General features: G+C 47.6%; 70 protein-coding genes and 12 pseudogenes (1 of these 82 only partly in view). 54 read left to right on the top strand and 28 right to left on the bottom strand.

The window, feature by feature from the left end; genetic code table 11:
* Positions 1-97 precede the first annotated feature (97 nt).
* The 3 genes from JCM11216_RS05165 to JCM11216_RS05170 form a co-directional block, all read right to left on the bottom strand.
* Positions 98-694 carry a hypothetical protein gene (locus JCM11216_RS05165; protein WP_054853529.1) on the bottom strand — a complete coding sequence of 199 codons (597 nt, stop codon included), beginning with the start codon at positions 692-694 and terminating at the stop codon, positions 98-100.
* A 44-nt stretch (positions 695-738) separates the two neighbouring features.
* Positions 739-897 (bottom strand): hypothetical protein, encoded by a 159-nt coding sequence (locus tag JCM11216_RS16555; protein ID WP_243675249.1) that lies wholly within the window; start codon positions 895-897, stop codon positions 739-741.
* Between the two features lie 65 nt (positions 898-962).
* Positions 963-1,949, bottom strand: a complete 987-nt coding sequence (locus tag JCM11216_RS05170; RefSeq protein ID WP_054853530.1) for an ATPase domain-containing protein — start codon at positions 1,947-1,949, stop codon at positions 963-965.
* A 226-nt stretch (positions 1,950-2,175) separates the two neighbouring features.
* Between JCM11216_RS05170 and JCM11216_RS05175 the strand changes: the two genes are divergently transcribed.
* On the top strand, positions 2,176-2,661 hold the full coding sequence (locus JCM11216_RS05175; protein WP_243675250.1) for a hypothetical protein: 486 nt from the start codon (positions 2,176-2,178) through the stop codon (positions 2,659-2,661).
* A 10-nt stretch (positions 2,662-2,671) separates the two neighbouring features.
* Here the strand turns inward: JCM11216_RS05175 and JCM11216_RS05180 are convergent, their stop codons facing one another.
* Together JCM11216_RS05180 and JCM11216_RS05185 are read right to left on the bottom strand one after the other, a co-directional pair.
* Positions 2,672-3,337, bottom strand: coding sequence for a hypothetical protein (locus tag JCM11216_RS05180; RefSeq protein ID WP_243675251.1), 666 nt, complete (start codon positions 3,335-3,337; stop codon positions 2,672-2,674).
* 102 nt (positions 3,338-3,439) lie between these two features.
* Complete coding sequence (locus JCM11216_RS05185; protein ID WP_054853531.1) at positions 3,440-3,988, bottom strand: hypothetical protein; 549 nt, start codon at positions 3,986-3,988, stop codon at positions 3,440-3,442.
* Positions 3,989-4,462: 474 nt separating this feature from the next.
* Here JCM11216_RS05185 and JCM11216_RS05190 point away from each other — a divergent pair, with 474 nt between their 5' ends.
* The 3 genes from JCM11216_RS05190 to JCM11216_RS16560 are packed head-to-tail and all read left to right on the top strand — an operon-like array spanning position 4,463 to position 5,478.
* Positions 4,463-4,702: a ribbon-helix-helix protein, CopG family gene (locus JCM11216_RS05190; RefSeq protein ID WP_243675252.1), complete on the top strand. Its 240-nt coding sequence runs from the start codon at positions 4,463-4,465 to the stop codon at positions 4,700-4,702.
* Positions 4,703-4,756: 54 nt separating this feature from the next.
* Positions 4,757-5,344 carry a hypothetical protein gene (locus JCM11216_RS05195; protein WP_054853532.1) on the top strand — a complete coding sequence of 196 codons (588 nt, stop codon included), beginning with the start codon at positions 4,757-4,759 and terminating at the stop codon, positions 5,342-5,344.
* Positions 5,341-5,478, top strand: coding sequence for a hypothetical protein (locus JCM11216_RS16560; protein ID WP_243675253.1), 138 nt, complete (start codon positions 5,341-5,343; stop codon positions 5,476-5,478). The genes JCM11216_RS05195 and JCM11216_RS16560 overlap by 4 nt, the downstream gene beginning before the upstream one ends.
* 48 nt (positions 5,479-5,526) lie before the next feature.
* Here JCM11216_RS16560 and JCM11216_RS16565 read toward each other — a convergent pair whose 3' ends face one another.
* From JCM11216_RS16565 to JCM11216_RS05205, 4 genes and pseudogenes are all read right to left on the bottom strand, one after another.
* Entirely contained in the window at positions 5,527-5,685 is a 159-nt protein-coding gene (locus JCM11216_RS16565; RefSeq protein ID WP_243675254.1) for a hypothetical protein, read from the bottom strand.
* 13 nt (positions 5,686-5,698) lie between these two features.
* Entirely contained in the window at positions 5,699-6,244 is a 546-nt protein-coding gene (locus tag JCM11216_RS05200) for an exodeoxyribonuclease III (protein ID WP_243675255.1), read from the bottom strand.
* Positions 6,207-6,446, bottom strand: coding sequence for a hypothetical protein (locus tag JCM11216_RS16570; protein ID WP_243675256.1), 240 nt, complete (start codon positions 6,444-6,446; stop codon positions 6,207-6,209). The genes JCM11216_RS05200 and JCM11216_RS16570 overlap by 38 nt, the downstream gene beginning before the upstream one ends.
* Before the next feature lie 35 nt (positions 6,447-6,481).
* Positions 6,482-8,180: pseudogene (locus JCM11216_RS05205) on the bottom strand (long-chain-fatty-acid--CoA ligase).
* Between the two features lie 101 nt (positions 8,181-8,281).
* Here JCM11216_RS05205 and JCM11216_RS16575 point away from each other — a divergent pair.
* The 12 genes from JCM11216_RS16575 (at position 8,282) to JCM11216_RS05240 (ending at position 14,889) form a co-directional block, all read left to right on the top strand.
* Complete coding sequence (locus tag JCM11216_RS16575; RefSeq protein ID WP_243675257.1) at positions 8,282-8,452, top strand: hypothetical protein; 171 nt, start codon at positions 8,282-8,284, stop codon at positions 8,450-8,452.
* A gap of 20 nt (positions 8,453-8,472) precedes the next feature.
* A complete protein-coding gene (locus tag JCM11216_RS05210) occupies positions 8,473-9,093 on the top strand; it encodes an MBL fold metallo-hydrolase (protein WP_243675258.1) in 621 nt (206 codons plus the stop codon).
* Between the two features lie 39 nt (positions 9,094-9,132).
* Complete coding sequence (locus JCM11216_RS05215; RefSeq protein WP_054853533.1) at positions 9,133-9,795, top strand: hypothetical protein; 663 nt, start codon at positions 9,133-9,135, stop codon at positions 9,793-9,795.
* A gap of 46 nt (positions 9,796-9,841) precedes the next feature.
* Complete coding sequence (locus JCM11216_RS05220) at positions 9,842-11,008, top strand: DUF4129 domain-containing protein (protein ID WP_054853534.1); 1,167 nt, start codon at positions 9,842-9,844, stop codon at positions 11,006-11,008.
* Positions 10,992-11,345: a hypothetical protein gene (locus JCM11216_RS16580; protein ID WP_243675259.1), complete on the top strand. Its 354-nt coding sequence runs from the start codon at positions 10,992-10,994 to the stop codon at positions 11,343-11,345. Before JCM11216_RS05220 ends, JCM11216_RS16580 begins: the two co-directional genes overlap by 17 nt.
* Before the next feature lie 16 nt (positions 11,346-11,361).
* Positions 11,362-11,655 (top strand): hypothetical protein, encoded by a 294-nt coding sequence (locus JCM11216_RS16585; RefSeq protein WP_243675260.1) that lies wholly within the window; start codon positions 11,362-11,364, stop codon positions 11,653-11,655.
* Entirely contained in the window at positions 11,601-12,101 is a 501-nt protein-coding gene (locus tag JCM11216_RS16590; protein WP_243675261.1) for a hypothetical protein, read from the top strand. The genes JCM11216_RS16585 and JCM11216_RS16590 overlap by 55 nt, the downstream gene beginning before the upstream one ends.
* Positions 12,094-12,903, top strand: coding sequence for an AAA family ATPase (locus tag JCM11216_RS05230; protein ID WP_243675262.1), 810 nt, complete (start codon positions 12,094-12,096; stop codon positions 12,901-12,903). Before JCM11216_RS16590 ends, JCM11216_RS05230 begins: the two co-directional genes overlap by 8 nt.
* 42 nt (positions 12,904-12,945) lie before the next feature.
* Positions 12,946-13,056, top strand: a complete 111-nt coding sequence (locus JCM11216_RS16595) for a hypothetical protein (RefSeq protein ID WP_243675421.1) — start codon at positions 12,946-12,948, stop codon at positions 13,054-13,056.
* A gap of 9 nt (positions 13,057-13,065) precedes the next feature.
* Positions 13,066-13,566, top strand: coding sequence for a BatD family protein (locus tag JCM11216_RS16600; protein ID WP_243675263.1), 501 nt, complete (start codon positions 13,066-13,068; stop codon positions 13,564-13,566).
* 109 nt (positions 13,567-13,675) lie between these two features.
* The gene (locus JCM11216_RS16605) at positions 13,676-14,362 is read left to right on the top strand and encodes a DUF58 domain-containing protein (protein WP_243675264.1); all 687 of its coding nucleotides are present in this window, start codon (positions 13,676-13,678) and stop codon (positions 14,360-14,362) included.
* Between the two features lie 134 nt (positions 14,363-14,496).
* Positions 14,497-14,889, top strand: a complete 393-nt coding sequence (locus tag JCM11216_RS05240; RefSeq protein WP_243675265.1) for a hypothetical protein — start codon at positions 14,497-14,499, stop codon at positions 14,887-14,889.
* A 38-nt stretch (positions 14,890-14,927) separates the two neighbouring features.
* On the opposite strand, the gene JCM11216_RS05245 is transcribed toward JCM11216_RS05240, so the two are convergent.
* The 6 genes and pseudogenes from JCM11216_RS05245 to JCM11216_RS05275 form a co-directional block, all read right to left on the bottom strand.
* On the bottom strand, positions 14,928-15,242 hold the full coding sequence (locus JCM11216_RS05245; RefSeq protein ID WP_054853535.1) for a hypothetical protein: 315 nt from the start codon (positions 15,240-15,242) through the stop codon (positions 14,928-14,930).
* Between the two features lie 472 nt (positions 15,243-15,714).
* Positions 15,715-16,188: a hypothetical protein gene (locus JCM11216_RS05255; RefSeq protein WP_243675266.1), complete on the bottom strand. Its 474-nt coding sequence runs from the start codon at positions 16,186-16,188 to the stop codon at positions 15,715-15,717.
* Positions 16,169-17,116: a pyruvate synthase subunit PorB gene (porB, locus tag JCM11216_RS05260; RefSeq protein ID WP_054853536.1), complete on the bottom strand. Its 948-nt coding sequence runs from the start codon at positions 17,114-17,116 to the stop codon at positions 16,169-16,171. The genes JCM11216_RS05255 and porB overlap by 20 nt, the downstream gene beginning before the upstream one ends.
* A pseudogene (locus JCM11216_RS05265) lies at positions 17,113-18,347 on the bottom strand (ferredoxin oxidoreductase). The gene porB and the pseudogene JCM11216_RS05265 overlap by 4 nt, the downstream one beginning before the upstream one ends.
* Entirely contained in the window at positions 18,347-18,667 is a 321-nt protein-coding gene (locus JCM11216_RS05270; RefSeq protein WP_054853537.1) for a 4Fe-4S binding protein, read from the bottom strand. Before JCM11216_RS05270 ends, JCM11216_RS05265 begins: the two are co-directional and overlap by 1 nt.
* A complete protein-coding gene (locus JCM11216_RS05275; RefSeq protein ID WP_054853538.1) occupies positions 18,664-19,230 on the bottom strand; it encodes a 2-oxoacid:acceptor oxidoreductase family protein in 567 nt (188 codons plus the stop codon). Before JCM11216_RS05275 ends, JCM11216_RS05270 begins: the two co-directional genes overlap by 4 nt.
* A 333-nt stretch (positions 19,231-19,563) precedes the next feature.
* Here JCM11216_RS05275 and JCM11216_RS05280 point away from each other — a divergent pair, with 333 nt between their 5' ends.
* From JCM11216_RS05280 to JCM11216_RS05295, 4 genes and pseudogenes are all read left to right on the top strand, one after another.
* The gene (locus tag JCM11216_RS05280; protein ID WP_054853539.1) at positions 19,564-19,953 is read left to right on the top strand and encodes a hypothetical protein; all 390 of its coding nucleotides are present in this window, start codon (positions 19,564-19,566) and stop codon (positions 19,951-19,953) included.
* A complete protein-coding gene (locus tag JCM11216_RS05285; RefSeq protein WP_243675267.1) occupies positions 19,943-20,857 on the top strand; it encodes an arginase family protein in 915 nt (304 codons plus the stop codon). Before JCM11216_RS05280 ends, JCM11216_RS05285 begins: the two co-directional genes overlap by 11 nt.
* 270 nt (positions 20,858-21,127) lie before the next feature.
* Positions 21,128-22,907 (top strand): annotated as a pseudogene (gene glyS / locus JCM11216_RS05290) (glycine--tRNA ligase).
* 41 nt (positions 22,908-22,948) lie between these two features.
* Positions 22,949-23,385, top strand: a pseudogene (locus JCM11216_RS05295) (50S ribosomal protein L14).
* A 35-nt stretch (positions 23,386-23,420) separates the two neighbouring features.
* Here JCM11216_RS05295 and JCM11216_RS05300 read toward each other — a convergent pair.
* From JCM11216_RS05300 to JCM11216_RS05320, 8 genes are all read right to left on the bottom strand, one after another.
* Positions 23,421-23,753 (bottom strand): hypothetical protein, encoded by a 333-nt coding sequence (locus JCM11216_RS05300; RefSeq protein ID WP_054853541.1) that lies wholly within the window; start codon positions 23,751-23,753, stop codon positions 23,421-23,423.
* The gene (locus tag JCM11216_RS05305) at positions 23,746-23,967 is read right to left on the bottom strand and encodes a hypothetical protein (protein ID WP_054853542.1); all 222 of its coding nucleotides are present in this window, start codon (positions 23,965-23,967) and stop codon (positions 23,746-23,748) included. Before JCM11216_RS05305 ends, JCM11216_RS05300 begins: the two co-directional genes overlap by 8 nt.
* On the bottom strand, positions 23,949-24,095 hold the full coding sequence (locus tag JCM11216_RS16610; protein WP_243675268.1) for a hypothetical protein: 147 nt from the start codon (positions 24,093-24,095) through the stop codon (positions 23,949-23,951). Before JCM11216_RS16610 ends, JCM11216_RS05305 begins: the two co-directional genes overlap by 19 nt.
* Positions 24,096-24,175: 80 nt before the next feature.
* Positions 24,176-24,355, bottom strand: a complete 180-nt coding sequence (locus JCM11216_RS16615; RefSeq protein WP_243675269.1) for a hypothetical protein — start codon at positions 24,353-24,355, stop codon at positions 24,176-24,178.
* The gene (locus tag JCM11216_RS05310) at positions 24,331-25,494 is read right to left on the bottom strand and encodes an ABC transporter permease subunit (RefSeq protein ID WP_243675270.1); all 1,164 of its coding nucleotides are present in this window, start codon (positions 25,492-25,494) and stop codon (positions 24,331-24,333) included. The genes JCM11216_RS16615 and JCM11216_RS05310 overlap by 25 nt, the downstream gene beginning before the upstream one ends.
* Entirely contained in the window at positions 25,380-25,841 is a 462-nt protein-coding gene (locus JCM11216_RS16620; protein ID WP_243675271.1) for a hypothetical protein, read from the bottom strand. The genes JCM11216_RS05310 and JCM11216_RS16620 overlap by 115 nt, the downstream gene beginning before the upstream one ends.
* A gap of 18 nt (positions 25,842-25,859) precedes the next feature.
* On the bottom strand, positions 25,860-26,609 hold the full coding sequence (locus JCM11216_RS05315) for an ABC transporter ATP-binding protein (RefSeq protein WP_243675272.1): 750 nt from the start codon (positions 26,607-26,609) through the stop codon (positions 25,860-25,862).
* A gap of 119 nt (positions 26,610-26,728) precedes the next feature.
* Positions 26,729-27,421 (bottom strand): hypothetical protein, encoded by a 693-nt coding sequence (locus tag JCM11216_RS05320; RefSeq protein ID WP_054853543.1) that lies wholly within the window; start codon positions 27,419-27,421, stop codon positions 26,729-26,731.
* A gap of 102 nt (positions 27,422-27,523) precedes the next feature.
* On the opposite strand from JCM11216_RS05320, the gene JCM11216_RS05325 reads away from it, so the two are divergent.
* Genes JCM11216_RS05325 through JCM11216_RS16630 form a run of 3 tightly spaced genes read left to right on the top strand, consistent with a single transcriptional unit; the run spans position 27,524 to position 29,464 of the window.
* On the top strand, positions 27,524-28,636 hold the full coding sequence (locus JCM11216_RS05325) for a substrate-binding domain-containing protein (protein ID WP_054853628.1): 1,113 nt from the start codon (positions 27,524-27,526) through the stop codon (positions 28,634-28,636).
* 5 nt (positions 28,637-28,641) lie between these two features.
* Positions 28,642-29,094, top strand: coding sequence for a hypothetical protein (locus tag JCM11216_RS16625; protein ID WP_243675273.1), 453 nt, complete (start codon positions 28,642-28,644; stop codon positions 29,092-29,094).
* A 4-nt stretch (positions 29,095-29,098) separates the two neighbouring features.
* Positions 29,099-29,464, top strand: coding sequence for an ABC transporter permease subunit (locus JCM11216_RS16630; RefSeq protein WP_243675274.1), 366 nt, complete (start codon positions 29,099-29,101; stop codon positions 29,462-29,464).
* Position 29,465: 1 nt separating this feature from the next.
* On the opposite strand, the pseudogene JCM11216_RS05335 reads toward JCM11216_RS16630, so the two are convergent.
* A pseudogene (locus JCM11216_RS05335) lies at positions 29,466-31,463 on the bottom strand (3-hydroxyacyl-CoA dehydrogenase/enoyl-CoA hydratase family protein).
* Between the two features lie 54 nt (positions 31,464-31,517).
* Positions 31,518-32,465, bottom strand: a pseudogene (gene prpB / locus JCM11216_RS05340) (methylisocitrate lyase).
* A 92-nt stretch (positions 32,466-32,557) separates the two neighbouring features.
* On the opposite strand from prpB, the gene JCM11216_RS05345 reads away from it, so the two are divergent.
* From JCM11216_RS05345 to JCM11216_RS05480, 31 genes and pseudogenes are all read left to right on the top strand, one after another.
* Entirely contained in the window at positions 32,558-33,094 is a 537-nt protein-coding gene (locus JCM11216_RS05345; RefSeq protein WP_243675275.1) for a nucleotidyltransferase family protein, read from the top strand.
* Positions 33,087-33,356, top strand: coding sequence for a hypothetical protein (locus JCM11216_RS16635; protein ID WP_243675276.1), 270 nt, complete (start codon positions 33,087-33,089; stop codon positions 33,354-33,356). Before JCM11216_RS05345 ends, JCM11216_RS16635 begins: the two co-directional genes overlap by 8 nt.
* Before the next feature lie 271 nt (positions 33,357-33,627).
* A pseudogene (locus tag JCM11216_RS05350) lies at positions 33,628-34,169 on the top strand (SDR family oxidoreductase).
* A gap of 38 nt (positions 34,170-34,207) precedes the next feature.
* Positions 34,208-34,624, top strand: a complete 417-nt coding sequence (locus JCM11216_RS16640) for a hypothetical protein (protein WP_243675277.1) — start codon at positions 34,208-34,210, stop codon at positions 34,622-34,624.
* Positions 34,557-35,393, top strand: a complete 837-nt coding sequence (locus tag JCM11216_RS05355; protein ID WP_243675278.1) for an MFS transporter — start codon at positions 34,557-34,559, stop codon at positions 35,391-35,393. The genes JCM11216_RS16640 and JCM11216_RS05355 overlap by 68 nt, the downstream gene beginning before the upstream one ends.
* Before the next feature lie 65 nt (positions 35,394-35,458).
* A complete protein-coding gene (locus JCM11216_RS05360) occupies positions 35,459-35,809 on the top strand; it encodes a hypothetical protein (protein WP_243675279.1) in 351 nt (116 codons plus the stop codon).
* A complete protein-coding gene (locus tag JCM11216_RS05365; RefSeq protein WP_054853545.1) occupies positions 35,809-36,453 on the top strand; it encodes a cobalamin biosynthesis protein in 645 nt (214 codons plus the stop codon). Before JCM11216_RS05360 ends, JCM11216_RS05365 begins: the two co-directional genes overlap by 1 nt.
* Positions 36,454-36,486: 33 nt before the next feature.
* Positions 36,487-37,161: a precorrin-6y C5,15-methyltransferase (decarboxylating) subunit CbiE gene (gene cbiE / locus JCM11216_RS05370; RefSeq protein ID WP_054853546.1), complete on the top strand. Its 675-nt coding sequence runs from the start codon at positions 36,487-36,489 to the stop codon at positions 37,159-37,161.
* A gap of 44 nt (positions 37,162-37,205) precedes the next feature.
* The gene (locus tag JCM11216_RS05375) at positions 37,206-37,433 is read left to right on the top strand and encodes a CbiX/SirB N-terminal domain-containing protein (RefSeq protein WP_054853547.1); all 228 of its coding nucleotides are present in this window, start codon (positions 37,206-37,208) and stop codon (positions 37,431-37,433) included.
* A 204-nt stretch (positions 37,434-37,637) separates the two neighbouring features.
* Positions 37,638-38,260, top strand: a pseudogene (locus JCM11216_RS05380) (precorrin-8X methylmutase).
* A complete protein-coding gene (locus JCM11216_RS05390) occupies positions 38,250-38,993 on the top strand; it encodes a precorrin-3B C(17)-methyltransferase (protein ID WP_054853550.1) in 744 nt (247 codons plus the stop codon). Before JCM11216_RS05380 ends, JCM11216_RS05390 begins: the two are co-directional and overlap by 11 nt.
* Positions 38,980-40,049: pseudogene (cbiD, locus tag JCM11216_RS05395) on the top strand (cobalt-precorrin-5B (C(1))-methyltransferase CbiD). Before JCM11216_RS05390 ends, cbiD begins: the two are co-directional and overlap by 14 nt.
* Entirely contained in the window at positions 40,009-40,290 is a 282-nt protein-coding gene (locus JCM11216_RS16645) for a hypothetical protein (protein WP_243675280.1), read from the top strand. Before cbiD ends, JCM11216_RS16645 begins: the two are co-directional and overlap by 41 nt.
* A 43-nt stretch (positions 40,291-40,333) precedes the next feature.
* On the top strand, positions 40,334-40,702 hold the full coding sequence (locus JCM11216_RS16650; RefSeq protein ID WP_243675281.1) for a hypothetical protein: 369 nt from the start codon (positions 40,334-40,336) through the stop codon (positions 40,700-40,702).
* 2 nt (positions 40,703-40,704) lie between these two features.
* Positions 40,705-41,415, top strand: a complete 711-nt coding sequence (locus tag JCM11216_RS05405) for a cobalt-factor II C(20)-methyltransferase (protein ID WP_243675282.1) — start codon at positions 40,705-40,707, stop codon at positions 41,413-41,415.
* Between the two features lie 18 nt (positions 41,416-41,433).
* Positions 41,434-42,240, top strand: a complete 807-nt coding sequence (cobM, locus tag JCM11216_RS05410) for a precorrin-4 C(11)-methyltransferase (RefSeq protein WP_054853552.1) — start codon at positions 41,434-41,436, stop codon at positions 42,238-42,240.
* Positions 42,241-42,363: 123 nt separating this feature from the next.
* A complete protein-coding gene (locus JCM11216_RS05415) occupies positions 42,364-42,561 on the top strand; it encodes a hypothetical protein (RefSeq protein ID WP_054853553.1) in 198 nt (65 codons plus the stop codon).
* 230 nt (positions 42,562-42,791) lie between these two features.
* Positions 42,792-43,013 carry a hypothetical protein gene (locus JCM11216_RS05420; RefSeq protein WP_054853554.1) on the top strand — a complete coding sequence of 74 codons (222 nt, stop codon included), beginning with the start codon at positions 42,792-42,794 and terminating at the stop codon, positions 43,011-43,013.
* Positions 43,010-43,168: a hypothetical protein gene (locus tag JCM11216_RS16655; protein WP_243675283.1), complete on the top strand. Its 159-nt coding sequence runs from the start codon at positions 43,010-43,012 to the stop codon at positions 43,166-43,168. Before JCM11216_RS05420 ends, JCM11216_RS16655 begins: the two co-directional genes overlap by 4 nt.
* Complete coding sequence (locus tag JCM11216_RS05425; RefSeq protein ID WP_054853555.1) at positions 43,165-43,914, top strand: ABC transporter substrate-binding protein; 750 nt, start codon at positions 43,165-43,167, stop codon at positions 43,912-43,914. Before JCM11216_RS16655 ends, JCM11216_RS05425 begins: the two co-directional genes overlap by 4 nt.
* 91 nt (positions 43,915-44,005) lie before the next feature.
* Positions 44,006-44,861, top strand: a pseudogene (locus tag JCM11216_RS16660) (iron ABC transporter permease); the annotation flags it as partial.
* Between the two features lie 195 nt (positions 44,862-45,056).
* The gene (locus JCM11216_RS16665) at positions 45,057-45,719 is read left to right on the top strand and encodes an ABC transporter ATP-binding protein (RefSeq protein ID WP_243675422.1); all 663 of its coding nucleotides are present in this window, start codon (positions 45,057-45,059) and stop codon (positions 45,717-45,719) included.
* Complete coding sequence (locus JCM11216_RS16670; RefSeq protein WP_243675284.1) at positions 45,716-46,492, top strand: ATP-binding protein; 777 nt, start codon at positions 45,716-45,718, stop codon at positions 46,490-46,492. Before JCM11216_RS16665 ends, JCM11216_RS16670 begins: the two co-directional genes overlap by 4 nt.
* The gene (locus tag JCM11216_RS16675) at positions 46,435-46,815 is read left to right on the top strand and encodes a hypothetical protein (protein WP_243675285.1); all 381 of its coding nucleotides are present in this window, start codon (positions 46,435-46,437) and stop codon (positions 46,813-46,815) included. The genes JCM11216_RS16670 and JCM11216_RS16675 overlap by 58 nt, the downstream gene beginning before the upstream one ends.
* Positions 46,809-47,126 (top strand): hypothetical protein, encoded by a 318-nt coding sequence (locus JCM11216_RS16680; protein WP_243675286.1) that lies wholly within the window; start codon positions 46,809-46,811, stop codon positions 47,124-47,126. Before JCM11216_RS16675 ends, JCM11216_RS16680 begins: the two co-directional genes overlap by 7 nt.
* Positions 47,029-47,691, top strand: coding sequence for a VWA domain-containing protein (locus JCM11216_RS16685; protein ID WP_243675288.1), 663 nt, complete (start codon positions 47,029-47,031; stop codon positions 47,689-47,691). Before JCM11216_RS16680 ends, JCM11216_RS16685 begins: the two co-directional genes overlap by 98 nt.
* A 1-nt stretch (position 47,692) precedes the next feature.
* Positions 47,693-47,914, top strand: a complete 222-nt coding sequence (locus tag JCM11216_RS05445) for a hypothetical protein (RefSeq protein WP_054853558.1) — start codon at positions 47,693-47,695, stop codon at positions 47,912-47,914.
* A 293-nt stretch (positions 47,915-48,207) separates the two neighbouring features.
* A pseudogene (locus tag JCM11216_RS16690) lies at positions 48,208-51,415 on the top strand (cobaltochelatase subunit CobN).
* Positions 51,400-52,335, top strand: coding sequence for a hypothetical protein (locus JCM11216_RS05470; RefSeq protein WP_054853563.1), 936 nt, complete (start codon positions 51,400-51,402; stop codon positions 52,333-52,335). Before JCM11216_RS16690 ends, JCM11216_RS05470 begins: the two are co-directional and overlap by 16 nt.
* Positions 52,336-52,388: 53 nt before the next feature.
* Positions 52,389-52,676, top strand: a complete 288-nt coding sequence (locus tag JCM11216_RS05475) for a hypothetical protein (protein ID WP_054853564.1) — start codon at positions 52,389-52,391, stop codon at positions 52,674-52,676.
* A gap of 14 nt (positions 52,677-52,690) precedes the next feature.
* Positions 52,691-53,151, top strand: a pseudogene (locus tag JCM11216_RS05480) (adenosylcobinamide amidohydrolase).
* 30 nt (positions 53,152-53,181) lie between these two features.
* Here JCM11216_RS05480 and JCM11216_RS16695 read toward each other — a convergent pair.
* The 3 genes in view from JCM11216_RS16695 to JCM11216_RS16705 are tightly spaced (at most 36 nt apart) and all read right to left on the bottom strand, a layout consistent with a single transcriptional unit that may run on beyond the window.
* A complete protein-coding gene (locus JCM11216_RS16695) occupies positions 53,182-53,637 on the bottom strand; it encodes an ABC transporter permease (RefSeq protein WP_243675290.1) in 456 nt (151 codons plus the stop codon).
* A complete protein-coding gene (locus JCM11216_RS16700) occupies positions 53,573-53,929 on the bottom strand; it encodes a hypothetical protein (protein WP_243675292.1) in 357 nt (118 codons plus the stop codon). The genes JCM11216_RS16695 and JCM11216_RS16700 overlap by 65 nt, the downstream gene beginning before the upstream one ends.
* A 36-nt stretch (positions 53,930-53,965) precedes the next feature.
* Positions 53,966-54,297, bottom strand: partial view of a hypothetical protein gene (locus JCM11216_RS16705; protein ID WP_243675293.1) — the 3' portion only. The gene runs 76 nt beyond the window's last position; 332 of the gene's 408 nt are visible here — the last part of the coding sequence; its start codon lies beyond the right edge, outside the window; it ends in the stop codon at positions 53,966-53,968.

A 54,297-nucleotide genomic window follows, 5' to 3' on the forward strand; every position in this document is an offset into this window, starting at 1 on the left:
GGGCTTGGCATTGATCCACGATGAAACGGGATACTCCTGTTTCATCGTGACTATTCCATCACCGTTCTAGGGACTCCATGATTAATAAGTAAAATGATTATGGCCCTGGGGCACTCATTAACTCCATGAACCTGCTCAGTAACTCCTCCCTCCCCCCCTCACTCCTTAGGAATTTCCTTACGGAGTCCTCACCATCACTCATGAGGAGTAGCTTCACTATGGCTAACTCAATGAGGGTCTTTGTGTAGTAATTCTTCCTAGCCGCCTTAGCCATAAGCCTAACATCCTCATAAGCCCTCACAACCTCATCAACACTTATGACCTCATCCACACCATTCAAACCCCCCCATTCCCTCAGCACCTGCCCTATGTAGTGCCTTATCAACCATTCGCGACCAAAGACCTCGCCCAACGCCTCGGTGATCGTCCTCCTCTCCTCAAGGTACTCATTACTGTTTACGTCCAGGACCCTATCCAAAACCCTAACCAAGTCTGTGGGCCTCCCACCCCCCCAGGCCTTTAGTGCCTTAGCCACGAAATCCCTCACCTGACCCTCATGAACCCTAACGCCATGGTTAATGAATACCCTCATGACATCACTAACCAACCCATCAACCTCCCTAGCAAATCCCCCCCTACCCCCCCTATCCCTAACGCCAATGACCATGTCAGCTCTAAATCCCCCCCTAACCAACCCAACTATTTGAGACTTGGGTGAAACTTTCGACCTTGTATTAATTAGTGTATTACTGGCCCCCCCCGCCCTGGCTGGGAGTAGTTCCGTACCCTCGATTGGTGCGTACTCACCGAGACGAAGCCGGTGGTTAGGTCGACGAGGTACCCCTCATCATTTACTGCAAGCCTCGGTTTCCCAAAAGCCTCACTGGCTTGATTCATCAATTCTTTCTACACAATACGATTAATAAGGCACCAACGTGGATTAAATAAATTATTGAGGTTAATCAATGCAGTCCATCATCCATTATTGAGTACCTTATTTCGAAGCCAGGGGGGGCCAGCCCTGGAACATCCAGTGCCTTCATTAATCCCTCGCCCTTGCCCTTACTAGCCCTCGTCATTAGCCACCTTGCGTTCACTGTGTGGGCTAGTACATTGCCTCCAACCGGTAGTTTGACTTCTATATAGCCGGTCGGGCTAGTCATGACCTGGTTAGTGTAGATGACCAGTACGCCAAGCCTGATTGTTAACCTCCTAAGCCAGTCGAGTACGTAGTGTAGGCGTTGCTGCCTCTCGGCCAACTTCTCCCTACCCCCCCTGAACTGGGCTCTGTACAGTGCAGTTATTGAGTCGACAATCACCACCTTGGCGTTGCCGCTTATTACCAAGTCAGTGAGCCTAAGCTTTATGAAGTCCTCCAGGTCGTCAACGGTGACTGGGTTGTAGATGAGTAGGTAGTCATTGATTGCTTGGTTGTAGTCAACGTTGAACCTACTGGCCATGTTCCTGATTAATTGACTACCTAGGTACTGGTCAATCGTCTTCTCAGTGTCTATGTAAACCACCTTAAACCCGAATTGGCTAATCGAGGCGATTGCTGTCTGTAGAGCCATTATCGTCTTCCCAGTGCCGAATTCGCCAGCGAATTCGTGGGATGCGCCAAAGTGTAGACCACCAACTGCTTGGTCCAAGCCCTCGACGCCAGTCCTCAGTATTGGCATCTTGCTAATTGCCTCAATCCTCTCCCTAGCAGTGACCGCAGACGGTGACTCGGCAAGCAACTCCCTAGCTGTGTTGATTAATCGCCTAGGTAAATCGGTGTCCGGCGAGCCAAGCAGTTCCTGAAGCTCCTCGGCGTTGAACAACAGAACGTGCCTAAGGCTCCTAACACCGGCGTTGATTAACCTATCAACAGTCTGCCTACTAAAGCCGAGCTCAACAAGCCTCGAGAGCTCGGACTCACCAATCGAGTCAGCCCTTTTCCTAGTCACGCTATTTATTGAGCCAGCCCCCCCCTTAAAAGGGGGGGCTGTGGGAGGAGCCTAGTCAAGGCTGTAGTAGCCGAGGCAAAGAACAACCAACGCACCAGGTGGTGTGGAGGCGCTCTACACCACTTGCTTAATCACTCACACTTAGTGAACAACTCGGGTTGGTTATGCAACCAGTACTAACTATATTCCATTTACTCCATTAGATCAACAGAAGAACAAAAATTATATGTGTTATGGAGTATTTTATACATATTACTGGTTTGCTCCTGATCAAAATGATCAAAATGCTTTGGATATTTATTTTATGGTTAATGGAAACATTTACAACAATCAATTACCACAGGAATATATGAATGATTTAAATGCATATGCATTAGAACCTTTACCACCATCAACATATTTAGCAACAAGTTATGAAAACGCATACCAAACAGCATTCGAAGCTGAAGAAAATGTGGCATTAAATAACTATTATCAAACAGGTGGTATCTTATTTAATTCTTTACGTAAAGGATTTATTAATGGTACTTTTGGATATACAGAACAATACGAGAATCTTCCTTATATCTCCTATTTAACGGAAGATGCAGATAATTATCAAAGTCAACCTTATTTATTTGTTTCTACAGGATCTGGAGGCGGTAATGGTTATATGTATCTAAATTGGATGATTGCTACATTTGGGATACCTTATGAGTTAGTTATACCGTAGAAAAATAAATTTAGCTATATGTTGTAGTATGTGCCTGCAATATAAAAGATAAGTAATATCCATAGCTATGCTGAGTTGTGGAAAACATATATCCCCATGGTATTAGCGTTCCATTATTCATTATTATGATTGATATTCCTCCAAAAGCAGGATTTTGCGTATAATGATATATATTTGCTATTTCTTGTAGTATTGTTCCTGTTGGTTGTGTGTTCCATAGGTTTGATGTTCCTGATACTGTTGCCGCTTCTTTATATCCTACATCCAGTGCGTATGCTAGTTTGTTTAAATCATTTGGATCGCTCACTACTATTGTCCAGTATCCTGGGTTGACTTTATCCAGTAGTATTGTGTTTCCCTGCACGGGTATTTGGACTGTCCCCCCCGTTGAATTACCAATAACAACCTCATAACTCAATGGTATGAATTGTTGACCATTGACTGTTGTTCCCATATTTTGTTGATTAAATGAATTAATCACATTAACCGCTTGGGCTAAAGTACTGCTTGTAACATTGAATGTTCCCAAGTCATGCAGATTACCCTGGGAATCGTAGTAGAACAGCTCAAAGAATCCATTGCCGGTGGGTGTTAGGAATGCGTAGGGTGCGTTGATTGTTATGTACGTAGTTGATGGCCTTGGAGTGAGTGGGTGGGTTAGGAATAGGGTGGCCACCACGCAGCAATGATCACAACGGCAACCGCAATGCCAATGAGGACTGCCCTACCCATTGCTTATTGCCTCTGTGTGGGTGAATTAAGCATTGCGCATCGCGAGTCAAACAACCCTAACGCCAAGCCTAATCAGGGCGTTGTTCACGTACTGCCCAGCAAGGCAAGGCCTCGGTAGTTTCCAGAACTGCTTTCCTCTGCCCATTTCCCTAACCTCGATTATCCCGATCAACGTGGGTGTTGTTGATACTGACGCTTGAATGTTCAGTACCGTGTCGGCCCTAATTAAGCCTTGACTAACGAGCCTGCGGTACATCCTGACTATGTTTGGAGCCTCGCTTAATCGCTCAATGATTAAGGCGTAGCCGGAGTCGACCAAGGCGATTAGGGACTCGGCGTTCTCGGGAGGCCAGATGAAATTATTATCCCAGCAGAATTGACGCCTAACCTTCCCCTTAACCAACACGTCGCCTGGGTTGATTTGCAACTCCCTCACACCGAATTCCCTAGGCATTGCCGAAGCCACGATTACCAAGCCCCCCCTCAGGACTAGGGCAACTGAGCCAGGTCCAACAGCGACTGGCTTGCTGGGCGATGCAAAGCCGTAGACAAACAAGTCCCTCTTCCTAACAAGCCCAACCCTAAGAACAATCATCAAAAACCAACAACCAAGGCCTAAAAAGGCTGGGCTTAAGGAGACAATAAACTCGTGGAACAACAGATAGCAATCCCTATGGATAAATGAGCAAAATCCAATTCATACCAGGAATTAGCAGAACAAAATTCCTCGAGTAACGAGGAATAATTTCCAGTGAGTGCTTGGTGTTAATAGAATAAAGGACAGTTCATGCTTGGGATTGCTAACTATTGTTTAATGGCTCTCTTGTTTTTCAGTCCTTCGTTGTTGCATTGTTCGTGGTTCTTGTCCGTGTTTTTCGAGGCATCAATGCATTAATTGCTTGCCGACTCTTTAATTCGTTGCCTTGTTATTATGGCTTCGGCTTCTCGTAATGCATTGTTTGTGGCTTTCGACTGCGGCTTCCGCAGTCCTCGTAATGCATTGGGTCATTAACCGTAATGCATTGGTTCATTGCTTCACGCCTTTTAAGTTGATTTCCCTATTCGTTGGATGAGGTTTAGGTGCGTGAGCGTTAGGGAGGATGTTTATGAGGCTTTGAGGAGGCTATCCGAGGTCAGCAACGCAACAATGAGCGACCTAATACGGCAATTACTCACAGCATACCTAGCCATAAACGAGATTAGGGAATTACTCAAGCAGTGTCTCGATAAGTCAACGCCAATGCAAGCCTTGGCACAGCCAAAACCGAGTCCATTAAGGACTCGATCAAGGAGGTTAATGATTCCCTAATCGGCATTGAGGATAATCCGTGGGTCCAGATCATTAGGTCTAGGGTGAGTAGTAATGAGGATCGAGAGGGGGGGCATTGAGGATCTCGCCATCGAGAGGTTGAGGTCTAAGTTCCCCGGCAAATCGAGCTCGTGGATTAGGCGTGTCTTGAGGAGGTTTGAGAGTGGCTCTGTTAGGCAGGTAACCGAGAATGCCTGGGTGGTGAGTGGTGACCCGAGACTTGGTGATAAGTACCCGAGCTACATTGTTCGCCTCAGGGATGGTAGGTATTATTGCTCATGCTTCGAGACCAGCTGGGGGGGAATGAGGAGGAAAAGCGAGATATGCACCCACATAGCAGCCGTAATCCTACACAGAGAATACTCTAAACTACTACAGCCGATTTATGCGGCAGTCATAACCATGGAGTGCGAAGGAGACTACCACCTAGAAGTACTCGATAAAGAAGTCAAGGTGATTAGGCAGGTAAAGGCATCGAGCAACGACATAGTCAAACCGAGATATAAAGCCACATACATAATAGTGAGCAATGAACCAAAAACCGTCAAGGTAAGGTACGTATGCGGTGATGAGGTTGATGAGCGGGAAATAACACTAAGCAAAACCATGAGATACTTAATCGAGTTGTTTAGGGATTCATGAGAGCTGGCCATGGGGTTGGTCCCCCAGCCATCGAGTTCAGCGACGAGGCAAGCCAATCGCCAAGAACACGGCCAAGTAAAGGCGTCAAAGCCATGAGCAGGGAGTACGGCGAAATTAAGGCGCTGGAGCCGTGAAGGGAGTACGGAAAAATCAAGGGCAACATCGACGACGTAGCCACAACACTATGAGGAGACTGAACAGCCTAAAGTATCCGTTATATCGATAAGTATGGTGGTGATGAGTACGTCATTGACTGTGAAATAGTTAATGAAGAACTCAGGTGCAAAACCCACCGTAGTGGACATGAAGATGGGTGTTTCGTATATAAGTTGTTGGTACATGGTGGTTTCTCCCTTAGGTGCTTATCTCAATCATGACTGGTACATGGTCGGAACCCTCCACGTCACTTAAAACCTCGGCCTTGGCGACCTTACCCCCCCTCAATTCCTCGCTAACTATGCAGTAATCAATCCTCATTGCTCTCCATCTCTCTCGGTAGCTGCGCCATGTGAACACCTTCGCGCTTGGGTGTAGCTCTCTGAAAGTATCTATGAAACCCTCCTTAAGGAATTGATTAAGCCAAGCCCTCTCCTCAGGGGTTAGGCCAGGGTGTTTCTCGTCCCAGAATGAGGAATCAACCCTGTCCCTAGCTATGTTGAAGTCCCCCCCACATGCAATCACAGGCTTTCTGCTCCTTAGGTCAATCAAAAACCTTTCAATGGCGGTGCAGAAGGAAATTTTGAAGCTCAGCCTGCTAAGGTCGTCACCGGCTCTTGGAAAGTACGCATTAACGATATAGAGGTCATTAAGCTCGACCGTAATCACCCTGCCCTCGGCATCAAACTCCCTAATCCCAAGGCCCTTAATAACGGAGATGGGCCTTATCTTCGTGAGTGTCATAACACCTGCGTAGCCCTTCTTCTCGGCAGGAAATGGGTATGCCTCGTAGCCTAGCCCCCATTATCGTTAACGGCACATCGCCCGAACTCCTAATTTCTTGAAGTAAAACAATATCGTAATTACCCATGCCCAGAAGCTTATCGAGCGAGCCTTTCCTCATTATACTCCTTAAGCCATTGATATTCCAGGAAATAATCCTCATTACCGTATTTAATCAGTGCGATGGGATTTAAGCACTTACTTACTAAGCAGTGCGTTCTTATACTGATCCCTAAGCACCTTCTTGTCTATTTTTCCTGTGCTTGTTAGTGGTAGTTCCTTTACGAAGATTACCTTGTCCGGGACCCACCATTTTGGTATTTCCCCCTTTTCCACGTATTTCATTAGGTGGTTCTTTATTTCGTCCTCAGTGAGCCTACCCTCATAGCCAGGCTTGGGCACTATAATGGCCACAGGCCTCTCACCCCCCACTTCTCATGGGGAATACCCACAACGGCCACCATGTTAACACCGGGATGGGTACTAATCAAGTCCTCAAGCCTGAGGCTCGGTATCCACTCGCCGCCGCTCTTAATCACGTCCTTAAGCCTATCGGCGATCTTGACGTAATTGTCGGGGAACCAAACCGCAGCGTCACCCGTGTGGAACCAGCCATTGCGCCACGCATTCCTCGTCTTCTCTGGATCACCAATGTACTCCCTGAAGAGCCATGGAGCCCTAACAGCGATTTCACCAATGGTCTTACCATCCTTTGGAACATCCCTATCCTGCTCATCAACAACACGCAACTGAACAAGGGGGGGTATCACAATCCCAGTCCTTAGGTAAATCTCATTCTTCCTCTCGGGAGGCAGGTCCTTATGGTCAGGCCTCAAATACGCAATAGTTAGTACTGGGGGGGCTGTTTCCGTTAAGCCATAGCCGCTAATTACGGTTATTCCCCCTGGCCTGGGCAGCCTTCAGCAGGCCCTCGGGAAGTGCTGCACCACCTACTATGAACTTTAGCTTGCTTAGGTCGTATTTGGGTGAGTCTGGGTGGTTGAGTAGGTTGTACAGTATCGTCGGTACACCTGCCGATAATGTGATTTCCTCCTCATGAATTAGCTTAAGTATGTGACCCCCCAATCAAAGCGGCCTGGGTATACGACCCTCCTATGCCCATTAAGCATTGTTGACCACGGCCAACCCCATGCATGGACATGGTACATGGGTACAAGAACCATCGCTACATCATCCTGTGAGGCGTTTATGGGTGGGTTCTTCACGCGAGCGCCGTGGATAACGTATGCAGTACTAGTCCTCTGTGGGTGTGGTATCCTCCCTTGGGTAGTCCAGTGGTTCCTGAGGTGAACATTAATGTGGCTGGCGTTCTTTCGTCTATTTCTGGGAATTCCCTCAGTGGTTCGTGCTTGAGGAGGTCCTCATAGGGTATCATCTTAACTCCGTAGTCCTGGCTCGGCTCCTTACCCCTATCACTCATGTAGACCACAGCCTTTATACTCTTGACATTATCAATCACTGGCTTTATTAACTGCTCGAAGTAATCAATATTCACGACAAACACCTCGGGCTTAGCAACACCCATTGTGTATATGATCTCCTTAGGAGCGAGCATTGCATTAACCGTGAATAGGGCAACGCCGATACTTGGGACCGCGTAGTAAAGGTCTAAGTACCTAAGGGTGTTCCACTCAAGCACCGCGACCTTACTACCCAGTTCCCAGGCCTTGCCTGGCTTTAGGTCTAGGTCCATCAAGGCGGCTGCGACCCTCCTAACCCTATCCGCAAGTTGCGTGAAGGTGACCGACGTCCTGGAGCCACCAGGGGGCCAATAAACAACCTCATTATTAGGAAAGGCAGTGGCCACATAGTCAAGTACCTTATCCAAAGTCAATTGAAAGTCGTAGAAAAAGGACTTAACCTCCTCAGACGGCATGTCAGTGATTCCTGTTCATGATTTATAAGACTTCTGGATATAACTCATATATAGAAATATATACATTAATACTTAAAATTAAGTAAACCAGTGTAAAAATTATGAAAATAACAATATTAGTGGATAACTACGCGACACAACTATCCTCATTAAGCAGGCGGTTGCTGGGTGAATGGGGGGGGTTTGCGGCGTATGTACATGACTATAAGATACTATATGATACGGGGCTTACGGGGACGGCCTTACTAAATAATATGAGGCACTGGGCATAGACCCTAATGAGCCGGAGTACTTGGTAATCAGCCATAGGCACATCGACCACACAGGCGGTGTTAAGGCATTCCTAAACGCCAGGTCAAGACCCATAAAAATGATCGCACACACCAACCTATTCACGAAAGCCTACGCCACCGGTGAAGGCGGTAAGCTCGAGGACATAAGCGTGGATTTCACGAGAGAATATCTGGAGAGTAAGGGTGTTGATTTAGTATTGATTAGGGAGCCCTATAGAATAACTAATGAAGTTATTGTGTCAGGTGAGATACCCAGGAAGTGGGGTCCTTCGCATATTGGCGCGGTTACTGATGAGGTGCCTGATGATATGGCATTGTATATAAAACACCCAAATGGATTAATAGCAATTACTGGCTGTGGGCACTCAGGGATTGAAAATATTGTGGAGTATGGGTTCCAGGTAACTGGGTTGAGTAGGTTATACGCGATTATTGGTGGGCTTCACTTCATGGGATTGAGTGAGGACAGGGTTAAGCAGGTAATTAATTACTTAGTCAGCAAATCGCCTAGTATTGTCGTGGGTACGCACTGCACGGGTATCCTAGGCATTGCGGCATTATACAATGCCTTGCCCAAGGCAACCAGGCTTGGCAGCGTTGGTTTAGTTATTGAGCTTTAATAATGTTTTAAATTAGCCTTTGATTAAAATTACTGAGGAATGTCGATTGATCTTCTGGAGCGTGGGATTGTGTATATTCGCTGGTCACTGCTCATAATATCTGCTGATGTCACTATTCTGGAATTGCTATTATTTTTATCGCTGTTAATCACGCCCATGGCCGCGTACATATTCACGGTCGTGGTCTCCTACTTCCTCCTGATATCTACGGTAATACCATACGTACTCGTAGTGCTGTTCTGGCTACTTGGGTTTAGGGACTTGATGCGCTATAGTGGGAGGTACTTAGTGGGGGGGTTTGTTGGCTCGGTGATTATTACAGTGTCGTACTTCATGAACATAGCCTACATGGGTTATCTCATGGCTAATGAGCTCGTGGGAAATGCCCTAATCCCTAGGCCAATAATGCTGGAGCCACTCATTCTAATGTATAATAGGTATTTCATAGTATTTTCGCTTTACCTACCATTACCGCTATTCGTATCGTTGGTCCTGGGAATCCTCGGGTCTGTCCTAAGTATGGTAACTCTATATAGGTTGGGTAATGACTTTAATGTGGCAAGGGTTAAAATCGGTGCCTTAATTACGATAATCGGTGTTTTAACGATAGAGGCGCCATTAATTGGCGGGTTACTCATTGGTGTGGGCACTGCATTGTTAATGCTTGACTGGGCAGGATACTTAATGAAATTGATAAAGTGAATTAAGGCCACTAAGAATTTTAAGTCAGGGTTTGCGAAATTATTGTGTGAATAAATCCGCAATTTTAATACTGGCCATTGGATTATTAATAACGTGGTTATTGGCATCCTCAATAGGCATATTAATAAAGTTGAACGAATCGGGGGGTTCGCAGGGAGGTAGCTCGCTAAATATTCATGTGAGTTTACCACAACCAGCAATCACATTACCGCCAATAAACTTAACAATACCACAACGAGTTAATGAAACCAGTAATGCGGAGTTGTACGTACCATTAATACCACTGCCGGTAATAATGCCCAACGTATCGATAAACATAACGAAATACCTAGCAGTAAGTACACCAAAACCTTCTCAGGCATTGAGTGGTGGATCTCCAGGTACCTTAGGCTCACAGGAAGGCTTGGGGGGGAGTAGCCAGCAGTATGTGAGTAATACGGTGGTTCCATTGAAAATACCACCGTTGTTAATGATGATCGCTATCATCTCCGCCATTGCGATTATTGGCATCAGCTCATTGGCAATAATAAGGAGGGAAATTCACAAAAGTGATCAACCAGGTAGTACCGCTAATGTCAGAGCAAGGATCAGCCCCCCCAGAATTAATGTAGGCCCAAAAAGCGGTGATGAGGAGTTCCCTAAATTCTCAAGGAATATTGAGTTACTCCCTGGGGGGGAGGCTGTGAAGAAGATTAGTGGTTGGGGGGGTGGCAACGACATCATTGATTTAGGAATACCAAGGGATTTACCATTAATTTGGAGGTTCAATGATCCATTACCTATGATTGTCAGGGGGGGTGATGCCCAGGTCATGGTAACGAGGCCGGGGGGGATTATCAGTAATGGTTCATTAATTATGCCTTCGAGGGGGGGTTGTTACGGCATTAGCATTAGGCTTGGTGATAGGGAGGAGGATTTATTCGTTAGGGCTGGTGATTACGGGGGGGATGATATTGTTAATTTCGTTAGGTTAAACATAGGGGGGGGTCTCACGGTTAGGGATTCGGAAACCATTAGGGAGGTGATGAAGCGATTGGTTAATGATGGTGTTATTAATGGTGATTGGGAATCAATTAATGCGATTATTAGGTTGTTTGAGAGGGTTAGGTATGGGCTTAGGGATGTTGATAGGAGTGATTATGAGAAATTCCTCAGGGCCTTGGGAAGGGTCTTTAGGGATGCCAGGGTGATTATTTGTGAGGGCGCGTCATGACTCAATTATTAGGTACGTAATTGCATACGTAATACTTGCGTCATTTACATTGCTTGCGTTCTTGATAAGGCCCATTGGTACTTACCTAATTACCGCATTAATAATACCAACGGTAACCTTAGTAACAATGATTTTGGTGAGTGATTTCGTTAGATACCGTAGTAATGCCACTGCAGATATACTTAGGGGGGGTTTGTTGGCACCTTCATTGTTCACATACCTATTAATTGGGGGCTTAACCTCCATACTAATAGCTAATTACAGGGGGATACTCTCTCATTATAAATTACCTGTTGAATTTCTTAGCCCTGGTCATAATTGGCGCAATAATCAATAGGTACTCAATGAGGCAGGTGGTTGGGACGGGCTTTGCCGAGCCATTACTTAAGTACTTGTCGTATTTCTTCGTATTCCTTGGACTTAGCTATCTATTTGGCGCTATTTACCTGCCATTATTCTACCCATTCGCGGCAGTATCCATTGTTTATCTGATGCTTGCGTTAGTAACCGTGATTGAGAGCCGTGGCATAGATGTTAGTGGAATTATTGGGAACTCACGTTCACTGGCCCTTGCAGCTTCGGCATTGGCCTGTTGTATTCCCTGCTTTCGGTTCCCAAACCATCGACATGGAACATATACGTATTGATAGCGTTCATAATGATTGCCTCAATATCCATAGTATACGCGGGCTATAGACTATACATCGGTGGGTTAGGTGTCGTGGAGGGTATTGAGGAGGAATTGTATGAAAAGCATAAGCGTGAGGTCAGGATTGTCCCATCACCCGAGTACTCGCTCTTTGAGGAGGCAACTAGGGAATTCATAACCAGTGGGAAGAAGGATAAGTTAATTGCGTACCTGGTCCATGAATTAACAAATGACGGCTTAGACTATGAAGAAATCATTGATAGGCTCGATAAATTGATTAATTACTCAAGCGTAGCAACCTGCAGGAGGGTTAATAGGAGGGTACTTGAAATGGAGGTTAAGGAAAGGATAGGTCTCGTTAATGAATTACTCAATGAACTATTAAGCACCAAAAATACTAAATTTAACTCCCTTAATACTCAATCTAGGCCTGGTAATGAGTAAGGTCGGCATTGACTACGTAACGGAGAGAGTAAGGGCCGTAATTAATGAAATAACTAGGTACTTTGTCGGCGATGAGGAGGTCCTAGTGAAAATATTGGCCTCAATAATTGCTGGCGGTCACGTACTCATCGAGGACGTACCAGGAATCGGCAAGACATTTCTGTCAAAAATGCTAGCCAAAGTTCTCGGGCTTAGGTTCAGCAGGATCCAGTTCACGCCCGACTTATTGCCTAGTGACATCATTGGTACTAAGGTTTGGAGACCAGATAAGGGTAATTTCGAGTTGGTGCTTGGCCCCCCCATCTTCGCAAATTTCGTACTCGCTGATGAGGTTAATAGGGCTCCTCCTAAGGTTCAGTCTGCCTTGCTTGAGGCTATGCAGGAGGGTCAGGTAACAATTGAGGGCGAAACCATCAAGCTTCCACAACCATTTATCGTAATCGCAACCCAGAATCCGATTGAGCTTGAGGGTACATACCCACTACCAGAGGCACAACTGGATAGATTCATGATAAGAATAAGACTGGGATACCCGAGGGATGAGGTTGAGCTATTAAGGCGTAGGATTTCATGGCGTAGTAACGACCCAACGCCCCCCCAGGTAAGGGCTGTGTTAAACGGCGATGAATTACTATTGATAAGGGATTTCGTGGAAAGCAATGTCACGGTTAGTGATGATGTCATGAAGTACATAGTGAGTTTTAACGTTATTAGGAGGGATCCCAGGGTACTCGCTGGGCCAAGCCCCCAGGGGGGGCTTAATGGCGTTGATGAGTATGGGCAGGGCTATGGCGGTCATTGATGGTAGGATTACGTAATACCCGATGATATAAAGAGGGTTGTTATTGAGACTCTCGGTCATAGGATTGTGCTTAAGCCTGAGGTTGCCCTGGAGGGGGTCAGTGGTGAGGATGTTGTTAGGGAGTATGTTGAGAAGATACCGATACCTAGGTAGTGATTGTTAATGAGGGAAATCTCGAAAATACTCCTACTCCTTGTATTACTTCCAATGGTTATGGCCGTGATCGCCGTATTAACAACATCTAAACTTTACATCCTCTTCATACTCTTTCCCCTAACCACGTTAGTGATAGCCCTGAGCCTGGGCGATAAGCCCATAATATCAATAACCCTTAGCGCCGATAAGAGTGTTATGTATGTTGATGAGGAATTGAATATTGAACTAAACGTTGAGGCTCATGGAGGCTTCGGCCTATTAATAATCAGGGCACCACCAATTCCCAGTACCTCAATGGTTGAGGGCTTCGAATTAGTTAGGGGCAATAACGTCCACATAATCTTTAAGGGATTTGGCGATGTGAAGAGGAGGTTTACGTACACATTAAGGGCCGTTAAAAGAGGCAATTATTCATTGGGTGGTATTGACTACGTGTACTATAATATCCTGGGGGGGGTTCACGAGCGATTAAGGGCTTCATTAAACTTGAGTGGGATGTTCAGGTAATACCAAGGATTAAAATTGTAAGGAGGGTTCTCGGCATAGTTAAGCCAAGGCAGGGACTACCCAGCAATCGCCGTCTAGGCTTGGGCCGTATTCTACGGAGTTCAGGTCCGTGAGGAATTACGTACCTGGCGACCCCTATAAATTCATCAACTGGAAGGCGACTGCCAGGGATCCTAACCGTAGGATCATGGTTAATGAGTATGAGAGGGAGGGGGGGCTTAGGACAACGATAATACTGCTAGACCTTGGTTGGTGGATGAGGTATGGGACCGTCGAAGATAACCCCCTTGAGTATGGGATATCCCTGACGCTATCCCTAAGTAGGGTGCTACTTAGGTATGGTTACAATGTTGGTCTTTGGACAATACCAATGGGCCCAAGGGTCATACCCAGCTCAGGAGCTGCGCAGTATTATAGGTTACTGAGGGAGTTAATGGTTGTGAAGGCGCTGCCCATTAAGGGCTATACCATGGACCCAGCCCTGTATAGGTTGATTCAGGAGACCGACCCAGCATTAATCATAGTAACGAATGTGAATAGGAAGAGCGTCGAGAGTATCATTGGTATAATTAATAAATTGCCAACAAGGACCTTAATAATTGATATAGTGCCTGATACAATACTAATGAGGAACTTAATAAAGGGATTACCCTGCAACCAATGGATTATTAGGGACAGGGTGAAATTATATAGGGCATTACCGAGGAACGCCAAGGTAATTACCTGGGACCCGACCTGTGAGGGTATTGGTTCATTAATCGCTAGAGTATCTACATACCTGGGCAGGTGGTTGTAGGATGAGGTGGGTCCTAGCAGCATTATCATTAATACTACCCGTGATCCCCCCCTTCATGATATTAATACCCAGTGATTTAGCGGTAGGCTTAACCCTCGTTATTGTAATTCTTTCAATAGTTTATCGGACTCCTTATGAATAGCCTATCCGTTGAGTCCTGGATTGCCCTAATAATGGCATTAGCAATATCTGTGATATCGCAGGGTTATATACCGTACATACTCCACACAGTTCTCATACCGCTTCAAAACACGGTGGTGTTTAATGGGTCAATAATAGTCATAGAGTATTCATTAATACTATCCCAATTACACGGTAATTACGTGAGGTATATGAGGGAATTAAGTAGCAGGGGCTATGATGAGAATGAAGTTAATAACGCATTAAATGACTTGGTTAAGTGGTTACTCATATTCCTAACCATATCCCTATTGGTATCATTTATTATTTACTACGTAATAACGGCGGTTACGGTACCACTGATAGACCCATTCACGTCTCTGGTGATCTTCGCCGTAACTACATAGTCATATCCAGGTACCTACTAACAAAGATGAAAAGTCAGTCATAAAACATCGAAGAAATCACTAAAGCATTCAAGGGCACTACCATTAACCACAGGCCGCCAAACAACCCTATACCTACCCCCCCTATCAATGGGCTTACCATCATTATCAAACTGAAACCAAACAACAACGAAGGAGGAGCTTGGGCTAATGACAATCTGAGGAGGCTCAATTGAATAAACCACCCTGCCGTTGACATCAATTACCTGCCACGAACCAATCATAACGGGGATATTACCCAGGTTAACGAGTGTGATGTAGATGGGCTCACTCCTCGAAAACACCCTCCTATCAAGATAAACACTGCAGGACACAAATACCCAATAAATTACCCGTATAAAAATCAATTATTAATGAAACGAACCATTACATATAAGTTAAGAAATACAGAGAAAATAGGTTATTGCATGAATGTCAATAATCCTGTCAACAATAATCTTAAGGTTACTAAGAGAACTAATAAGTAAAGGGCTGTTAAGGACTTTTATTGCTGATCAGTTCGTGAAAAGCTACCTCCGTACTGATTAGAAATAGTAAAGTTAATGCAGCGATAGTGATATCGAGCAACTAACTCATTATGTAAACTCGTACTTCATCGATTCCTCTTAATTCACCGGACCTTCTAAACTTTATCATGCTTCTTTACTCAGAATGGTCATAAGGGTCATGCGGTGGTGCCGGGGCCGGGATTTGAACCCGGGCCCCCCCCTTGCGGGGACGGGATGCCTTGGTCCTGCTCTCGAGTCCCGCGCCTTGGGCCGCTCGGCCACCCCCCCGGCGGTTGTTTTACTGTGTTTTTCGATTTAAAGCTTTTGCTACTATTTCCTGGCATGCCTTGTTATCTATTTTCATGTAGCTTCTTGGTGGTTTTATGTTCAGCTTCCTTAATTCTTCCATCGTCACTGCATTTGGTAATATTGTTGGATTTAACACTTCAAGTATGAGTATTTTCCTCCTCGACCTTAGGTACCTGGTCATTACGTACTCCAGGTTGTCCCTGGGCATGTCACTGCACCTATTGTTTAATATGCCCATTAATTCACTCGGCCTTACTACGATTGAGTCACCAGCTATGAAGAACCCCTTAACAGCCTTCACGGGGGGGCTTGAGTAATAAACCAGGACAGTATCGCCCCTACCTATTGGGCTGTTAAAGGTCCTGACCTCGCATTTCTTACTGCCTACTAAAATTTCATCTGCAAATTGTGGTTTTAATGACATTAGGAAGCAATTCATGGTTTTAACCAAAGGCCTTGGCAAGCCTTGCTAGGTAGTCCCAGTACTCATCGATCTCCTTCTCAATCTCCTTAATGTCCTCCTCCGTCAAGTGCGCAAACCTACCCTGCCTCTTCAGGTACTCAATTATTGGCTTTCTCTTCGACTTATCGAAGTGGGCGTTGCTTGGTGGGTTGAACCTTATCCTGCCGTGGTCCCACTCGTACAGTGGGAAGTAGCCTGTTTCCGTGGCTAGCCTGGCTATTTCTACGGTCATCTCCTCCGGGTAGCGCCAGCCTGGTGGGCATGGTGCTAGTACGTGTATGAAGGCTGGACCCTCATCGAGGTAGTCAAGGGCTGTCTTCACCTTGTTTGCCAGGTCTATTGGGTAGGCTATGTTTGCTGTGGCTGCGTACGGTATGTGATGCCCAATGACTATGCTCATTATATCCTTCTTCCTCTGAACCTTACCCCTCAACTTACTACCCACTGGCGAGGTCGTTGTCCAGGCAAAGTGCGGCGTTCCTCCGCTTCTTTGTATTCCTGTGTTCATGTATGCCTCATTGTCGTAGAGTACGTATAGGACGCCGTGACCACGCTCAAGCATACCACTGAGGGCCTGCAAACCAATATCATAAGTACCACCATCACCAGCAATAACCATTACCTTAGCCTTAGTATCAAGGATACCCTTCCTCCTAAGCACCTTTAACGCAGACTCCACGCCCGATGCCGCCGCGGCCGAGTTCTCAAAGGCCACGTGCAGGTAAGGCACGCTCCATGCGGTGTATGGGTACGAAGTCGTAGTCACCTCAATGCAGCCTGTGGCATTAACCACAATCACGTCTGGCCCGGCCGCCTTAAGTAGCCATCTAACGGCTATTGAAGGACCACAGCCGGCGCAGGTCAACTGTCCAGGACCGTAGTACTCATCTAATGGTAAGTCCTTTATTGTCCTGAAGTACACCTTCATGCTTCACCACCTCTTAGTCCCATGAATATTGTCTTCCTTGGGTATTCACCAGTCCTTGCGTACTCATCAAGCGTTTTATAAAGGTTATAGAAGTCATCAACAAGCATAGTCCTTTGGGATATGCCGTGAACCACGGAAACCACGGGCTTATCAATACCCCTACTGTATAGTGCAGAGACTACGTCATTGAATACGGGGGGGCCCTCGTATGTATTGCCAGGCGATAATGCCCTATCAATAACAGCTACCGCCTTGGCGTCCTTAATGGCATTGACTACCTCATCCGTGGGAAACGGCCTAAACAACCTTATCCTTAAAACACCAGCCCTTAATCCCTTTTCCCTGGCCCTTATGGCTGCCTCCTTTGCGTTACCACTTGATGCGCCTCCATAGGTTATTAGTACGTAGTCCGCATCATCAATCATATACCTCTCTACGACATCATAATTTGTTCCGAAGGTCTTATTGAAATTATTATGGACCTCCTTGATTATGCTCTTTGATTCCTTAAGCGCGTTAAGTACTTGGTACTTGATTTCGTAGTACCAATCAGGGCTTGCGATAACTCCTATGGTTATTGGCTTCCTTGGGTCAAGCCTATGCCTATTTAGGTTCCTTGGTGTGAATTTCCTGACGTAATCCTCGTGGTAAATCTCCACTGGTTCTGTGGTGTGGCTCATTAGGAATCCGTCGTAGGACACCATGACTGGCAGGAGAACCCTGCTATCTTCCGCGATCCTATACGCCATGATTATCGAATCATAAACCTCCTGAGCCGAAGAAGCAATAAGCATTATCCAACCAGCATCCCTGGCACTCATTATGTCCTGGTAATCACCATGAATACTTATTGGTGCTGATAACGCCCTACCAGGGACGGCCATGACTATCGGAAGCCTTAAGCCAGACGCTATGTAGAGTACCTCATGCATGAATTCAAGGCCTTGAGCCGACGTCGCAGTAAACACCCTGGCGCCAGTTGCTGCCGCGCCAACAACAGCGAGAGTGCACTATGCTCAGACTCCACCGGTATATACTCGGCATCTATCTCGCCATTAGCTACGAACTCGGCCAACTTCTCTATAATAGTGGTCTGTGGCGTTATTGGATATGCGGCAATAACGTCAACATCAACAGACTTAACTGCATAAGCTGCTGCATAGTTTGATGTTAATCCAAGTCTCTCCTTAACGACCTCCTCCCTAACACTTAAGGCTTTAGCAATTGCCATCATCCAGTCACCTCGGGTACCATCTTTATTGCCTTGGTTGGGCATTCGTGGGCGCATATTCCGCAGCCCTTGCAGTGGTCATAATCAATCTCGTAGGTCAAGTCGTACTTCCTACCTGACTTTGTTGTGTAGGGCTTCTTCAACTCGAGTATTGCCGGCTCTGGACAATACATCCAACAAATCCTACACCTAATGCACGCATCCTGATCAATAACAGGCCTCTCAGTCCTCCAAGAACCGGTTAGGTTTCTACGTGCATTACCTGGCTCAACAATGGCGCCGCCTATTGGTAAATCCTTCCAGGTTAATTGCCTCATCATAGCACGATCACCTCGGCCACTTTATAAGCCTCTTCCAGAGCCTCCACGTTTGATTTACCGAGCCTCTTGCCAAAGGTCTCTAGTACTAACTCCTTGACAGTGTCAATATCCACTAGGTCAAGAACCTTAAGCAACGCACCAAGCATTGTAGTATTCACTATCGGCTTTCCCAAGTATTTCGTGGATATTTCATACGCATTCACATAAACAACCTTACCGCTGAACTTACCTATGGACTGCCTAACATCATCAATGCTTAATGCATTAATGACTATGTAATTCTTCGTTATCTGCGGTATATTAAAGACACTTAATAACCTAGTATCAAAGACCACAGATATGTCTGGCCTCTCAATGGGTTCCCTGGCAAGCACAGATTCCCTGGACAACCTAACATATGCCCTAACTGGTGCACCCCCCCTACGCTCAGCGCCGTACTCAGGGAATGAATTAGCAAATAAGCCACGCCTAATGGCCGCCTGAGCAATAATCTGCGCCGCGGTCACAGCACCTTGCCCACCCCCCCTACCAAAGAACGTGATCTCCACCATCGAACTGCTCATTCTTGGTCAATGACCCGTTATAGAGCTCCTTTATAAACCCTTTATTCTATATTCTCATAAATAAGGCATTGAGAACAATTGCTTAAAAAATAGGATTTGCCCCCCCCTGCATGCACCCACACCACTGGGTCCCAGCCGGCCCGGTTTCGCGGGTCGTTGGGTGGCCCAATGGCGTGAATGCAAGGCAGGTATGGGCTCTATCATTGTCTTTAACTGTTTTATTAAAATAGATTTTTGTAAAGTAGCTCTTGAGTATTATTAGACTTTATGAACTTTTTATGTGGTTTTAATTATAAATTTAATAAAAAGGCACCTTTAACACGTGGTCGCGACATGAATCCGGTAATATGTACTACGATTGATGAGGATTTATCCCTTAATATTTTCTCTAGGGCTAAGTACCTTGTTTTAATTAAGAATGGTGAGATCATTCATAGAGAGGCTAATCCTGCCCTGAATTCCATAAGTAAGAGGCCGACTGTTGCGAGGAGGTGTGTGGAGCTTGGCGCTAATGTTGTTATTGCATCGCATGGTTCATTATGTTATCCATCATATCAAATACTGAGGAGAGCCGGTGTTGAGATTTACGTTGTTGATGCTGGTAAAAGGATCGATAGTGATCTCATAAAGGTAATTAAACCCGTAAATCTGGGTGAGGTTATTTATTCGAGCCTTCTGGCAGTAAGGGAGAGAATCATGGAGGTGTTTTCCCATGGGCAGTGATATTGACTTCTACGTTAGTTCCCAATACACATTATTTGGAGTACCGAAGTGCGGTTCTGGCATTCCAATACTTGGTGTGCCGATTGAGGACACTGTCAGCTTTAGGCCTGGCACACGGTTTGCACCAGGGATCATTCGCTACTGGAGTCAGTACTTCGAGTTTACACCAACAGAGGACTTGGGCATTGATGTACTTAGTAAGGCGTGCGACTTAGGTGACTTAACATTACTCCAGGGTGTTGTGGACGTAAATGTGGATAGAATTAGGTCCGTTATTAAGGAGACCATTGACAAGTGGGGTAGGATAATTAGTATTGGTGGTGAGCACACAATGAGTCTTGGCACTGCTAAGGCGGTGAATGAGTCCCAGGTTCATATGGTATTTACGTTCACGTTGATGCGCACCTGGATTCGAGGGAGGAGTGGCCGGTGGGGGCAGTCCCTATCACATGCCACATTTGTCAGGCACCTAGTGAGGCATGTTAAGCCCCCCCAGTTAGTTATCTTCCTTGGTTTTAGATCGTATGATAGGGAGGAGATCAGCTTTGCGAGGGGTCTTGAAAACTCCATATTACTATCAACCAGGGATATCAAGTTAATGAACGACCATGAACTTAGGCTTCTCATTAGGGGTGCTATTGACAGTTACGCAGGGCCAATCCACCTTAGCATCGATGTTGATGTTCTAGATCCATCAATAATGCCAGGTGTTGGTAATCCTGAAGGTTTCGGACTCAGTTATGGCGAGCTCTTGAGAATCGTTAAGGCAATCCTCGACTACGGTGGTTCCAGGGTTAAGGCTGTGGATATTGTTGAGTATTCACCACCCAATGATCCAGGATTAATGTCGTTACCTACAATTATTAAGTTGATTCTTGATGTGCTTAATTACATACATACTTAAGGCCCGGCCTTCCAGGTAGAGGTGCACTTCGTGCATTATTATGATTATTTTTTCAGTTTCCAGCTTGGTCATTCCAGTTGCCAATATTGGCAAAGGAATACTACCTATATAACAAGGTGTAGATTTAGCGGAACGCTTGGTTTAGGGTCATAAGGAAAAGTAGAAATAAAATACTACCGCGCTGGTCAACAATTCAATTACCCACCCTAAAAGATGAGAGGATACCATCTGTGAAAATTATTTAAATATGCCCAGTAATTATCGCGACGAATGGATCTCGAGAAATTCCTGGAGTTAATGAGTGAGAGCGGATTCTTCTACCCGAGCTTTGAGATTTATAGGAGTAAGGCAGAGGTTGGTGGTTTCTATGATTATGGACCACTCGGTGTCGAGTTGAAGAGGAATATTATTGAGAAGTGGCGCAGGGTCTTCATTTACCCATACCAGGACTTCATAGTTGAGGTGGAAACACCGGTAATAATGCCGAAGATAGTCTTTGAGGCCAGCGGTCACCTTGAGCACTTTACGGATGCAATCGTCGAGTGCACCAAGTGTGGTCGTAAGTTTAGGGCTGATCACCTAGTAGAGGAGGAGCTAGGTAAGAGGGGGGGTATTTCCGTAAAGACTGAGGGCTTAAGTCTTAAGGAGCTTGACGAATTAATTAGGAAATACAACATTAAGTGTCCGGTTTGTGGCGGCGAGTTAGGTAGTGTTAAGCCTTTAACTTGTTATTCCAAACCACAATAGGGCCCTACAGCGACAACATTGGTTACCTAAGGCCTGAGACTGCCCAAGGGAATGTTCGTGTCATTCCCAAAGGTATTCAACCTAATGGTAGGAGGTTGCCGCTCGGCATTGCCCAGGTTGGTAAGGTTGGTAGGAACGAGATATCACCTAGGCAGGGTCTGATTAGGCTTAGGGAATTCACCCAGATGGAGATTGAGTTCTTCTTCGACCCAGAAAATGCCAAGTGCCCGTACCTCGACGAACTCGATGTTAAGTTGAGGATAATACCGGAGAAGGATGTTGCGGCTGGCGTTAAGGAGCCCCCCCGTGAGTTCAGGCCTAGGGAGGCTGTTGAGAATGGCATTGTGCCAAATGAGTGGATGGCGTTCTTCATGGGCTTGGCCACGATTTACATGAATGAACTCGGCATACCACTTGATCACCAGTACTTCCTTGCTAAATTGCCCGAGGAGAGGGCTCATTACTCAGCGGCTAGCTTTGACCAGATGGTCTATAGTGAGAGGTTTGGCTGGGTCGAGGTTAGCGGCCATGCATATAGGACGGATTATGACCTTAGTAGGCACGCTAAGTATAGTGGTTATGACTTAACTGTCGAAAGAAGGTTAACCACGCCAAAGGAGGTTGTTGAGGTTAGGGTTTACCCAAACCCACAGAGGGTTAGGGAGGCCTTCGGTAGTGAGATGCCCAGGGTTATGCAGGCCATTAGTAGGCTGATCCTAAATGGCTAATTAATGAACTCAATAGTAGGGGTAAGGTAATCATTGATGGATTTACCATAACGAGCGATATGGTTTTCATTAAGGAGGAGAGGAGGAAGGTTCATGTCGAGAGGTTTATCCCGCATGATATCGAGCCGTCATTTGGCGTTGATAGGATAGTTTACGTAACCCTGGAGCACGCCTACACTGAGGTTAATGGAAAACCACTGCTTAAGTTGCCACCAGATATTGCGCCTATAAAGGCCGTGGTTTTACCCATAATCAGGAAACAGGAGTACGTGAGTATTGGTAAGAGAATATTTAGGGAGTTATCATCAGTGGGTATTAAGGCTATTTATGATGATGACGGGGCAATAGGTAGTAGGTACGCTAAGTATGACTCGGTTGGTGTACCGTTTGCAATAACGATAGATGATAAGACGCCGATCGATGGCACGGTAACGATTAGGGATAGGGATACGAAGGCGCAGATTAGAGTTAAGGTAAATGATGCTATTAGGATTATTGCGGATGCCATTTCAAGGAAGCTATCAATAATGGATATTGCTAGGTCAATGGGTCTTCAATTAATCATCAGGGAATAAATAGATAAGCTTAATAAGCCAAGTCTCAGCCTGCATTATCAATGGCGAAGAGGGGGGGTGGTGCACGTCAGGTAGGTGTTAGCTGGAGATTCCATAAGACACCCGGCATATTCATGAATAGCTAGTTCCTGTTGCGGATAATAGTGGCGCCAAGCTTGTTAGGGTTATAGGCATTGTTGGGCATACTGCCAAGCCCGTTCATAGGGAGATACCTGGAGCCTCCGTGGGTGACATGGTCGTTGTGAGTGTTGTTGAGGGTAAGCCTGAGGTTAGGAAGCAAATACTTAGGGCCATCGTAATTAGGCAGAGAAGGCCGTATAGGAGGCCTGACGGTACCTGGATAGCCTTTGAGGATAATGCCGTGGTTATTACTGATGAGAACGGCGCACCAAAGGGTAGTGAGATACATGGTCCAGTGGCTATGGAGGCAGCCCTTAGGTGGCCCGGTATCTCAAACCTAGCAACAATAATAATATGAGATTAAACCAAAACCTTAAGTATTGATTTAACTCATTAGGCCTTCTTCTGTAATACGACCCTGAGCACGTTGGCCCTTGCTTCCTCTGAGGTAACTTCATAGTCGTACTGTGTGACGAAGCCTCTAATAAATGCCAGGAGCGCCTTATTACCAATGTCGGTGGTGCCGCTAGGCCCTATAGCCATTAACTCAATGGAATTAGGACCTAACTTCTTAATCTCAACGTGCCTAACGGCCAGTAATCGACTAATCCTTGATATAGCCTCAAGAAGTCCCTCAAGATCTTCAAACTCCATCTTGACTAATGCACCAACTTGGTGACCATATTTCTCATAGATACTCCATAGCTCGTTCACGGCCTTACCCACCTCCCCTTATCTCGCTTGGTACCCTGTCATCATTGGAAAGGTTAATTAATGTAGATATTATGTGGGTGCAAACCTCCTCAATTAACTTCATGGGCATTGGTATCACATCCATTGAACTAAGGATTTTATACAATCTCCAGAAGTAAATTAGGTCTGACGGTTCAAAACCATCCTTAATGAGTTCGGTTGTTAATTTCAATCCCTCGCCAGCCACGTGGAATAACGTCCTCCCCCCCTCGTCTTGGCCACACGAGAGAGCTCTGACGCTATGGTTTTTGGCACCATAATGGTGGTTCTCGAGTACGTCTCCTCGGAACCTTGTTCCTGGTTTTCCTTAGCCATAGCACTTCTATTTACATGTATGCATTAGAATACTTATAAGCCTTATTGCACGCAATTAATGATGATTAACGTGAAATAACTCAAAGCGTTATTGCGCCCTCAAGCCTATACCTCTCCCTGGCCAACTTGAATAATTTCCTCCAGAGGAATATGCTAAGCAGGATTACGTTTATGGCAAGTATTAGGCTCATGGCCTCAAGACCAACTATGTTACCTATCGCCGTGTAGTAATCCATTAGGGCAGTGTATCCATGGACCATGTATACCTGCCCATTAAGTCCCTGAATATACTCGGCAACCTCAAGGCTCCCCCCCATGTCGAACCAACAGTACTTGCTAAACCCGTTATTGTTGCCGGCATCGCACCTGGGATCGCCAACCTTCTAAGTTTCTGCCAGGTACTTAATTTGAGGTTCTCGGCCACATCCCAAAGGCTCCTGGGTATGGTTTTCATGCCCACGTACATGTTGTAGATCACGTACCAAGCAGTGCTTAAGTAAGCTACTAGGAATACTAATAATTCAAGGGATGCGTAAAGCCCTAAGATGATGGTTAAGTACGTTATAAATGGAATGGCAATTAGTGGTAAGTAGGCTGACACTGGTATTGATGCCAAGTCCTCAAGTATCGGCAGCAACACCGCCTCAATTTTCCTGTGAGTAATCATTAAGTAGTTAATGGGTATTGCGGTGATTATCGATGCAACGGTTACCATGGCGATTCTTAACCAATCAAGCCCAAGATAATAAAGATAAAGTAAGCCATATTCATATAAATTAACCATTATTGGAACCCAAGTCGTTTGCCAAGTCTCATAAATTGAATACGTCATTAAGCCAATGATTATTGCTGCCGTGGTTATTCCTACGTACTTCTCAGTTCTCGTTATTATATTCCTGGGCCTTGGTCTTACCAGTAATCTATGCCTAACGGCATAGCCTGAGGCCCTAACGAATATGGGCATTATTGCATCCTCAACAGCCGCAACCCTCCTTAGATACCTCATATTCCTAGCCGCCAAGGACTTAACACGGCTCGTTATCACCGGTCTCCTAATTCTAGTCCTGGTAACCTCCATGAATGGGTCATAACTATACTTAACAGCCCAGTTAACAAATGGCCTAAGTACGCCAAACAATGCGGCAGTCACCATAATTACCAATATACTGAGCCCTACAAATGCGGCAGTCCACTCACCCCCCCTACTTGTCCATGACGCCACCAACGTCCCTATGCCAAAGACCGAGTACTGCGTTGTACCCAGCGTAATCACCTCACTAACCACTATGTAGAACAGGGCATCGGCAAAACTGACAAGGACATTACCGGCGACCCTGGGCATCGTGACCGGTATGTATAAGTACCTAAACCTACCCCCCCAGAAACTGAGGTTAAACATCTCGGCGGCATCCTCAAGCGACTGGGGGGCGCGGTTTTTATAGCCTCATACTCACCGACCCATATGTTCCAGACAACGGCTGTGAATACTAGGAAGTCCACGGCTAACTCAGTGCCTATGTAACCACCTATTGACTTAACGAAGAAAACCAGGACTATTGGGAAGAACGTAATTACGGGCACAGCCTCAAGTGTTTGGGTGATTGATAGGAATATCCTCTCAAAGAGTCCACTCTTGGCCGCGGCATAACCAAGGAACCAACCAAGCACTATACCCAACACTATCGTTAATGCGACCCTACCGAACGTGGCGAGTGTTGCTAAGAACGCTATAAGGCTATGGACCAAATGTCCATAACCATCGCCCTAGACCTTAAGGCTTATTGAAAGTAATGAGTATAGCCTGTCTAGGTAGTCCTGAAACTCAATATCCCTTGTATTCCTGGGCCTAGGCAACTTAACCTCAACCTCAGCAATGATACTCGCCGGTCTTCCGCCAAGTATTATCACCCTATCACTCAGCTCCACGACTTCCTCAAGGTTATGGCTAACCATAATTATTGCCTTCACCGTGGACTCCTCATTAAATACCATGTTATAAATCTCAGCCCTCAAACCCTCGGCTGTTATGGCATCGAGATTCGCGAAGGGTTCGTCCATCAACAAAACCACTGGCTGTGCTGCCAATGCCCTTGCAATGGCGACTCTCTGTTTCATACCACCACTCAACTCCCTTGGGTAGTAATCCTCAAATCCACCGAGACCAACAAGCTCTAGGTATTTCCTGGCGATTTCCTTTTTAACCTCTTTGCTAAGGTCCTTCCTATGAAGTAATGCCAACTCCACATTTTCGAGAGCCGTAAGCCACGGGTAAAGGGCAAAGTCCTGAAATATCATGGCAAGCTTAGGCGTTGGTCCCCCCCTAACCTCCTCACCCATAAGCAATACCTTACCGCTGTCAGGCCTTCTCAAACCAGCTATTATCCTAAGTAATGTGGTCTTCCCAGTACCCGTTGGTGCAACTATGGATACGAACTCATGAGAATAAACCTTAAAGTTAATGCCCTTAAGGACCGGTATAGGCCCCCTTCTCAGTCCTGTAGCTATAGCTAACATCAATAACCTCAAGGATCGGTTCCTTTACCGTTGCAATTGTCCCACCATGATGGCAGATAAGAAAATCACTTAAAAAGCTTATTCCGTGAAAATCTACCTAATGATAGTTTAATATATAGTTATACAGAATTTTCAATACTTATATTTTCAATGTTAAACTCTCTATAAGATTCCTTGAAATAAGTTCTAGGCATATCACCCAATTCAGCCCTGCCAAGCAACTTAACCTCTATTAACCGTATTAGGTGCACTAACCTAAACTTACCAAACATCAAAGTCTCATTAGCAATATCAATTATACGCCTTAGGTCCTCCACCGGTACTATTAGCCTGCCATTAATAACTATGGGAACCTCAAAACGGTCCTCACCCTGAACCTCAACCACAACACCATCATGAGCCACCGAGTAAATACCACTATGCTTAAAACCAGCCTCCCTCGCAATCCTTAAGATCTTTAATGCACCATTTAGATCCCTAGCCACGAAGTGCATTATCGGCGCCCTAACGAGTAACCACACGTCACCATCACTAATTCCATTAATGACACCGATAATCTCACCGTAAGTGACAGGCCTATGCCACTTAGCAATGAATTTAAAGAGTCCCGAACCCTTTGAGTAACTAAGCCGTGAGGCCTTAGCCAGGGCAATACGGCCACTACAACTACTCGTTGTGTAGTAATCATTCAAGGACTTATTAAAGGCCAGTAAGAAGTCGTAAATGTCAAAATCAACCCTATGCTGACTCCCCTCCTCAATCAATCTCTTAATGAACACCGATTTACGCGCATCGAAGTTTGTCCTTGTCATCCTGCGCAATACTTCCATCATTAATTAATTTAAAATACTTTATACGATCAGATTAATCGACTCACCCATCTTAAAATAGGCGCATTAGGGCGTTATAACGTGATGAGGACCGGCGTGTTAGTTCCGGTAATGGTATCACTAATGATAGGATTACTAATAGGGTATTCAATACCGACGATTCAACATGCTCAACAAGTAACTAAACCAACGGCTCCGCAAACCCTAAGCGTCATAACGGCCTCGCTGTACGCACAATTATTTAGGGAGGCAGGTAAGGAGTTGGGTATTAACGTCGTTGTAACTGGCATGGGTTCCGTACAGGCGGCTAGGCAGGTTATCCTAAACCCAAGTGGTTACTCGATTTATGCAAGTATAGACCCATACATACTAACGTCACTTCTATACCCAAGCAACATAACGAGTTGGTACATAGCCATTGCCAGTGACCAAATGGTCATTGCCTACTCACCAGACATGCCCAAGCCCCTATTGGACATAGTAAGCAATTTAACAGCAACCGAGAAGAGGGCATTGAGCGAGGGTAATTATACCGAGGCCATGATGATAACGAGGGAATTCCTTAACCTTGTGTTCTCTAACGAGACGTTTAACCTAGCCCGTGAGTACGGGACCTACGCGGTAGGTACATCAAATCCAAACACAGACCCTGAGGGCTATAGGGCATTAATGGTGCTCCAATTAACAGGTATTTACTGGGGTTTAGGCAGGAATTACTACATTGACCTATTTAACTACGCAAATAGCACGGACAACGTATATGAGGTGCTCGCTGGCAGTGAGTTGTTTGGTCCCCCCCTAGAGACAGGTAAGGTTTGGTTCGACATTGCGATTTATAAATCCTCAGCCGAAAGCACTGGGCTACCCTACTTCCCATTGCCACCTCAGGTCAACCTGAGCGACCCTGCGTATTCGAAGTACTATAGTGAGGCTTACGTGACCATAGTGGTCAACGGGCAGAGCCTAGTGGTTAGGGGTGCACCAATTCAGTTAGCCCTGACAATACCTAACCAGGCACCCAATGAGGCATTAGCCGAGGAATTAATAATATACCTAATGACACCAGGCGGTCAGGAATTAATGAGGAGCCTTGGAATTAGACCATTAACACCGGCAATATTTTATGGGAATACAAGTGCAGCCCCGCCGCTTATTAGGATACTTGTCAACTCCTCATTGCTTGAGTACGGTGGTTAATGGTGATGGGGGGGTTGGACAACTCAAGGCATGCATTCACACCGTTTATAGTACTCATGTCGTTAATGCTATTGTTACCAATAGCCGTACTGCTGTACGAGGGTTCAAACAATTTATTAAGTGCATTCACGAGCACGTTATTCATTTATGGTGCCCTAGTGACATTACTTGGTGCCTCAATAGCGGCTGCATTGACGTTAGTGCTCGGATTGCCAACGGCTTATGCCATATCCCGTGGATTAGTACCTAAACCCCCCCTCGATAGTATTGTTGGTGGTCTTTTAACGAGCCCATTAACCATACCCCCCCACACAATAGTTGGCTTATCGCTCTTAATACTTGTATCGCCAATCTCGCCAATACCCATAATAAGTAAATTACCGCTCATGGATACTATATGGGGGCTTAGTCGCCGCCTATTTCATAGTTTCGGCGCCAATAACCATAGGGGCCCTTAGACAGGTGTTTGATAATCTCGACCCAGTCTATGAGTATGTGGGCCTAACCCTAGGGCTTAGTCAGTGGGGTGTCTTTATGAGGGTTGTTATTCCAATGACGCGTAAGGAGTTAATATCCTCATTCCTACTTGCATGGGGTAGGTCAATCAGTGAGTTTGGCTCAATAGTCATCCTAGCTTACTACATAGTTAACCCACCACTGTTTAATTACGTATACCCACTGCCAATATTGATTTGGTATTCATATGAGGTTTACGGCCTACCCTTAGCTCTTGGTTATGCATCCGCATCGTTGATAATCTCCATAATAATTATAGTACTGATTGAATTAATAAGTGGTGGGGGGGTTGCCAGGTTTAAACTTTGGTAATTTACTCACCGGTAAACCTCGGCCTTCTCTTCTCTAGGAAGGCCTTGACACCCTCCTGCGCGTCCTTAGTCGATATCGCCACGCCGAATAATGAGGCTTCATTGCTTAGTGCGCTCCATATTGGAGCTTCATAACCGTAATTAATCGCGTATTTGGCTAGCATGAGCGTTAATGGCGGCTTTGAGGCCAGTTCCTTAACCCACCTCATTACCTCATACTCAAGGGCATGCTTTGGCACGACCCTGTTGACAATGCCGTACTCAAGAGCAGCCTTGGCGCTTACCTGCTTACCCGTGAGTATCAACTCCTTACTAATGCCCAGGTTAGTCAACCTGGTCAGTCTCTGCGTGCCTCCTGCACCCGGTATTATGCCCAGGTTAATCTCAGGCTGACTAAGCAATGCATCCTCACTCGCCACCCTAATGTCACAGGCCATGGCAATCTCCAAACCGCCACCAAGGGCATAGCCATTTATCGCGGCAATCACAGGCTTCGTGTAGTACTCAATCTCTAGGGTCATTGAGTGATAATGCCTCATTGCCTTGAACATCTGCATTGGCGATGCACTCTGGAATTGATTAATATCCGCACCTGCGCAGAACGCCCTACCACTGCCCGTGATAACCACAACCCTAATCCTTGGGTCATCCTCAATGCTCCTCAGCGCATTAACAATCTCGTCAGCCATCCTTGGGGGGGTTAGCACGTTTAATTTATCGGGCTTGTTCAGGATTATCCAGCACTCGGCGGGTCAATCCTGAGCATTATCTCGTCATACTTCCTAAACTCAACCTCGGGGTACTCCCTAAAGCCCTTACCGCTCTTCCTGCCTAACCTACCCTCCCTAACATAATTAATTAGTAACGGTCAGGTTCATACTCCTCCCAACCACTGACGTTCCTAAGCTGTGTTAGGGCGTCAACAATATTGTCAATACCAGTCTCATCGGCGAACTCCGACAATCCCCCCCACGGGTAATTAAGGCCAAGCTTCACGCTCTTATCGATATCATCCACGGTAGCCACGCCCTCCCTAACAAGCCATGCTAATTCATTAATGGCGGGCACCATTAACCTAACAGGGTCAAGCTCAAGCCCCCCCTGCTCGGGCAGTATCCTGGGCTTCACGTACTGCCCAGGCCCCGGGTACTTATAGAAGCCTTCACCGGACTTAACACCAAGCTTACCCTTACTCACTAAATCCTCGAGTAATGGGCAGGGATGGGCCTTGAACCCTCTTTCAGTCATTGCCTTAACAATGAAGAGGCTTGTGTCGAGGCCTATGTAATCGAGTAGTTCAAATGGCCCCATTGGTAGGCCGAGGACGTTCCTCGCCATGGCGTCCAGGTCAATTATCTTAACACCCTCCTGCGTTACTTCACGGCATGCCTCAAGCATCACCCTAAACAATACCCTATTAACTATGAATCCAGGTACGTCCTTATTAACCACGACCGGCTCCTTATTGAGTATCCTAGTTAACTGAACCGTTATCTTAACAGTCTCATCACTTGTGTACTTACCCCTGGTTATCTCCACGAGCTTCATGAGTGGTGGCGGATTCATGAAGTGCATGCCGATGAACCTCTCCCTACGTGACGTGGCCTCGGAAAGCTCGGTTATTGGTATGGTACTCGTATTAGACGCGAATATTGCATGGGGCGGCGCGTATTGATCAGCTCCCTGAATATATTCTTCTTTAATTCGGCGTTTTCAGGCACGGCCTCAACCAGGAAGTCGATGTCCTTAACGGCCTCGGAAACCTTTGTGGTTGTGTGTATCCTGGACATTATTGAATCAGTACCCTCCCTCAACTCACCCCCCCTCCTGCTGAGTTTCTCGAGACTATCCCGAATCCTATTAAGGGCGTTCCTCAAGATTTCGTCTGATACGTCCATGAGGTTAACCTCAAAGCCCGCCATTGCGAAGACCTCTGCGATGCCGTGGCCCATCGTACCTGCTCCTGCAACTGCGATCCTCTTAATGTTAAGACTTGACATATTAACAATGGTTTTAATTAAAAACTATTTTAGCATTACCATGGTCCACGTAGGTTACTTCTCCCTAAGTTTCAATTTATTAGCAAATTCCTTACCTACCCTCTCGTTTAAGTCCTTATCCCAATTCTCATAATCCCAGTAATGAATTACCTCATATTGTTCCTGCCTACTTATCATCCTACTGAGCAGGTCCTTCTGGGTGCCCTTCTCCTTAAGCTCGATCAGCGCATCCTAACGGCCTTCATGGCAACCCTGAATGTCGTCACGGGGGGAATATCACTATCTTATAACCCATCTCCTCAAACTCCTTGGCCGTTATGTAAGGCGTCTTCCCAAACTCAGTCATGTTGGCGAGCAATGGCACCTTAACCTCCCTGGCAAACCTGGCAAACTCCTCCTTACTCTCTAGGGCCTCAGGGAATATTACGTCTGCCCCAGCCTCAACATATGCCTGAGCCCTCCAAATCGCCTCATCAAGCCGTAAACACCGCGGGCATCCGTCCTAGCAATAATTAAGAAGTTCTCATCCCTCCTCGCCTCAACAGCAGCCCTAATCTTCTTAACCATCTCATCAGCAGGAACCACGTGCTTACCACTTAGATGACCACACTTCTTGGGTAACTCCTGATCCTCGATTTGAATTGCCGAGGCCCCTATCGACTCGAACTCCCTCACGGTCCTAACGACGTTAAGCGTCTCACCAAAGCCCGTGTCTGTATCGACAATGACGGGTATGTCAACGGCATCCGTAATGTACTTAGTAAACCTGACCAACTCATCGAGGGTGAATACGCCGAGGTCGGGTAAACCCAGGGAGCTACTGAAGGCTGCGCCAGAGACGTAGAGAGCCTCAAAGCCCAGTTGCTGAATCATTAGGGCAACAAAGGCATCGAAAGCCCCCCCTGGCGCAATGACAATGCCAGGCTTTGACAGCCTCTCCCTAAACCAAGCCCTAACCTCCCTGGGATCCCTCTTATTCCTTCTTAATAATACAGCATCCATCATCGCGCTTAATCAATAATCCCTTAATAAGTAATTCCATGAACAGTTAAAACTCAGCTTTATTACCCACCCACCATTATAATGACGCTGTAATGCGTAGCACTAGGTCAATATTCGGTAGAAGAGGCATACGTAGGTTACCGCCGGATCGAGCTAAGGATAGGCTTGAATTAATCATAGACCTATCACGCGCCATAATGAGGAGGGGGGGTGATGTGTGTATTACCAGTGAGCATTTAATCATTAATAACTGGTCATTATTCACCCGCTACCTTATTAATTGCGTCAATGATGATTGTACATTAATGGCTATCAGGGTTGATGAGGGGCAGGGAAACACATTGCTGAGCTTCCTGGCCAGGGTTAATAATAGGCTTGAGTCTGAGGGTGTGGGTAGAGTCATTATTGTTGGTGGCTTTGCTGCCGAATTATACAGTGGCGGTATTTACAGGACTGGGGGGGATGTCGACGTAATTATTGATTCCAGGGATTCGGAGAGAGCCATGGGCATACTTTATGAGGAGTTGGGCCGTATAAACGCAAGGAGGGAGGGTAGGGTGTGGGTTAGTGATTACTTCGGGGGGGTTTTGGCTCTAGACGTGGTTGGGGGGGGTGACCTACGTGGGTAGGGTTAAGGTGTTGAGGGTGGGTGATGGGCATGTTTATGTTGAGTCGCCTGAGGATAACGTGGTTACGAGCCTAAACGCCTGTGTTTATTGTTCATCAGACGCTGACTGCGAGAGGGCTGCGGCGGTTCTGGCTACTCAATGGGGGGGCGGTGTGGATTGGAATTACTTAATCGATAGGGCGAGGCGTGAGGGTGTTCTTGACAAATTGAATGAAATAAGGAGAACAATAGAGGAGAGATTCAGAAGGTATCAGGAAAAGTGAGAAGAGGAGGAATGCCTTTTACCACTGGCCGTCACTGAGTCATTAATGGGTAAGCTCAGGGATAGGGTAATACTGGTTACGGGGGGGGCTTCCAGGGGGGGCATTGGTAGGGCCATAGCAGGGCAGTCGCTGAGGAGGGGGGGGCCAGGGTAATAATAAACTATAGGTCCTCAGCCAGAGAGGCCGAGGAATTAATGCTCAAATTAAGAAAGAACGGCCTTGACGCAGCCATAGTTAGGGCTGATGTATCCAGGAGGATGAGGTCAAGTCGATGTTTGAATTAATTAGGAGGGATTACGGAGTACTACATGGAATAGTCAACAATGCAGGCCATGGCTCCGCAACCATCTGGAATAGGGGATTCCATGAATTAACCTGGAACGATTTTGAGGAGATAATTAATGTTGATTTGAAGGGCACATTCCTATGCAGTAAATTTGGCGTTGAGTTGATGGGGGGGATGGCGGTTCCATAGTCAATGTGGCCTCAATAACCGCGAGGACCGGCGATACCACGGGAATACCCTACCTAATTGCTAAGTCTGGTATAATAGCCCTCACCAAGTCCATGGCCCTCTCACTGGCACCTAGAATTAGGGTGAATGCCGTAGTACTCGGTAGCATCGAGACCGGTTGGGTTAACTGGTTAAGTGGTGATGAGGTTAGGAAATTGATTAGTTACATACCCATGGGCAGACTTGGCAAGCCCGAGGAGGTGGCTAAGGCCGTAGTCTTTCTACTTAGTGATGACTCATCATTCATAACTGGACATACGATCGTAATCGATGGTGGTGAGTGCACGGCATGTGACTAAGCACTCCTTTAATAAGTGATCCTGTAAGGTGATGATGAATGCGTAGGGATATCGCATTGCTAATTACGTCTAGGGCCATTAGGAGCCTGGCCTTTGGTTACTTAACATTTATAATACCACTATATCTGAAGTCCATTGGATTCTCGGCAACACTCATTGGCCTCTACTTCCTCGTTGCATCAATATCCTCAGCAACCCTAGTGCTTATTTCTGGGTTTCTCGGTGACTTAATAGGTAGGAGGGATGCCCTCATCATAATGTCGAGCTTATTCATGATTTCCATGGCAATCTTCAGTGCGACGAATAATAAGGCCCTACTTTTCATAACGTCAGTACTCGGTACAACCACAGGAAGTGCCGGCGGAGGGGGGCGCCGGCGGTGGACCTGTGGCTCCATTGCAGACATCATTGCTTGCGGACAATACGGAGCCCATGGAGAGGACCAGGGTCTTTAGCCTTACCACGTCAATAGCGCTATTCTCATCGTTAATGGGCTCCCTAATATCCTACACAATACTGAGTATGGGCCTTGGCGACTTAACCCTCTTTAGATTATCCCTCGCATTGAGCGTTATGTCAACGGCATTACTCGCCCTAGTCAGGAGGGATAAGCCTCGAATTAAGTACTTAGGTATCAATGAGGTCCTACCCAGGAGGTCCTCAAGGCCAATAACGAGGATCGCCATTGCAGGATCGCTGGGGGGGAGTCTTGGTCTTGGCATGGTGACCCCACTACTGCCATTATGGTTCAGGCTATTTCTTCATGCAAGTGAGATTGAGATTAACGAGGTATATACGGCGTCTTACGTAGTGTCGATAGTCCTCACGTTGTTGGCTAGGAGGGTCGAGGGCCTAATGGGCCGTGTAAGGGCCATATCACTGCTCAGGTCCCTCTCGGTATCCCTATTCATAGTAATGGCATTCATACCGATACTCATTATTGACGCCGCACTCTACGTAATTAGGGTCGCCCTTTACATGATAACTATACCCCCCCTACGCCAATCACTATCGATGGAATTAATCGATGAGAGCGAGAGAGCACGGGGGGGATTATCAATAACCGGACTCGCACGTAGGGTCCCGTATGGCCTGGGCAGCACTATAGCTGGGTTGCTCATGGATTATGCAGAATTCTCGCTATCAATGGTGCTGGGAGGCGCCATAGCGTTGCTCGACCCAATACTCTACTACGTGTTCTTTAGGCATTATGATGGTGAGTAAGGTATTGTTTATTAATTTTGGGCGTGTATTTGTAGTGCTTATAAATAGGATTGTTATCCTACATCGTGTCGGCTCTGGAGAGGTTATGGAGAGGTGTGCTTATTGTTTATGCTAGCAATGCCGGTACTAATACCGCCAATAGGCTATTTAAGTTGTTGAGGGGGGGTGTTGGTGTACCGACGGTGGTGATTAAGTATGACGGTGATTTAGGCAGGTACTGGGGGGGCTGTTTTGACGCCATAGTCCTCGTGATGGCGTTGAGCGGTGCCGTCAGGCTAGTTTGTAAATACGCTAAGTCTAAGGTTGTGGATCCAGCCGTAGTTGCCATTGATGATGGGGGGGGTAGGTACGTAATACCTATATTGGGCGCCATTGGGGGGGTGCCAACGAGATCGCTAAAGCAATCGCTGAGTTAATGGGGGCCGAGGCCGTGATAACCACGGCGGCCGAGTACATGGGCATTACGGGCATTGAGGAACTAGCCAGGCTTCTTCATTGTGACATTATCAATACTGAGGAATTACCAAGTTTTTACTCAGCGCTCCTCGGTGGTAAACCAGTATGTATCGTCGGCATAGATAAATTACCAAGTAGGGTCAAGGGTAACTACATGGTTGGGCTTAATACGGAGTGTGAACACGCCGTGGTAGTGGGTGATCCTCAACAATCATTAGGGGGCATCAAGGCGTTGCGGTGCATGCCGTATAAGGTGATCATTGGGGTTGGGCTTATGAATGAGGCCGGTGTTGATGAGGTAATTAAGGCCATAAGAGCTGCGTTGGACAGGCTCGGCATTGAAGCCGATAGGGTCTTAACCGTGGCCTCAATAAAGCCAAGGGTCGGCGAAGCAGCCAAGGCATTGGGCTTACCCTTTAGGTTAGTAGGTGTTGATGAATTGCGGAGAATCGATTACGGATGCGCCACACCGCCAAGTGATGAGTTAAGAAGGCTAGGCATTAGGGGTGTTGCTGAGCTTGTGGCGTTAGCCGCGGGAGGAACCTCGCTGTTACTTAGGAAGATCGTTGTTGGGAGGGTCACGGTGGCCGTGGCGAGGGTCTAACGCTTATAAGCTGGACATTAAGTCACGCCTTAAATGCTATACATAATCGGCACTGGACCTGGCGACCCAGGGCTAATAACCGTTAAGGGTCTTAACGTACTACGCTCAGTCAATGTGGTGGCCGGTTGGGGCAGTGTGCTTGATAGATTCAGTGAATACCTCGTTGCTAAGAGGATCATTAGGCTTAGTTATAGGAATGAGGCGGAGGGCCTTAAGGAACTGATGACCAGCGCGATCAATGGTGATGCGGCACTGTTAATACATGGGGATCCCTCGGTATCGGAATCGCAATTAATGTCCAAGATAACGCAGCTATGCAGGGAGTACGGGGTTAATTACGAGGTCATACCAGGCGTCTCCTCAGTAAATGCGGTATTGGGGGGGTTACTGGGTATTGACTTGGACTCCTCCGTATTTATATCCCTGCATGTGAGGGGGTCTTTAGACGATAGGCTGGAGGAGCTTAAAACAATATTAAAGGTGCTGAGGAGGTACATCGTTGTACTACCACCTCCATACCCGCATGGGCCACGGCTGATCGCTAAGTCGCTTTTGGATTTGGGTTGTGACCCTGAGGTCATAATAATTGAAAGAGCCACGTATAACGACCAAAGAATTATGAGGACAAAGGCCTCAAGCATCATAAACTTAAGTAATGAGTTTAGTGATTTATCAATAATGGTAGTACCACCATGTGATCGTGGTTAGTAATTCTTTTAAATAGGATATATGTCCGGGTTTTTAAGTAGGATATGAATCCTACATCGGTACTCGTAATAACCCATGGGTCCCGTAGATCTGAATTCCTAGATTGGTTTAATGATTTGGAGCACTACATTAAGGGTAGGTTGGGTGGCTTAGGTTCAATAGCTCATGTTAGTATTGCTCATAATGAGTATTCAAGCCCTAACTGGAGAGATTCATTAAGGGAGCTTCTTCGCTCTGGTACCAAGCGCGTTGTGATCGCCCTAGCTTTCTAGGCCCTGGTAATCACGTGATTAGGGACATAATGGGGGTCCCTGGGTGTTCAGGAGTTTAATAAGTGGGTTAGGGCATCGTGGGGGTGGTTACGAGTTTGAGGTTTACGTTACAAGGCCGCTAATTGACTCGGTACTTGTTAAGGAGGCGTTGCTTATGAGAATAGTCAACGCCCTGAACACATCCGTGGACATGGTAGGTACATCATGGATCCCGAGGAGATTGAAAGAAATAGTCTCGATAAGGTGGTTGAGTTGGTCCGTAGAGAGCTTGGTACTAACAATGAATCAATTATTAGGCTTGTGGCCAAGGCCGTGTTTGCCACCGGCAACCCCCCCACCCTTATTAAGTACATGCATGTGGATCCCGAGGTATTTAATGTATTTAGGGAATTAATGAATGGTAACGCCACGGTAATTGCTGATGTTAAAATGGTGGCGGTCGGCGTGAGGTGGAGCAACACCGTGACCTTGATAGACGATGTGGAAGTCACAAAGTTAGCGGTGGAACTCGGAATCACGAGGACCGCAGCATCAATGAGGATAGGGCTGAGCAGATTCAAGCCCGCGATTCCAATTATCGGTAATTCACCCACGGCCCTTATCGAGGTAATTAAGATGATTAGGGAGGGCTTGGAGGTCCCCCCATGGTAATCGCGACGCCGCCGGGCTTCACTAACGCCGTGGACGCAAAGGAGGAGTTAATCAGGATGGGGGGGATACCTAGCGTGGTCATGAGGGGGGGTACGTATGGGGGGGGTAGTAACGTGGCTGTGGCCGTATTTAATGAATTACTAAGCATTGTAAGGGAGGGGGGGCATGGCGGGTAAGCTCTACATAGTTGGTGTCGGGCCAGGAAGCCCTGGGCTAAGGACTGTGGCCGCAATTAATGCAATCAGAGACAGTGATGTAATTATTGGCTATAACACGTACATAAATCTAATTAGCGATTTAATTAATGGTAAGGAAGTGATTAGATCAAGAATGCATGAGGAGGTCATGAGGGCTAAGCTTGCCATTGAGAAGGCCCTCAATGGCCATGTAGTCTCGCTGGTGAGCGGTGGCGATCCCCAGGTCTATGGATTGGCGAGCCTCGTCCTCGAGTTAATAAGCAAGGAAGGGCTCGACTTGAGGCCTACCGTAATACCTGGAGTCACCGCGGCCCTCGCGGCGGCCGCCAGGTTGGGCGCGCCTCTCAACATGGACTTCGCGGTTGTAAATCTAAGCAATCTATTGGTTAGTGATGAGGAGATTATGATGAGGATTAAGGCGGCGGCAAGCGGCGACTTCGTGATTGCTCTGTACAACCCGATCAGTAAAGACGTACTTATCAAAGCCATGAATCTAATATCTATGTTTAGAAATGCATCAACGCCGGTGGGTATAGTCAGGAATGCCTATAGGGATGGCGAGTTCGTGATAACGACAAACTTAGGTAACTGGATGAGGTATTTAGAGGTCATAGATATGAATACGACATTAATAATAGGTAACTCAAGAACCTACGTTTACAGAGGACTCATGATAACGCCAAGGGGGGTTACAGGGTATGAGCGTGATTGAGTATTTCAAACGCTTCGGCATAACCACGGGGGGGGCAGCGGCTGCGGCTGCCGCTAAGGCAGCAACCATTGCATTAATTAGGGGGGGTATTACGCCCAGTAGCGTCACAATACCAACGCCTGTTGGGCTTAGGCTTGAGGTCTTCATTGATAGGGTCTTTACGATTAACGATTACATATGCGCCGACGTGCGTAAAATCGCCGGTGATAACCCAGACAGCCTAAATAACGCGGTGATTAGGCCTGCGTCCGTTCAATAAATGAACAAGTAATAAAAATCAGAGGTGGGCATGGCGTGGGTAAGGTCGTGAGGCCAGGTTTAAGCATCCCCCCCATGGGTGAACCGGCCATTAGCCCCCCCACGGCTAAGCTCATGATTGAAAGTGCCGTTAGGGAGGTCGTTAATGCCGGTGTTGAGGTCATGATAGAGGTACCCAATGGCGAGGAGTTGGCCAAGGCAACAATGAATGAGGACGTCGGTATAGTCGGTGGCATATCCATACTTGGGACGACTGGGATTGAATGGCCTGTCAGCAATGAGACCTTCATTCAGCATATCAAGGCCCAATTAACGGCATTAAGGGGGGGTAAGTACGATGGTGTAGTGATTGCCTCCGGGAATAGGGCTGTTAGTTACGCTAAGGCGATTTACAGGATGCCCGTGGTTAAGGTAGGCGACCTAATAGGCACCTCTGTTAAAGAGGCCATCGGGCTAGGCTTCCATAGAGTCGTCATTGCGATGCTGCCTGGCAAGGCCGTTAAGTTGGCGGCCGGTTTAATGAATACGCATAGTTCAATTGGAGATGCGCGTATTGAGACGATTACCTGGGCAGCAGTAATGGCGGGGATTAATGGAGAGTTATTACGGAGGATCGCGGCCTCAAAGACTGTTGGTGAGGCGGTGCATTACCTCGGTGATGCGGCGGGTAGGGTTATGAGGGTGATAGCCGAGAGGGCGTTGGGCAGGTTAAGGAGGTTGGGCAATGCCTCTCTTGAGGTCGTGATATTTAGTGAGGATGGGGGGGAGGTACTCGCGAGGGTTAATAGCCATGACTAGCCCTGCCTGGCCCTACATAACTCCTGGAATACCTGATGAGCTGTTTGAGCGTGTTGAGGGCATACCAATGACTAAGGAGGAGGTTAGGGCGTTAGTAATTTCTAAGCTTAGGCTGAGGGGGGGACTCGAGGGTTCTGGATATTGGTTCAGGGACTGGCTCGGTTGCTGTGGAGGCTGCCCTAATAGCGAGGAGGGGGCCTCGTATATGCTATTGATAGGGATGAAAGAGCAGTTGAGTTGACCCGTAGGAATGCCATGAGGTTTGGCGTGATGATAGGGTCATTGTGATACATGGCGAGGCACCAGAGGTCCTGGACAAAGTGCCTAGTGAGGTTGATGCAGCGTTCATAGGTGGTAGTGGCGGTAAGTTGAGGGATATAATCACTGGTACATGCGGTAAATTGGCCGTGGGTGGCCGTTTAGTGATTGACGTGATAACCCTAGAGAATGTATCGCTCGCTTTAACTACAATGGTTGAGTCAGGCTTCGTAAATGTGGAGGTTACCGAAGTCGTGATAGCCAAGGGTTTAAGAACCAACCTAGGCACTGCGATGCTCTCGAGAAACCCAATATTCATAATAGTCGGTGAGAGAGACAGATGTCAATCAACGCATTTAATGGCGAGTATTAAGGATGCCATTAAACGGTGGTGATAATGATGCACGAAAAAGGCGGCAATGAGGTACCTAGGCTATACATCATTGGGCTGGGGGGGCCGGGTGACCCAGGTTTAATCACGGTTATGGGTGCTGAGGTCCTCCGCCAGGTTAAGCTAGTTTTCATACCCCCCCATTCCACCGGTAGCAATAGGAGCTTGGCGTATACAATAGTTAGTAGGTACGTGAGTCCTGATGCCCAGATAGTATTCCTGGGGTTCCCAATGGTTAAGGAACCAAGCGCCGAGACTTTAATGGCTAATGCGAGCGTGATATGCGATGGGTTACGTAGGTACGGTAGTGTGGCGTTTGTGGTTCTTGGCGACCCATCGCTATATAGCACCTTCTACCGGGTTAAACCATTCATTAATTGTGACTATGAACCCATAATCATTCCTGGGGTCTCCTCAATAATGGCCTGCGCCGCCAAGGCTGGTGTTAATCTAGCCATAGGCGGTGAGTCTATAGTCATACTCGTGGGCGATGATACCGAGAGGTTAACGAGGGCTATGGACTTCGCCGACACGATAATAGTGCTTAAGGGCAACACCGACATGGGCGGTATAGCGGCATTACTTAGGGATCATGGGTATTCCGTGACCTACGCCAGGAGGTGCTACATGGATGGCGAGTTAATAATTAAGGAGCCAAGCGGTGAACTGCCTAGGGACTATTTCTCGCTTATCATTGCTAGAAGGATTTATAAATAGGATTTACATCCTACATCGATGGTTGGGAAGGTAATATTCGTGGGCGCGGGGGGGCCTGGCGACCCTGAACTAATTACTGTGAAGGGCATGAAGTACCTCCAACAGGCCGATGTCATAATCTACGCAGGTTCCCTGGTAAACCCAGAAGTACTGAGGTGGGCTAGACCAAATGCGGAGATCTATAATAGTGCGTCAATGACGCTTGAGGAGATCGTGAATATAATGATTAGTAGGGCTAGGGAGGGCAAGTTAGTGGTTAGGCTTAAGTCAGGCGATGCAGGCATATATGGCGCATTGCTTGAAGAAGTTGTCGCCCTCAGGGAGGCTGGCATACCGTATGAGGTGGTGCCTGGAGTAACGGCAGCGCTGGCCGCAGCCGCAGCCCTAGGTATTGAGTTAACCCTACCCAAGATAGCCCAGACGGTGATCATAACCAGGGCATCAGCCAGGGTACCGATGCAGGGTTCGATAAAGGACTTCGCTAAGGCATTACTCATGGGCGCCACAATGGCCATATACACCGGTGTCCACTTAATTGATAAGGTTGTTAAGGAGTTAAGGGAGGCCGGTGTACCTGATGATACGCCGGTTACGGTGGTTTATAAGGCGACATGGCCCGACCAATTAATAATCAGGGGGGGCACGCTGGCCGACATTGCCGAGAAGGTTAAGAGGGCTAGGATAACCAAGGACTCCGTGATAATAGTGGGCAAGGCTGCGGACCCCTCCATCCTAGACCTGCCATTAAGATCGAGCGTCTACGACCCAAGGCACACCCATAGCTTTAGGCCGAAACCTAAGATCAGTGGTACAGATGTTGAGTGAGACAATTAATTAAGACGTGAAACGCCTAATACATTAGCTTCAGTGAATAAAAATGTGAGCATAGCATTTTTCGCTAAGAACCTGGGGGGGCTCTAGGTAATTGGCAGGACTAAGCGGAGAACCGTGGACAACAGAGTCGTGGAGCTCGAGGTGTCATACGCCAGGTTGAGGCTGTATGGTGAGGAGGGTTACGTGATCGTAGAGGTAATAGATGACTCGCCAGTCGACGTATTAATAGGTGTTAGGGCCCTTGAGGCTCTAGGCTTCGTAATTGACCCAGTAACAGGGACATTAAAGAAGATAGGCCTAATAGCGGTATAACGGCTAACCATTTTACATCTGTTGCATAATATAACTTAATTCTAGCATTTGGCCATTTTAAGCATTAACGACCCATTCAATCCATAATACTTAGTAATGCCCATGGAATTAAAGCCCCAGCCTCAACTGCCGTAAATGATCGTGGTAATTGAAAGGCGAATTTACCGTAACAATCGATGTAACTTCGTGAATGAAAAAGCTTTTAAATAGGATACTTATCCTACCACGTGATGTCGAGCGATAAATCGAAAAACGGTAAGGTCACTCCCGTATTAATCACGATAATAGTGATAGCAATAGCCCTAGCAGTAACGATAGCAATATATGAGTGGAATATACATAGGTCAGTGGTCAAAACCCCCCCTCTTACACTTATTATTCATCGCCTAATTTCGAAATCGTTAGTTATAATGATACTTCTGTCACTATTGAGAACTATGGGTCTAACGTGACCATAGGTATACCCGTTAAGAGGATTGCGGCCGATAACACGGTTGCCATGCAAGTCCTGATTGATATAGGGGCTGAAAACACAATAGTTGGGATTGAGGGCTATGCCACAGAGCTCCCTTGGCTCTTTGGGAATCTAACGGCGTTACCAGCGTGAGCCAGGAGATGTGGTCGTGGAATTACGAGGAGATGGTTAACTTAAGGCCTGACCTGGTCCTAGAGTGGAGCTACGGTGTCCAGACAGTGAGGAGTAAGCTGGCTCCATTCGGCATCCCGGTGATTGGTTATGGGTCTCAGGACAACTTGACGTCATTCATCTACTTCCTCGGACTAATCACAAACCGTACCAGCAATGCCGTGAGGCTCATAAACTTCATCAATAATGTGCATCACGTATTAAGCGAGGGATTGAGCAAGACCTCCACTAGGTATAAGGCTTACGTAATCTTTGACTACGAGTATAGCCTATGGTTCACGTCAGGTCCCTCTGGAGATCCATATTGGGCTGCTGTAAATGCCGGCCTACAGCCATGCTTCAATAAGTCCATGCAGGTTGAGCCCGGCGCAGTGCTTCAGTGTAACCCAGACGTCATTATTGCGGTTACGTGGAATTTAAATCCGCACTCGCCGAATGCCACGGCCTATTGTGAATCAATAATCGAGACTATTAAGAACAACCCAGTGCTTAATGCGACAAACGCCGTTAGGTACAACAGAGTCATCATCATACCCGGCTACCTAACCGAGGGGGGGCCTCCGCAGGTGATAGTCTCGCTATACATAGCTAGTCAGGTGTACCCAAGCGCCCTCAGTGGCGTTAACGCCACGCAATACCTCAATCAGTACTTTGAGGAGTTCCTGAGAACCGCCGAGCCAGGTGGTGTCTGGTGGTGCAGTGGGTGAGGTGGGGGGGTTTGGTGGCGGTTAGTGGTTTGGTCCTCCTCCGTTGGTTGTCCTTGACATCATGATTGGGGGGGCCTATGGAATTGGGCCAATGACCGTCTTAAAGGTTGTTATTGACGGCATAGACCCAATATTCAATGTGCCACACGACGCATACCTAGTGGTTTGGCAGATAAGGCTACCGGAGGCCCTGGCATCGCTAATACTCGGCGCAGCACTTGCGTCCGCGGGCGCCGTGTTGCAGGGCATACTGAGGAATCCGCTGGCGTCGACCTACACGCTCGGCGTCTCTGCCGCCGCGGGCTTTGGGGGCTGCCGTGGCCATACTCCTAGGCGCCGGTTATGTTATTAGGTACTATCTGCCTATGATAACAGAGCCGTACCTGGTGATCATTGGCGCATTTATAGCGGCTTCGCTCGCAGCATTGCTCGTTTACTTCCTATCCTTCATTAAGGGTGCGTCGCCAATCACGATAATACTGGCGGGCGTGGCCGTGATGTTCGTGTTTAGCACGGGGACCTCGCTCATCCAGTACTTCTCTGGCAATCCTGATGTGAGCCACGCCATCGTCATGTGGATGTTGGGTAGCGTAACTAACGTGACCCTCAACTATATACCATACATGGCCCTATCCCTACTTGCAATACCATACTACGTCTTGATATCTTGGAGATTAAATGCGCTTAACCTTGGCGATGATGTTGCCCATAGTCTCGGAATTAATGTTAGGAATACGAGACTGGCTGCAATGCTTGCGGCAGCGTTCCAGGCTGCGGCCACGATAAGCTTCGTTGGTCTAGTGGGCTTTGTCGACTTGGTGATACCGAACATAGCGAGGGCCTTGGTGGGCAGTGACAATAGGTACTTGATACCGGCATCGGCACTCATGGGTGCAGACATCACGGTGCTCGCCGACGTGGTTTCAAAGACCTTAATACCGCCATACGTGATACCCATAGGCGTTGTGCTCTCAATGATTGGCGCCCCCCCATACCTACTCACGATAATAATATCGAGGGGGGGGCTAGGTATGGTTATGAGTAAGGCCGTACTTGAGGTTAGGGACCTCGAATGCGGCTATGATAGGCCAGTGATTAGGGACGTCAATATCAACGTTGATGGTGGAGGGTTGGTGGTGCTAATGGGGGGGCCTAACGGTGCTGGCAAATCCACACTGATCAAATGCATCCTAGGTGTGGCGAGGGTTTTCAGCGGCTCCATTAGGGTTAATGGTAAGGATGCGTTAAGGATGGATAGGCGTGAGATTGCTAAGCTCGTCTCCTACGTGCCGCAGAATCACGCAGTCGCATACCCAGTTAGGGTTTTTGACGCGGTTTTGCTGGGTAGGTTACCACACATGGGTTTTAGGCCGAGTAAGCTGGATATTGACACGGCCCTCAATGCCATGAGGAGACTCGGCATTGAGCACCTAGCCAATAAGTTGGTCACTAGGTTAAGCGGCGGTGAGGCGCAGCTCGTCCATATCGCTAGGGCAATTGCGCAGGGAGGGGGGGTCCTAATGCTCCTTGACGAGCCTACGAGCAACCTAGACCTAAAACACCAGGTGGCGGTCATGGAGACCTTGATTAGGATTGCACGTGAAGACGGAATTGCAGTGCTGGTGACAATGCATGACATAAACCTAGCCCTTAAGTATGCGGATAGAATTTACGTAATGCGCGAGGGCAGGATAGTCGCTGAACTAAGCCCAGGCGACATTAGCCCGAGTATTATCGAGGAGGTGTATGGGGGGGTTAAAACCACGGTGATCGAGCACAATGGGAGGCCTGTGGTGATCGTATGAGCCGCCGTGTCGTTTTCCCATTCCCAGCCATTGTCGGTATGGAGAAGGCTAAGTTGGCCCTCCTCGCCGTGGCCGTGAACCCATCAATAGGCGGCGTCCTGCTTAGGGGGGGTGATAAGGGGGGGACTGGGAAGACGACGCTCGTTAGGTCCTTCGCGGATGTATTGCCTGAGATCGAGGTCGTGGCCGACTGCCCATTCAACTGTGACCCACACGACCCGCAGCTCATGTGTGATTCGTGCTATGCAAGGTACCAGCGTGGTGAGAAGTTGCCGGTGGCTGTTAGGAAGATGAGGGTTGTTGACCTGCCACTCTCGATAACCGTTGATAGGCTCATCGGCACGCTGGACATTAGGAGGGCCATAACGGAGGGCGTGAGGGCGTTACAGCCAGGTCTCCTTGCTGAGGCGAATAGGAATATTCTATACATCGATGAGGTTAACCTACTCGATGACTACATAGTTGATGTAATCCTAGACGCGGCGGCCTACGGCTGGAATATCGTGGAGAGGGAGGGCGTATCTGTAAGGCACCCCGCCAGGTTCGTACTAATAGCCTCCATGAACCCGGAGGAGGGTGAGCTTAGGCCGCAGCTCCTCGATAGGTTTGGCCTAGTGGTGGATGTGGAGGCTCCTCAGGACCCAGGGGGGGTTAGGGCTGAGATTGTTAGGAGGGTTGAGGAGTTCAATAGGGACCCAGAGGGATTCTACAGGAGGTGGGAGCCGAGATTGAGAGGATTAGGGAGGGGGGGATCAAGAGGGCTAGGGAGTTGATTAGGGATGTTGAGGTGCCGGAGGACCTACTTAAGCTCTTGGCCGAGACCGTGGTTAAGCTGGGCATTAGGACAAGCCGCGCGGAGATAGTCACCATCAGGACTGCGAAGGCGTTGGCTGCCTTGGATGGTAGGGCTAGGGTGACGATGGAGGACTTACAGAAGGCCATGGAGCTGGCACTACCCCACAGGCTCAAGGCCAAGCCCTTCGAGAGGCCCAGGATGCCGATACCCCCCCACAGCCAACGCCCAACGAAGATAATGCCCAGGGTAGGCGGCAAATGCCTAGTTCAATGCATAACCAACAGGGCAGTGCAGTGCTAGGTGGTGAGGGTAATGAGCAGGGTGGACTTAATGGTGGGAGTAGTGTAGGTGATGAGGCTAATGCTTATGGTGATACCAGGAGGTATGGAGTATCCAGCGTGGATATTCCTGTGGAGTTTAGGAGGGAGCTGATACGTACTGGGGGGGGCCGCGGCCTTAGGTCGAGGTCCTCCTTTAGGAAGATTGTTGGTCAGCCCCCACGGTATCCCGTACATGTACCTACCGCCGAGGAATGGGGGGGATTTAAGGGACATAGACCTCACCGCATCTATCGTTCACGCATCGCTCAGAGGCTCGGGCCTACCCATTAGGGTTGGTTTGGAAGACCTAGTGGTCAGGGTTAGGAGGTCTAGGACCCCTAGGGTCTCGCTCATAATACTTGACGCCAGCGGTAGTATGAATTTCATGAGGAGGATTGAGGTTGCGAAGGGGGGGCTCGTGAGGAGGATAACTGAGGAGTCCTACGTGAGGAGGAGCTACGTGGGGGGGCTAATAAGCTTCAGGGACCGTGGCGTTGACGTGGTCATAGAGCCCACGAGGAATTATTGGCAAGTCCTAAACGCCCTAGATGAGTTATCAAGCGGTGGGGGGGCAACACCAATGCCCGCGGCACTGGTCTACGCAGTTAATTTAATCAAGAGATTAAACCTCAAGCTAAAGGGTGATTATTGGGCTTACTTAATAACTGATGGTAAGGCAAACGTGCCCCTCATGGGCGATGTTAGGGAGGAGGTTGAGAGGTTCATGGGTGAGTTGAGTAGGTTGGCTAAGGTCGTCATCTACGACACAAGGCCGCAGCTCATCTACGACCCATCAATAAGCCACATGGACGTACTGAGTAGGTACGCAGTTAATGTTGTTAGGGTTGGTGAGTAACATGCCCAGGTGCCGCATGCTACTAATCACAAGGTCAGTCCTCACTGAGGGGGGGTTTTATGAAGCGTTAAGTGAGGCGTTAGGCGGAGTTGGCGATGTAGACCTCGAAGTCATGTACCTGGAGAGTTACGAAGTTAATGAGGTCTCTAAGCAATTAAACGCCGTGAGGAGACCTGACATTGCCTTGCTAAGCTTAATGGGGGGGACCACCCAGAACTACTAAGCTACCTAAGGAATTGGTTACGCGAGACTCCCATTGTCTTTACACTAAGTACGGGTTTAGAGACTATAATGCTTACGAGGGTTCGTAATTACGAGTTAGGCGGATTCTTAACTAGTTCAGTATCTACGTATAATGACACTATTAAAACTACGAATTACTTTGACCCAAAGACCCTTTCCCACGTTCTTCATGAGGCATCCAAGGCCCTTTCAGACCCCATATCCCATTACGTTGAGGATTGGGCATTATTAATTGATTATTGGAGGAATTGGCGTAAAGAAAACATAGTCAATATGATACGCCTAGTGCTGAGGAATTACTGTGACATAGCCGTACCAGCGCCAGGGCCTCCCATCGAGTTGGGGGGGGATTACTGGATTGAGGATTATGAGGGGGGGTACGTATACCATAGCGCTGATGAACTTCTAAAGCAGAGGGGGGGTCTCAAGTCGCCACTCATAGTGTTAATGGCCTACTCTGGCCAGTCCTATGATAAGGCTAGGAAGGTAATTACCCATATAATGAAGAGGAGGGTCGACACGATCTCGCTTCTTTCCAACTATGGCTATACATTGAGGGGGCTTAAGGAGCTGTTTAATAATGCTGATGTGGGGGCTATACTCGACCTTCAGTGGTTCAGGCTCATTAGGAACCGAGAAGATGAGGGCGTTCTGCTAAAGTTCAATGTTCCTGTCATGAACCCGGTGGTCATGTACGGCAGGGACATAGATGCGTGGATTAAGGATCCAACGGGGGGGCTAAGCCCCGTTGAGGTTATATATGCCGTGGCCATGCCCGAGGTTGATGGCGCCATAGAGCCCATACCAATAGCGGGCCTCGTTGATAAAAATGGCGTGAAGGCTATGGAGGTAATTCAGGATAGAGTTGATAGGGTCCTCAATAGGGTTGATAAGTGGTTGGCCCTTAGACATAAGTCTAATGCGAGTAAGAGGATTGCCATTGTGATGTATAATTATCCACCCGGTGAGGAGAATATTGGTAGAGCCTCATACCTCGACACGCTTAAGTCGGTCGAGGTACTGTTGAGGAGGTTGAGGAAGGAGGGCTATGGTGTTAAGGCCATTACCGCTGAAGCCATTAAGGAATTCTTCGTGAAAAACCCAAACTCCGGTAGGTGGTCGGCCGGCACCGATTATGTGCTGGTTGATCAAACAACGTATATGGACTTATTCAATAGGTTAAGGCCGGAGCTTAGAGATAAAGTCATTAAGCAGTGGGGGGGTGAGCCCCCCTGGCAATATAATGGTTAAAAACGGATACCTCACGCTGCCCGTGCTTGATCTAGGCAATGCAATTATCGTATTGCAACCAAGTAGGGGGGGCTGGCATGAGGATCCTAACAAGATTTACCATGACTCGGAATTATACCCGCATCACCAATATGTCGCGCTTTATAGGTGGCTTGAGGAGGTTTGGCGCGCCGATGCCGTTATTCACGTGGGGGGGACCCACGGCACACTCGAGTTCCTCCCAGGTAAGCAGGTCGGCCTATCCTCCAGCTGTCCCCCAGATGCGCTCCTCGGCAATTTACCAAACATTTATATCTACCATGTGGTTGTCGTCGGTGAAGGTACAATCGCCAAGAGGAGGTCATACGCCGTATTGATTAGTCACCTCTCACCCAGGATGACCGAGGCGGGCCTCAGTGATGATCTCAAGAGGTTGCGTGATTTAATCGATGAGTACAGAGAAGCAAACGTTGTTGATTCACCTAGGGCAAGCGCTGTGCTCAAGACCATAGAGGGCATTGCAGGTAAGTATGGGCTAGAGGTTAAGGACCTCGATGTGCTTTACGACGAGCTTATGAGGATGGAACGCTCGGCAATGCCGTATGGGTTGAGGGTACTTGGCATGGAATTAAGTGATGATGAAATCGTTGATTACTTAACGCTGGCGTTAAGGCGTGATAGGGGTGTCGTTAAATCGCTGCATAGGCTCCTGGCCGAGGCAATGGGGTATGACTATGATGACTTACTCGAGCGCCCAGGTAAGTATGCGAATATCCTAAGGTTAATGGACGAGGGGGGGGTTAAAAGGATTGTCAGGGCGTTAATTACGAACGGCATTGATTTGGCAATTAAGGTAGCTGAGGAATATGGGATTAGGAGTGATGACGCGAAGACCGTGCTGAATTATGCACGTGACATAGCGGAGAGGTTAAGGCTATCGCCTAAACTTGAGCTTGAGAACGTAATTAGGGCTTTGAGTGGGGGGGAGTACATACCGGCCGGCGTTGGCGGTGACTACGTAATGGACCCCCCCGATGTCTTACCTGCAGGGAGGAACTTCTACGCGCTCGATCCACTTAAGATACCCAGCGATTCGGCATTGGAGTTGGGGGGGCTAGAATCGCGGAGGATAGTATTAGGAAATACTTGGAGCAGTATGGTAGGTACCCCCCGAGACCGTGGGCGTCATTGTTTGGGGGTGGTCAGGAATCTAGGACTAGGGGCGTCACTATTGGCAGGCGCTGCGGTATCTTGGCGTTAAGCTTATTCATAGGCCAGGTAGTTGGGATCCAAGACTTGAGGTAATACCACTTAAGGACCTCGGTAGGCCTAGGATAGATGTCGTTGTTACGATGAGCGGGGTGTTTAGGGATATGTTCCCGCACTTAATATCATTGATTAACAAGGCCGTTAAGCTCGTTGCCGAGTTAGATGAGCCGTTAGATATGAATTACGTCCGTAAGCACTACCTCGAATTGAGGAGTAGGTATGGTGAGACCTCCTTAATAAGGACGTTCAGCGAGAGGCCCGGTGACTATGGGAATAAGGTTAATCACTTGATAGAGACGTCGAGGTGGAGGACGGATATGGACATTGCCGGTGTTTATGCCATGTACATGGGTTATGGCTATAATGGAGACATGCGTGGGATGAACTCAAGCGAGCTTAAGGACTTATTCAAGGCATTGCTTAGCAAGGTGGACATCACAAGCCAGGTCCAGTCGAGTGTTGATTACTCAATAATCGACATAGATGATTACTACGCATACCTGGGCGGCCTATCCAAGGCGGTTGAGGTATACTCAGGCAGGAAGCCCCTTATCCTATACACGGACTTAACGCAGGATAGGCCTAGGATGATGACTGCGAAGAATGCCGTTGGTTCTACGTGAGGACTAGATTACTCAATCCTAAGTGGATCGAAGGCATGAGAAAGCACGGTTACATGGGCGCCCAGAACATTTCGAAGCGCGTTGAGTATGTTCTCGGGGGGGTTGCCGCGACCATGAATGCCGTGGATGACTGGGTTTGGGATAGGATTGTGGAGACGTATGTGTTTAATGAGGAGATGAGGAGGTGGTTTACCGAAGTTAATCCCTACGCATTGGAACAAATCATTAAGAGACTATATGAGGCGCATGAAAGGGGGGGCTTATGGCATACTTCAGAGAACGTCATACGTAAATTAAGGGAGATATACACAGAGTTAGAAAATGCGCTGGAGGGAATCGGCCAATGGGGGGGCAGGTAACTAACTTAGTTATTTATGAACTTCACTACCTAACGTTCGCCATACTGGGCATAGTACTGGGTGTCCTTACGATGTACTACATAATGAGTAAAGAAGCGGTAATAAGGGCCATAGGCAGGCTGGGGCGGTGGATAACGGCGTTGTCTGGGTTACCCAGCTATTGTTCCTTACCCTTCGTGGTCTCCCTCGTTAGTCCATCCACCGCATCCTCAATGCTCATAGCCATGTATAAGGACGGTAGATTGACGCGTAGGGAATTGTACATAGCATCGCTCATTAATTCCTTCCCAGCCCTACTCTCGCACTTGAGGACTCTCATGCCGGTGCTACTGAGTACCATGGGGGGGGTCTACGGTCTACTATACCTCCTAATCCTTATGACCATTGGCTTAATGCAGATGGTAATATTTGCAATCCTTGGGAGAAGAGGTTCAATTAGGGATAGAGACGAGGACGGTATAGCCGAACTTACGGAGCATGCCGTGAGCGGTTCGCTTAATTTGGGAAGGGTCTTGAAATTGATTGTAAGGATAGTACTGGTTACGTCAATAACGAGTGTTGCGTTAACGGTTATTGAGCTTTTCGGACTAAACAACTACCTCAGTGATTACCTATCGCACGTGTTCGGTACCTTAGGCCCATACGTGGTGAGCATAATAGTGGCTTATGTAATTAGTGATAATGCAGCCTTCGCCGCCGCGGGCACGCTCATTAATGAGGGGGGGCTCAGTGGCATCTTAGTAATTAAGTGGTTGCTGATTGGCTACGTGGCCTCATCACTAATACGCGGAATTAGGCACAATGCGCCCTACTACCTCGGCATTTACGGGCTTAAGGATGGCGTTACCATAATGCTCACCTCCATACTAATCAGGGCACTCCTGGCGTTACTTATCTTGGGAATTCTCTACCTTATCTAGGACTTTTCATAATGTGGTAATGCTTATTAATAGGATTTACATCCTATCACGTAATGAATACGGCGTTTAGGGAGGTCTGGTCCCGTGACGGCATGACTGCCCGAATATACTATCAAAGCTATGGCGGTGCTAACGTTAAGACACTCCTCATAGACCTGGCACAGAGTAGGCGAGTGCTCAGTACAATGCATGGCATGATTAACGTACGCTTTGTATGCAATAACTACGCACCGCCAGACCTATGGTGCGCACTACATAGCCAGGGCTTCCGTGAGAAGTACCTGGACACGTTAATGGTCCAACTTGGGGGGGTGCCCCCCCTCATGACTATGCGTGCCTAGGCACGGGCGTTGACATGGATGACTTAGCGGTGGCGAGTGATGAGTACAGGGATGTGTGGGTTACAGCCCTCACCACCGCAGGTGTTGAGTCAAACGCATTGAGGACGGGCATAGATAGGGCATCTACGTACGAGGTTGATGGCGTGTTTGAGGGGGGGTGGGCACGATAAATATCATATTGATAACCAACGCCTCATTGACCGAGGCCGCCATGGCCAGGGCCTTAATTACGATAACCGAGGCCAAGTGCGCGGCGCTTCAGGACTTAGGCATAGAGAGCAGTTACTCACCGGGCCTAATAGCCACGGGTACGGGCACGGACAACGTAATTGTGGTCCCCGGTAATGGGATACGCATAACGTACACCGGCGGTCACTCCAAAACTGGCGAGCTAATTGGGAGAGTGGTCTACGAATCTGTTAAGGAGGCCGTGACCAGGCATAGGGCCAATGCTGGGCCCAAGACTATCCAGTAGGTCTTATCATTATTTACTAAAATTTACTAATTAGTACATGTGGACTGAGCCCTCTCTGAGTATTTTTGTGAAGGCGTAGTTAGATAGGGCAATGCCAATCACTATGTATGCCAGGGCTAGGATAACCAATGGCCATAGGTAGTTAAGTAGTTGTGGTATGCCGTAGCCACTGAGCATGGCGCCTCTAAGCCCCGATAACGCCCAGGTTAGGGATAGTGAATAACTTATGTACCTAAGCCATGTTGGCAGTACCGAGGTGGGAAACACAACACCACCCAATAGGTTTGAGGCAACTGAGGTGAATAGGGCTATGGGATTACCTTGCTTAACGATTAGGACAACGGCGCCAGCGATTAGGTTTAGACCGATTATTGATGCCAGGTAGAGTATTAGGAACGTAATTGTGGCAAGTGCATTTACTTTATATGAGATGCCGAGACCAAGCCCGATCAGTAAGACCGTGACCGCACTTATCGAGTTTATCACGAGTCCCCCACACGGTATTATACATCATCAGCGCCATGGGCCTCAGCGGCGCTGCCATTAGGTATTCCAGGGTCCCAATGAGTTCCTCATTCCTAATACGACCGGCCAGCGTCGTTACTGATGCTGAGAAGTATCCCTGGAATGCCGTGCCTATGACCATGAATGCCGTGTAGTCCCTAACTGCACTTAATCTCCCAAACCCTAGGGTAACACCAATGAAGAAGTATATGAATACTGGGATGATCCAGTTAATTATTGTAAGCACAACCTGGGTCTTATACGAAACCCACATCTTCCAACCCTAATTACGACAAAGCTGTATAGCCTATCAATAATGCCCATCACGATCACCCCCCCTCCTCCTCATAACCCTCTCCATCCTCCTGGCATTACCCTCAGCCACCGCAACCTCAACATCTATGTCCATGACCCTAACCCCCCCACCATCATGAATGGCTAACCTACTCATCAACTCATTAAATCTATCAATTGTTGTTATTATGACGTACTCATCACCACCAATACCCTCCACATTAAACCCGCTGAGCCCATCCACGGGGGGGCCCTTAACGAGGACCTTAACAATCTTAAGAGCGGGCGCCTCATTTAGGATCCTCCTATTTATGTACACGACCATATCGGCTAACTCGATCTCCTGAG

The sequence above is a fragment of the Vulcanisaeta distributa JCM 11216 genome (genome assembly GCF_001315985.1).
GTDB classification, from domain to species: domain Archaea; phylum Thermoproteota; class Thermoprotei; order Thermoproteales; family Thermocladiaceae; genus Vulcanisaeta; species Vulcanisaeta distributa_E.

What these genes read in the sequence shown, in the direction of transcription:
- JCM11216_RS16555 (WP_243675249.1), bottom strand. Translation starts at nt 897, where the DNA reads ATGAATCAAGCCAGTGAGGCTTTTGGGAAACCGAGGCTTGCAGTAAAT.
- JCM11216_RS05175 (WP_243675250.1), top strand. Translation starts at nt 2,176, where the DNA reads ATGTGTTATGGAGTATTTTATACATATTACTGGTTTGCTCCTGATCAA.
- JCM11216_RS05185 (WP_054853531.1), bottom strand. Translation starts at nt 3,988, where the DNA reads ATGATTGTTCTTAGGGTTGGGCTTGTTAGGAAGAGGGACTTGTTTGTC.
- JCM11216_RS05190 (WP_243675252.1), top strand. Translation starts at nt 4,463, where the DNA reads ATGAGGTTTAGGTGCGTGAGCGTTAGGGAGGATGTTTATGAGGCTTTG.
- JCM11216_RS05195 (WP_054853532.1), top strand. Translation starts at nt 4,757, where the DNA reads ATGAGGATCGAGAGGGGGGGCATTGAGGATCTCGCCATCGAGAGGTTG.
- JCM11216_RS16560 (WP_243675253.1), top strand. Translation starts at nt 5,341, where the DNA reads ATGAGAGCTGGCCATGGGGTTGGTCCCCCAGCCATCGAGTTCAGCGAC.
- JCM11216_RS16565 (WP_243675254.1), bottom strand. Translation starts at nt 5,685, where the DNA reads ATGTACCAACAACTTATATACGAAACACCCATCTTCATGTCCACTACG.
- JCM11216_RS05200 (WP_243675255.1), bottom strand. Translation starts at nt 6,244, where the DNA reads ATGACACTCACGAAGATAAGGCCCATCTCCGTTATTAAGGGCCTTGGG.
- JCM11216_RS16570 (WP_243675256.1), bottom strand. Translation starts at nt 6,446, where the DNA reads ATGAGGATTATTTCCTGGAATATCAATGGCTTAAGGAGTATAATGAGG.
- JCM11216_RS16575 (WP_243675257.1), top strand. Translation starts at nt 8,282, where the DNA reads ATGAAAATAACAATATTAGTGGATAACTACGCGACACAACTATCCTCA.
- JCM11216_RS05215 (WP_054853533.1), top strand. Translation starts at nt 9,133, where the DNA reads ATGTCGATTGATCTTCTGGAGCGTGGGATTGTGTATATTCGCTGGTCA.
- JCM11216_RS05230 (WP_243675262.1), top strand. Translation starts at nt 12,094, where the DNA reads ATGAGTAAGGTCGGCATTGACTACGTAACGGAGAGAGTAAGGGCCGTA.
- JCM11216_RS16600 (WP_243675263.1), top strand. Translation starts at nt 13,066, where the DNA reads ATGAGGGAAATCTCGAAAATACTCCTACTCCTTGTATTACTTCCAATG.
- JCM11216_RS05240 (WP_243675265.1), top strand. Translation starts at nt 14,497, where the DNA reads ATGAATAGCCTATCCGTTGAGTCCTGGATTGCCCTAATAATGGCATTA.
- porB (WP_054853536.1), bottom strand. Translation starts at nt 17,116, where the DNA reads ATGAAGGTGTACTTCAGGACAATAAAGGACTTACCATTAGATGAGTAC.
- JCM11216_RS05270 (WP_054853537.1), bottom strand. Translation starts at nt 18,667, where the DNA reads ATGATGAGGCAATTAACCTGGAAGGATTTACCAATAGGCGGCGCCATT.
- JCM11216_RS05275 (WP_054853538.1), bottom strand. Translation starts at nt 19,230, where the DNA reads ATGAGCAGTTCGATGGTGGAGATCACGTTCTTTGGTAGGGGGGGTGGG.
- JCM11216_RS05280 (WP_054853539.1), top strand. Translation starts at nt 19,564, where the DNA reads ATGAATCCGGTAATATGTACTACGATTGATGAGGATTTATCCCTTAAT.
- JCM11216_RS05285 (WP_243675267.1), top strand. Translation starts at nt 19,943, where the DNA reads ATGGGCAGTGATATTGACTTCTACGTTAGTTCCCAATACACATTATTT.
- JCM11216_RS16610 (WP_243675268.1), bottom strand. Translation starts at nt 24,095, where the DNA reads ATGGCTAAGGAAAACCAGGAACAAGGTTCCGAGGAGACGTACTCGAGA.
- JCM11216_RS16615 (WP_243675269.1), bottom strand. Translation starts at nt 24,355, where the DNA reads ATGGTCCATGGATACACTGCCCTAATGGATTACTACACGGCGATAGGT.
- JCM11216_RS05310 (WP_243675270.1), bottom strand. Translation starts at nt 25,494, where the DNA reads ATGTTTAACCTCAGTTTCTGGGGGGGTAGGTTTAGGTACTTATACATA.
- JCM11216_RS05315 (WP_243675272.1), bottom strand. Translation starts at nt 26,609, where the DNA reads ATGTTAGCTATAGCTACAGGACTGAGAAGGGGGCCTATACCGGTCCTT.
- JCM11216_RS05320 (WP_054853543.1), bottom strand. Translation starts at nt 27,421, where the DNA reads ATGACAAGGACAAACTTCGATGCGCGTAAATCGGTGTTCATTAAGAGA.
- JCM11216_RS05325 (WP_054853628.1), top strand. Translation starts at nt 27,524, where the DNA reads ATGAGGACCGGCGTGTTAGTTCCGGTAATGGTATCACTAATGATAGGA.
- JCM11216_RS16625 (WP_243675273.1), top strand. Translation starts at nt 28,642, where the DNA reads ATGGGGGGGTTGGACAACTCAAGGCATGCATTCACACCGTTTATAGTA.
- JCM11216_RS05345 (WP_243675275.1), top strand. Translation starts at nt 32,558, where the DNA reads ATGCGTAGCACTAGGTCAATATTCGGTAGAAGAGGCATACGTAGGTTA.
- JCM11216_RS16640 (WP_243675277.1), top strand. Translation starts at nt 34,208, where the DNA reads ATGCGTAGGGATATCGCATTGCTAATTACGTCTAGGGCCATTAGGAGC.
- JCM11216_RS05365 (WP_054853545.1), top strand. Translation starts at nt 35,809, where the DNA reads ATGGGGGCCGAGGCCGTGATAACCACGGCGGCCGAGTACATGGGCATT.
- cbiE (WP_054853546.1), top strand. Translation starts at nt 36,487, where the DNA reads ATGCTATACATAATCGGCACTGGACCTGGCGACCCAGGGCTAATAACC.
- JCM11216_RS05375 (WP_054853547.1), top strand. Translation starts at nt 37,206, where the DNA reads ATGAATCCTACATCGGTACTCGTAATAACCCATGGGTCCCGTAGATCT.
- JCM11216_RS05390 (WP_054853550.1), top strand. Translation starts at nt 38,250, where the DNA reads ATGGCGGGTAAGCTCTACATAGTTGGTGTCGGGCCAGGAAGCCCTGGG.
- JCM11216_RS16645 (WP_243675280.1), top strand. Translation starts at nt 40,009, where the DNA reads ATGGGGGGGAGGTACTCGCGAGGGTTAATAGCCATGACTAGCCCTGCC.
- JCM11216_RS05405 (WP_243675282.1), top strand. Translation starts at nt 40,705, where the DNA reads ATGATGCACGAAAAAGGCGGCAATGAGGTACCTAGGCTATACATCATT.
- cobM (WP_054853552.1), top strand. Translation starts at nt 41,434, where the DNA reads ATGGTTGGGAAGGTAATATTCGTGGGCGCGGGGGGGCCTGGCGACCCT.
- JCM11216_RS05420 (WP_054853554.1), top strand. Translation starts at nt 42,792, where the DNA reads ATGTCGAGCGATAAATCGAAAAACGGTAAGGTCACTCCCGTATTAATC.
- JCM11216_RS16665 (WP_243675422.1), top strand. Translation starts at nt 45,057, where the DNA reads ATGGGGGGGCCTAACGGTGCTGGCAAATCCACACTGATCAAATGCATC.
- JCM11216_RS16670 (WP_243675284.1), top strand. Translation starts at nt 45,716, where the DNA reads ATGAGCCGCCGTGTCGTTTTCCCATTCCCAGCCATTGTCGGTATGGAG.
- JCM11216_RS16685 (WP_243675288.1), top strand. Translation starts at nt 47,029, where the DNA reads ATGTACCTACCGCCGAGGAATGGGGGGGATTTAAGGGACATAGACCTC.
- JCM11216_RS05445 (WP_054853558.1), top strand. Translation starts at nt 47,693, where the DNA reads ATGCCCAGGTGCCGCATGCTACTAATCACAAGGTCAGTCCTCACTGAG.
- JCM11216_RS05470 (WP_054853563.1), top strand. Translation starts at nt 51,400, where the DNA reads ATGGGGGGGCAGGTAACTAACTTAGTTATTTATGAACTTCACTACCTA.
- JCM11216_RS05475 (WP_054853564.1), top strand. Translation starts at nt 52,389, where the DNA reads ATGAATACGGCGTTTAGGGAGGTCTGGTCCCGTGACGGCATGACTGCC.
- JCM11216_RS16700 (WP_243675292.1), bottom strand. Translation starts at nt 53,929, where the DNA reads ATGTGGGTTTCGTATAAGACCCAGGTTGTGCTTACAATAATTAACTGG.